Source organism: Spirillospora sp. NPDC000708, from assembly GCF_040299565.1.
Taxonomy (GTDB): domain Bacteria; phylum Actinomycetota; class Actinomycetes; order Streptosporangiales; family Streptosporangiaceae; genus Spirillospora.
This window is the reverse complement of sequence record NZ_JBEPCJ010000047.1, coordinates 1-55,542: the sequence shown is the minus strand read 5'-3', so window position 1 is coordinate 55,542 and position 55,542 is coordinate 1. Positions and strand designations below refer to the sequence as shown.

55 protein-coding genes (1 of these 55 only partly in view) are annotated in these 55,542 nt (G+C 73.5%); 26 read left to right on the top strand and 29 right to left on the bottom strand.

Annotated elements, in window-relative coordinates; translation table 11 throughout:
• Positions 1-1,200: the 5' portion of an aldehyde dehydrogenase family protein gene (locus ABT299_RS29515; protein ID WP_500252703.1), read on the bottom strand. 297 nt of this gene lie to the left of the window's left edge; 1,200 of the gene's 1,497 nt are visible here — the first part of the coding sequence; its start codon is at positions 1,198-1,200; the stop codon falls past the left edge of the window.
• A 229-nt stretch (positions 1,201-1,429) separates the two neighbouring features.
• Between ABT299_RS29515 and ABT299_RS29510 the strand changes: the two genes are divergently transcribed.
• Positions 1,430-2,788, top strand: a complete 1,359-nt coding sequence (locus tag ABT299_RS29510) for a cytochrome P450 (RefSeq protein WP_360744029.1) — start codon at positions 1,430-1,432, stop codon at positions 2,786-2,788.
• A 74-nt stretch (positions 2,789-2,862) separates the two neighbouring features.
• Here the strand turns inward: ABT299_RS29510 and ABT299_RS29505 are convergent, their stop codons facing one another.
• Positions 2,863-4,302 (bottom strand): aldehyde dehydrogenase family protein, encoded by a 1,440-nt coding sequence (locus tag ABT299_RS29505; RefSeq protein ID WP_500252702.1) that lies wholly within the window; start codon positions 4,300-4,302, stop codon positions 2,863-2,865.
• 146 nt (positions 4,303-4,448) lie between these two features.
• Here ABT299_RS29505 and ABT299_RS29500 point away from each other — a divergent pair, with 146 nt between their 5' ends.
• The 3 genes from ABT299_RS29500 to ABT299_RS29490 all read left to right on the top strand — a co-directional run bounded on the left by ABT299_RS29500 (position 4,449) and on the right by ABT299_RS29490 (position 6,798).
• Positions 4,449-5,219, top strand: coding sequence for an SDR family NAD(P)-dependent oxidoreductase (locus ABT299_RS29500; RefSeq protein ID WP_500252701.1), 771 nt, complete (start codon positions 4,449-4,451; stop codon positions 5,217-5,219).
• Positions 5,220-5,326: 107 nt separating this feature from the next.
• Positions 5,327-6,613, top strand: a complete 1,287-nt coding sequence (locus tag ABT299_RS29495; RefSeq protein WP_500252700.1) for a cytochrome P450 — start codon at positions 5,327-5,329, stop codon at positions 6,611-6,613.
• Entirely contained in the window at positions 6,610-6,798 is a 189-nt protein-coding gene (locus tag ABT299_RS29490) for a ferredoxin (RefSeq protein WP_360744017.1), read from the top strand. Before ABT299_RS29495 ends, ABT299_RS29490 begins: the two co-directional genes overlap by 4 nt.
• A 60-nt stretch (positions 6,799-6,858) precedes the next feature.
• Here ABT299_RS29490 and ABT299_RS29485 read toward each other — a convergent pair whose 3' ends face one another.
• The gene (locus ABT299_RS29485; protein WP_500252699.1) at positions 6,859-7,773 is read right to left on the bottom strand and encodes an NAD(P)-dependent oxidoreductase; all 915 of its coding nucleotides are present in this window, start codon (positions 7,771-7,773) and stop codon (positions 6,859-6,861) included.
• Between the two features lie 59 nt (positions 7,774-7,832).
• Here ABT299_RS29485 and ABT299_RS29480 point away from each other — a divergent pair, with 59 nt between their 5' ends.
• Positions 7,833-8,861 (top strand): NAD(P)H-dependent amine dehydrogenase family protein, encoded by a 1,029-nt coding sequence (locus tag ABT299_RS29480; RefSeq protein WP_500252698.1) that lies wholly within the window; start codon positions 7,833-7,835, stop codon positions 8,859-8,861.
• 7 nt (positions 8,862-8,868) lie between these two features.
• Here the strand turns inward: ABT299_RS29480 and ABT299_RS29475 are convergent, their stop codons facing one another.
• The 10 genes from ABT299_RS29475 to ABT299_RS29430 all read right to left on the bottom strand — a co-directional run bounded on the left by ABT299_RS29475 (position 8,869) and on the right by ABT299_RS29430 (position 17,747).
• Complete coding sequence (locus ABT299_RS29475; RefSeq protein WP_500252697.1) at positions 8,869-9,321, bottom strand: hypothetical protein; 453 nt, start codon at positions 9,319-9,321, stop codon at positions 8,869-8,871.
• Between the two features lie 29 nt (positions 9,322-9,350).
• On the bottom strand, positions 9,351-9,962 hold the full coding sequence (locus ABT299_RS29470) for a TetR/AcrR family transcriptional regulator (RefSeq protein WP_151541900.1): 612 nt from the start codon (positions 9,960-9,962) through the stop codon (positions 9,351-9,353).
• Positions 9,963-10,094: 132 nt separating this feature from the next.
• Positions 10,095-10,820: an enoyl-CoA hydratase-related protein gene (locus ABT299_RS29465; protein WP_500252696.1), complete on the bottom strand. Its 726-nt coding sequence runs from the start codon at positions 10,818-10,820 to the stop codon at positions 10,095-10,097.
• The gene (locus tag ABT299_RS29460; protein ID WP_500252695.1) at positions 10,817-12,115 is read right to left on the bottom strand and encodes an amidohydrolase family protein; all 1,299 of its coding nucleotides are present in this window, start codon (positions 12,113-12,115) and stop codon (positions 10,817-10,819) included. Before ABT299_RS29460 ends, ABT299_RS29465 begins: the two co-directional genes overlap by 4 nt.
• 10 nt (positions 12,116-12,125) lie before the next feature.
• Positions 12,126-12,446: a hypothetical protein gene (locus ABT299_RS29455; RefSeq protein ID WP_151541897.1), complete on the bottom strand. Its 321-nt coding sequence runs from the start codon at positions 12,444-12,446 to the stop codon at positions 12,126-12,128.
• Positions 12,443-12,865, bottom strand: a complete 423-nt coding sequence (locus tag ABT299_RS29450) for a hypothetical protein (protein ID WP_500252694.1) — start codon at positions 12,863-12,865, stop codon at positions 12,443-12,445. The genes ABT299_RS29455 and ABT299_RS29450 overlap by 4 nt, the downstream gene beginning before the upstream one ends.
• Positions 12,862-13,569 (bottom strand): ABC transporter ATP-binding protein, encoded by a 708-nt coding sequence (locus ABT299_RS29445; protein ID WP_500252693.1) that lies wholly within the window; start codon positions 13,567-13,569, stop codon positions 12,862-12,864. The genes ABT299_RS29450 and ABT299_RS29445 overlap by 4 nt, the downstream gene beginning before the upstream one ends.
• On the bottom strand, positions 13,566-14,276 hold the full coding sequence (locus ABT299_RS29440) for an ABC transporter ATP-binding protein (RefSeq protein WP_151541895.1): 711 nt from the start codon (positions 14,274-14,276) through the stop codon (positions 13,566-13,568). Before ABT299_RS29440 ends, ABT299_RS29445 begins: the two co-directional genes overlap by 4 nt.
• The gene (locus tag ABT299_RS29435) at positions 14,257-16,368 is read right to left on the bottom strand and encodes a branched-chain amino acid ABC transporter permease (protein WP_500252692.1); all 2,112 of its coding nucleotides are present in this window, start codon (positions 16,366-16,368) and stop codon (positions 14,257-14,259) included. Before ABT299_RS29435 ends, ABT299_RS29440 begins: the two co-directional genes overlap by 20 nt.
• Positions 16,368-17,747, bottom strand: a complete 1,380-nt coding sequence (locus ABT299_RS29430; RefSeq protein WP_500252691.1) for an ABC transporter substrate-binding protein — start codon at positions 17,745-17,747, stop codon at positions 16,368-16,370. The genes ABT299_RS29435 and ABT299_RS29430 overlap by 1 nt, the downstream gene beginning before the upstream one ends.
• Before the next feature lie 316 nt (positions 17,748-18,063).
• On the opposite strand from ABT299_RS29430, the gene ABT299_RS29425 reads away from it, so the two are divergent.
• Entirely contained in the window at positions 18,064-18,630 is a 567-nt protein-coding gene (locus ABT299_RS29425; RefSeq protein ID WP_500252690.1) for a carboxymuconolactone decarboxylase family protein, read from the top strand.
• Between the two features lie 49 nt (positions 18,631-18,679).
• Here the strand turns inward: ABT299_RS29425 and ABT299_RS29420 are convergent, their stop codons facing one another.
• The gene (locus ABT299_RS29420) at positions 18,680-19,663 is read right to left on the bottom strand and encodes an NADPH:quinone oxidoreductase family protein (RefSeq protein WP_500252689.1); all 984 of its coding nucleotides are present in this window, start codon (positions 19,661-19,663) and stop codon (positions 18,680-18,682) included.
• 112 nt (positions 19,664-19,775) lie between these two features.
• On the opposite strand from ABT299_RS29420, the gene ABT299_RS29415 reads away from it, so the two are divergent.
• Together ABT299_RS29415 and ABT299_RS29410 are read left to right on the top strand one after the other, a co-directional pair.
• Positions 19,776-20,453, top strand: coding sequence for a TetR/AcrR family transcriptional regulator (locus tag ABT299_RS29415; protein ID WP_500252688.1), 678 nt, complete (start codon positions 19,776-19,778; stop codon positions 20,451-20,453).
• A gap of 49 nt (positions 20,454-20,502) precedes the next feature.
• A complete protein-coding gene (locus ABT299_RS29410) occupies positions 20,503-21,330 on the top strand; it encodes an acyl-CoA thioesterase (protein WP_500252687.1) in 828 nt (275 codons plus the stop codon).
• Positions 21,331-21,337: 7 nt separating this feature from the next.
• Here the strand turns inward: ABT299_RS29410 and meaB are convergent, their stop codons facing one another.
• Genes meaB through ABT299_RS29395 form a run of 3 tightly spaced genes read right to left on the bottom strand, consistent with a single transcriptional unit; the run spans position 21,338 to position 24,870 of the window.
• A complete protein-coding gene (gene meaB, locus ABT299_RS29405; protein WP_500252686.1) occupies positions 21,338-22,216 on the bottom strand; it encodes a methylmalonyl Co-A mutase-associated GTPase MeaB in 879 nt (292 codons plus the stop codon).
• A gap of 19 nt (positions 22,217-22,235) precedes the next feature.
• Positions 22,236-23,390 (bottom strand): thiolase family protein, encoded by a 1,155-nt coding sequence (locus tag ABT299_RS29400; protein ID WP_500252685.1) that lies wholly within the window; start codon positions 23,388-23,390, stop codon positions 22,236-22,238.
• Complete coding sequence (locus ABT299_RS29395; RefSeq protein ID WP_500252684.1) at positions 23,383-24,870, bottom strand: class I adenylate-forming enzyme family protein; 1,488 nt, start codon at positions 24,868-24,870, stop codon at positions 23,383-23,385. Before ABT299_RS29395 ends, ABT299_RS29400 begins: the two co-directional genes overlap by 8 nt.
• Positions 24,871-24,902: 32 nt before the next feature.
• On the opposite strand from ABT299_RS29395, the gene ABT299_RS29390 reads away from it, so the two are divergent.
• Together ABT299_RS29390 and ABT299_RS29385 are read left to right on the top strand one after the other, a co-directional pair.
• Complete coding sequence (locus tag ABT299_RS29390) at positions 24,903-25,670, top strand: SDR family NAD(P)-dependent oxidoreductase (protein ID WP_500252683.1); 768 nt, start codon at positions 24,903-24,905, stop codon at positions 25,668-25,670.
• Positions 25,667-26,410 (top strand): SDR family NAD(P)-dependent oxidoreductase, encoded by a 744-nt coding sequence (locus ABT299_RS29385; RefSeq protein ID WP_500252682.1) that lies wholly within the window; start codon positions 25,667-25,669, stop codon positions 26,408-26,410. The genes ABT299_RS29390 and ABT299_RS29385 overlap by 4 nt, the downstream gene beginning before the upstream one ends.
• A 19-nt stretch (positions 26,411-26,429) precedes the next feature.
• On the opposite strand, the gene ABT299_RS29380 is transcribed toward ABT299_RS29385, so the two are convergent.
• Entirely contained in the window at positions 26,430-27,098 is a 669-nt protein-coding gene (locus ABT299_RS29380) for a TetR/AcrR family transcriptional regulator (RefSeq protein ID WP_500252681.1), read from the bottom strand.
• Positions 27,099-27,189: 91 nt separating this feature from the next.
• On the opposite strand from ABT299_RS29380, the gene ABT299_RS29375 reads away from it, so the two are divergent.
• The 9 genes from ABT299_RS29375 to ABT299_RS29335 are packed head-to-tail and all read left to right on the top strand — an operon-like array spanning position 27,190 to position 36,400.
• A complete protein-coding gene (locus ABT299_RS29375) occupies positions 27,190-28,485 on the top strand; it encodes a hypothetical protein (protein ID WP_500252680.1) in 1,296 nt (431 codons plus the stop codon).
• Between the two features lie 10 nt (positions 28,486-28,495).
• A complete protein-coding gene (locus tag ABT299_RS29370; RefSeq protein WP_500252679.1) occupies positions 28,496-29,905 on the top strand; it encodes an acyl-CoA reductase in 1,410 nt (469 codons plus the stop codon).
• Positions 29,898-30,905, top strand: coding sequence for an aldo/keto reductase (locus ABT299_RS29365; RefSeq protein ID WP_500252678.1), 1,008 nt, complete (start codon positions 29,898-29,900; stop codon positions 30,903-30,905). Before ABT299_RS29370 ends, ABT299_RS29365 begins: the two co-directional genes overlap by 8 nt.
• Positions 30,906-30,926: 21 nt before the next feature.
• Positions 30,927-31,907: a 2Fe-2S iron-sulfur cluster-binding protein gene (locus tag ABT299_RS29360; RefSeq protein WP_500252677.1), complete on the top strand. Its 981-nt coding sequence runs from the start codon at positions 30,927-30,929 to the stop codon at positions 31,905-31,907.
• A 1-nt stretch (position 31,908) separates the two neighbouring features.
• Positions 31,909-33,333: an aldehyde dehydrogenase family protein gene (locus ABT299_RS29355; RefSeq protein WP_500252676.1), complete on the top strand. Its 1,425-nt coding sequence runs from the start codon at positions 31,909-31,911 to the stop codon at positions 33,331-33,333.
• Between the two features lie 24 nt (positions 33,334-33,357).
• The gene (locus ABT299_RS29350; protein ID WP_500252675.1) at positions 33,358-33,762 is read left to right on the top strand and encodes a carboxymuconolactone decarboxylase family protein; all 405 of its coding nucleotides are present in this window, start codon (positions 33,358-33,360) and stop codon (positions 33,760-33,762) included.
• Positions 33,759-34,613, top strand: a complete 855-nt coding sequence (locus ABT299_RS29345; protein WP_500252674.1) for an NAD(P)-dependent oxidoreductase — start codon at positions 33,759-33,761, stop codon at positions 34,611-34,613. The genes ABT299_RS29350 and ABT299_RS29345 overlap by 4 nt, the downstream gene beginning before the upstream one ends.
• Positions 34,614-34,620: 7 nt before the next feature.
• On the top strand, positions 34,621-35,532 hold the full coding sequence (locus ABT299_RS29340; protein WP_500252673.1) for an LLM class F420-dependent oxidoreductase: 912 nt from the start codon (positions 34,621-34,623) through the stop codon (positions 35,530-35,532).
• Positions 35,533-35,536: 4 nt separating this feature from the next.
• On the top strand, positions 35,537-36,400 hold the full coding sequence (locus tag ABT299_RS29335) for an SDR family NAD(P)-dependent oxidoreductase (RefSeq protein ID WP_500252672.1): 864 nt from the start codon (positions 35,537-35,539) through the stop codon (positions 36,398-36,400).
• A gap of 14 nt (positions 36,401-36,414) precedes the next feature.
• Here ABT299_RS29335 and ABT299_RS29330 read toward each other — a convergent pair whose 3' ends face one another.
• From ABT299_RS29330 to ABT299_RS29280, 11 genes are all read right to left on the bottom strand, one after another.
• Positions 36,415-37,857: a class I adenylate-forming enzyme family protein gene (locus tag ABT299_RS29330; RefSeq protein ID WP_500252671.1), complete on the bottom strand. Its 1,443-nt coding sequence runs from the start codon at positions 37,855-37,857 to the stop codon at positions 36,415-36,417.
• Entirely contained in the window at positions 37,854-38,915 is a 1,062-nt protein-coding gene (locus ABT299_RS29325; RefSeq protein WP_500252670.1) for a CaiB/BaiF CoA transferase family protein, read from the bottom strand. Before ABT299_RS29325 ends, ABT299_RS29330 begins: the two co-directional genes overlap by 4 nt.
• The gene (locus ABT299_RS29320) at positions 38,912-39,868 is read right to left on the bottom strand and encodes an LLM class F420-dependent oxidoreductase (RefSeq protein WP_500252669.1); all 957 of its coding nucleotides are present in this window, start codon (positions 39,866-39,868) and stop codon (positions 38,912-38,914) included. Before ABT299_RS29320 ends, ABT299_RS29325 begins: the two co-directional genes overlap by 4 nt.
• Positions 39,869-39,969: 101 nt before the next feature.
• The gene (locus ABT299_RS29315) at positions 39,970-40,380 is read right to left on the bottom strand and encodes a cobalamin B12-binding domain-containing protein (RefSeq protein ID WP_500252668.1); all 411 of its coding nucleotides are present in this window, start codon (positions 40,378-40,380) and stop codon (positions 39,970-39,972) included.
• Positions 40,380-41,972, bottom strand: coding sequence for a methylmalonyl-CoA mutase family protein (locus ABT299_RS29310; protein ID WP_500252667.1), 1,593 nt, complete (start codon positions 41,970-41,972; stop codon positions 40,380-40,382). Before ABT299_RS29310 ends, ABT299_RS29315 begins: the two co-directional genes overlap by 1 nt.
• Positions 41,973-41,989: 17 nt before the next feature.
• Positions 41,990-43,168: an amidohydrolase family protein gene (locus ABT299_RS29305; RefSeq protein ID WP_500252666.1), complete on the bottom strand. Its 1,179-nt coding sequence runs from the start codon at positions 43,166-43,168 to the stop codon at positions 41,990-41,992.
• A 39-nt stretch (positions 43,169-43,207) separates the two neighbouring features.
• The gene (locus ABT299_RS29300) at positions 43,208-44,743 is read right to left on the bottom strand and encodes an AMP-binding protein (RefSeq protein WP_500252665.1); all 1,536 of its coding nucleotides are present in this window, start codon (positions 44,741-44,743) and stop codon (positions 43,208-43,210) included.
• A 72-nt stretch (positions 44,744-44,815) separates the two neighbouring features.
• Entirely contained in the window at positions 44,816-45,091 is a 276-nt protein-coding gene (locus ABT299_RS29295; protein ID WP_500252664.1) for a ferredoxin, read from the bottom strand.
• Positions 45,088-46,365 (bottom strand): cytochrome P450, encoded by a 1,278-nt coding sequence (locus ABT299_RS29290; RefSeq protein ID WP_500252663.1) that lies wholly within the window; start codon positions 46,363-46,365, stop codon positions 45,088-45,090. Before ABT299_RS29290 ends, ABT299_RS29295 begins: the two co-directional genes overlap by 4 nt.
• Positions 46,366-46,393: 28 nt before the next feature.
• Positions 46,394-47,857 (bottom strand): aldehyde dehydrogenase family protein, encoded by a 1,464-nt coding sequence (locus tag ABT299_RS29285; protein ID WP_500252662.1) that lies wholly within the window; start codon positions 47,855-47,857, stop codon positions 46,394-46,396.
• 8 nt (positions 47,858-47,865) lie between these two features.
• Complete coding sequence (locus tag ABT299_RS29280) at positions 47,866-48,681, bottom strand: mycofactocin-coupled SDR family oxidoreductase (protein ID WP_500252661.1); 816 nt, start codon at positions 48,679-48,681, stop codon at positions 47,866-47,868.
• 409 nt (positions 48,682-49,090) lie between these two features.
• Between ABT299_RS29280 and ABT299_RS29275 the strand changes: the two genes are divergently transcribed.
• The 7 genes from ABT299_RS29275 to ABT299_RS29245 all read left to right on the top strand — a co-directional run bounded on the left by ABT299_RS29275 (position 49,091) and on the right by ABT299_RS29245 (position 55,437).
• On the top strand, positions 49,091-50,314 hold the full coding sequence (locus tag ABT299_RS29275; protein ID WP_500252660.1) for a CaiB/BaiF CoA transferase family protein: 1,224 nt from the start codon (positions 49,091-49,093) through the stop codon (positions 50,312-50,314).
• A 36-nt stretch (positions 50,315-50,350) separates the two neighbouring features.
• Positions 50,351-51,601: an amidohydrolase family protein gene (locus ABT299_RS29270; protein WP_500252659.1), complete on the top strand. Its 1,251-nt coding sequence runs from the start codon at positions 50,351-50,353 to the stop codon at positions 51,599-51,601.
• Positions 51,598-52,767 (top strand): thiolase family protein, encoded by a 1,170-nt coding sequence (locus tag ABT299_RS29265; protein ID WP_500252658.1) that lies wholly within the window; start codon positions 51,598-51,600, stop codon positions 52,765-52,767. The genes ABT299_RS29270 and ABT299_RS29265 overlap by 4 nt, the downstream gene beginning before the upstream one ends.
• Positions 52,764-53,192, top strand: a complete 429-nt coding sequence (locus tag ABT299_RS29260) for a Zn-ribbon domain-containing OB-fold protein (protein ID WP_500252657.1) — start codon at positions 52,764-52,766, stop codon at positions 53,190-53,192. Before ABT299_RS29265 ends, ABT299_RS29260 begins: the two co-directional genes overlap by 4 nt.
• Complete coding sequence (locus ABT299_RS29255) at positions 53,192-53,875, top strand: TetR/AcrR family transcriptional regulator (protein WP_500252728.1); 684 nt, start codon at positions 53,192-53,194, stop codon at positions 53,873-53,875. Before ABT299_RS29260 ends, ABT299_RS29255 begins: the two co-directional genes overlap by 1 nt.
• A gap of 121 nt (positions 53,876-53,996) precedes the next feature.
• Positions 53,997-54,716: an enoyl-CoA hydratase/isomerase family protein gene (locus ABT299_RS29250; RefSeq protein WP_360743877.1), complete on the top strand. Its 720-nt coding sequence runs from the start codon at positions 53,997-53,999 to the stop codon at positions 54,714-54,716.
• The gene (locus ABT299_RS29245; RefSeq protein ID WP_500252656.1) at positions 54,706-55,437 is read left to right on the top strand and encodes an alpha/beta hydrolase fold domain-containing protein; all 732 of its coding nucleotides are present in this window, start codon (positions 54,706-54,708) and stop codon (positions 55,435-55,437) included. Before ABT299_RS29250 ends, ABT299_RS29245 begins: the two co-directional genes overlap by 11 nt.
• Positions 55,438-55,542 lie beyond the last annotated feature (105 nt).

The following is a 55,542-nucleotide window of genomic DNA, read 5'->3' as shown; positions in this document are numbered from 1 at the left end:
TTCCTGCGCGATCTCGCGGTCGGGATCCACACCGCTCAGCAAGGTCGGGGTGTAGAAGAACCCGGGGTCGACCTTCTCGCCGCCAGTCACGAGCTTGGCGCCTCCCTCCACGGCCCGCCGCACCATCCCGTCCACCTTCTCCCGCTGCCGCTCGCTGATCAACGGCCCCATGTAGGTGTTCGGATCGCGCGGGTCCCCGTAGCGGATCCCGGCGAGCTGGGCGGCGACCCGCTCCACCATCGCGTCGTGCTGGTCACGCCGCACCAGCAACCGGGACGTGATCGCGCATCCCTGGCCGGCGTGCGAGCAGATGGTGAACGCCGCCGCCATCGCGGTCAGGTCGAGGTCGGCGTCGTCGAGAACGACCATCGCGGACTTACCGCCGAGTTCGAGGAAGACCCGCTTCACGGTCCCGCTCGCCGCCGCCATGATCTTGCGGCCGGTCGCGGTGGACCCGGTGAACGTGACGACGTCCACGTCCGGATGGGTGGTCATGACCTCGCCGGCCTCCGCCCCCGCGGAGGTGAGGACGTTCACCACGCCGGCCGGGATGTCCGTATGATCGGCGATCAGCTCGGCCAGCGCCAGCGTCACCAGCGGCGTGTCCGGCGCGCCCTTCAACACGACCGTGCACCCGGCGGCCAGCGCCGGCGCCAGCTTGGCGAGGGCGAGCTGGTTCGGGTAGTTGTACGCGGTGATCGCGGCGACGACGCCCGCCGCCTCCTTCTCCACCCAGCGGCGGTTCCGCCGCCCCCTGACCTCGTTCTCGCCGAGGTCCTCGGTGAAGGAGTGCTCGCGCAGGAGTCCCGCGTAGTAGCGGACGATCTCCAGCGGCTCGTCCAGCCCGGCGCCGTGGGTGACGATGCGGGGCGACCCGGTGTCGGCGATCGTCAGCTCCCGCAGCTCCTCCTTGTGCTCCACCAGCACTTTGTAGAGCTGCTCGAGACACCGGACGCGGAGATCGACGTCGGTGGCCCAGGTCGTGGTGTCGAAGGCGCGGCGGGCCGCGGCGACGGCGGCCTCGGCGTCGGCGGGCGCGGCGTCCGGAGCGTGCCCGATGACCTTCCCGGTGGCCGGGTTGAGCGACGGGTACGTCCGCTCGGCCTCCACCAGGCGCCCGCCGATCAGCAGGCGCCTCGTCCCGTTCGCGTGAGCGGCGGATCCCGCCGCCACCGGTCCCGCGTCGCGCTGGGTCCTCATGCCGTCTCCTCCACGTCGAAAACATCATTCTCTCTGAGAGAGAACGTCTACTTCAAGCCTTCGCGGCCAGGTGCATGGGAGGCGGCCCCACCTCCGTCAGATCCGGCCGCATGCCATGGCCGCCGACGTCCGGACCTACCGGGCACCTCAAGATGAGAGTATTGTTCTCGCAATTGAAAAGTAAGTTCTACCAACTGGGATCGCCCGCCGCCTCAGAGAGGACGACGTCGTGAGCGTGGACGACGAGGCCCGCAAGAAGAACCGCTACGAGTTCGACCGGCACACCCCGGAGTACCGCCGGCAGTTCACCTCGATCACCCGTGAGATGCAGGAGAAGTGCCCGATCGCCTGGTCGGACACCTACGACGGGCACTGGGTGGCCGCCGGCGCCGCGGAGGTGTTCGAGCTCGCCCGGTCCGCCGACAAGCTGTCGAACGACCACGACGTGAAGGGCGAGCGCCGCGGCTACAAGGGCATCACCATCCCCGCGCCGAACCCGGCGCCGCCGGTCCGCGGCGGCTTCCTGGAGATGGACCCGCCCGAGCAGCGCCACTACCGGCAGGCGCTGAACCCCTACCTGTCCCCCGCCGCCGTGAGCCGCTGGATCCCGTTCGTCGACGAGGTGGTGCGCGCCTGCCTGGACGAGCGATCCGAGAGCGGCACCATCGACTTCGTCGACGACCTGGCCAATATCGTGCCCGCCGTCCTCACCCTGGCGATGCTCGGCGTGCCGGTGAAGAGGTGGGAGCTGTACAGCGAGCCGACGCACGCCGCCGTCTACACGCCGCCGAACTCGCCGGAGATGGCCCGGGTGCGCGAGCAGCAGACCGCCTGCTTCTCCGACCTGTTCCGCGAGATGGGCGCCATCCGGGAGAACCCGCGCCCCGGCATGATCGACGCGCTGCTGCGCGCCGAGATCAACGGCGGGAAGCCGGACGACCTGGAGCTGCTCGGCGTCCTCGCGCTGGTCATCGGCGGCGGCTTCGACACGACGACCGCGCTGACCGCGCACGCGCTGGAATGGCTGTCGGAGCACCCGGACGAGCGGGAGCGGCTGTCGCGCGAGCGCGACACCCTGCTGGACCCGGCCACCGAGGAGTTCCTGCGCTACTTCACCCCCGCTCCCGGGGACGCCCGCACGTTCTCCGAGGACTGCGAGATCGCCGGCACGCGCTTCAAGGAGGGCGAGCGCGTCTGGCTGTCCTGGGCCATGGCCAACCGGGACCCGTCGGTGTTCGCCGACCCCGACCGGATCGATCTCGAGCGCTCCGGCAACCGGCACCACGCGTTCGGCCTCGGCATCCACCGGTGCATCGGCTCGAACGTCGCGCGCACCGTGTTCAAGCGCATGGTCGCCCAGGTGCTGGACCGCATGCCCGGCTACCGCTGCGACCCGGAGGGCACCGTCCACTACGAGACCATCGGCGTCATCCAGGGCATGCGCCACCTGCCCGCGACGTTCGAGCCGCACCCGCCGCTCGGCCCCGGCCTCGACGAGACCCTCGACATCCTGCAGAAGGCCTGCGACGAGCAGCGCCTCGCCGAGCCCGTCACGCGGCGCAAGGCCGCCGCGAAGATCACCCGCTGAGCGCTCCGGAAAGCGGACGGGCCCGGTCGGCGGACCGGGCCCGTACGCTCGCGGCGGCGGTGCCGTGGCGGGCTCTAGGCGGGCGCCACCATCCCGAACGTCTTGATCTCCAGGAAGTCCTCCAGGCCGGAGACGCCCTTCTCGCGGCCGATGCCCGACTGCTTGAAGCCGCCGAACGGCGTGTCGGAGAAGAAGTAGTTGCCGCCGTTCACGCTGTAGGTCCCGGTGCGGATGCGCCGCGCGATCGAGAGGCACCGCTCGTCGTCGGCGCCGTACACCGCCCCGGAGAGGCCGTAGGCGGAGTTGTTGGCGATGCGGACGGCGTCGTCCTCGCCGTCGAAGCCGAAGACCTCCTCCTGCGCGATCTCGCTGTCGGGATCCACACCGCTCAGCAAGGTCGGGGTGTAGAAGAACCCCGGATCGACCTTCTCTCCGCCGGTCACCAGCTTCGCGCCCTCCTCCACGGCGCGCCGCACCATCCCGTCCACCTTCGCCCGCTGCCGCTCGCTGATCAACGGCCCCATGTAGGTCTTCGGATCGCGCGGGTCCCCGTAGGCGACCTTGCCGAGGTAGCGGGCGACGCGCTCGACGACCTCGTCATGCCGGGCGCGCGGCACCAGCAGGCGGGAGTTCAGCGCGCAGGCCTGGCCGGCGTGCAGGCAGATGCCGAACGCGGCGTTCATGGACACGGCGCGCAGGTCGGCGTCGTCCAGCATGATCAGCGCGGACTTGCCGCCCAGTTCCAGCCGGACCCGCTTGATCGTGCCGCCGGCCGCGGACAGGATGGTGCGGCCGGTCGCCGACGAGCCGGTGAAGCTGACGACGTCCACCTCCGGATGCGTGGTGAGCGCCGCGCCGACCTCGACCCGCGACGACGTGAGGACGTTGACCACGCCGGCCGGGATGTCGGTGTGCTCGGCGAGCAGCCGGCCCAGCGCCAGCGTCACCAGCGGCGTCTCCGGCGCGCCCTTCAGCACCACCGTGCAGCCCGCCGCCAGCGCGGGCGCCAGCTTCACCAGTGCCAGCTGGACGGGGAAGTTGTACGGGGTGATCGCGGCGACGACCCCGGCGGCCTCCTTCTCCACCCAGCGGTGGTGCCGCTGCCCCTGGTACTCGGCGTAGCCGAGGTCCTCGGTCAGCGGATGGTCGCGCAGCAGGGCCGCGTAGTAGCGGACGAGGTCCAGGGGTTCGTCGAGCTGGGCGCCGTGCGTCAGCATGCGCGGCGCGCCCGCCTCGGCGATGAGCAGGTCGCGCAGCTCCTCCCGGTGCTCGACGAGGGCGCGGTGGAACTGCTCCAGGCACCGGACGCGCAGGTCCCGGTCGGTGGCCCAGCCCGTCTCGTCGAACGCCCGGCGGGCCGCCGCCACGGCGCGCCCGGCGTCGGCGACCGTGGCGTCCGGGGCCTCGCCGAGGACCTCGCCGGTCGCGGGATCGGACGAGCCGAACGTCCGCTCCGCCTCCTCGAGCCGCCCGTCGATGAGCAGCCGGGCCGCTCCGCCGTCCCGGATCGGCATCCCGTTCCCCTCTCCCTGTGGAAATATCATTCTCATCAGACGGTATCTTATGTACCGTCTAGAGAGAAGCTGGTAGTACTCCAGCGCCGGCGGCACCCCGCGCCGGCGCACGCGGCACGGGCGAGAAAGGCACGAGTGAAGCAGCGATGAGCGAGGAGAACGCGAGCGCGCGGCGCACGGCGGTCGTCACCGGCGGCGGCTCGGGCATCGGGCGGGCCATCGTCCACCGGCTGGCCGAGGACGGCTTCGCCACGGCGGTCCTGGACCTCGACTCCGACGCCGCCGAGCTGGTCGCCGGGGAGGTGCGGGAGAAGGGCCACGAGGCGTCCGCATTCGGGGGCGTGGACGTGTCGGACCGCGCGCAGGTGGACGCGGCCGTCCGGCGGATCCGCGACGCGCACGGCCCGGTGAGCGTGCTCGTCAACAACGCGGGACTGACCGGCTTCAAGAAGTTCCTGCACATCACCGACGAGGTCTGGGACCGGATCATCGCGGTGAACCTCAACGGGCCCTTCTACTGCACGCAGGCGGTCGTGCCGGACATGGTCGCCGCCGGCTGGGGCCGGATCGTGAACATCTCCTCCTCCAGCGCGCAGTCGGGGCAGCAGTTCATGACGCACTACGTCGCCTCGAAGGCCGGCCTCATCGGCTTCACCAAGGCGCTCGCGCTGGAGCTCGGGCCGGAGGGGATCACCGTCAACACGATCCCGCCCGGCTTCGTCGACACCCCGATGCTCCGCGCCTCGGAGGAGAAGGGGCTGCTCGGCGGCACCGTCGACCAGCACGCCGGCCGCACGCCGGTGGGGCGCCCGGGGCGCCCCGAGGACATCGCCGCCGCGTGCGCCTTCCTGGTGTCGGAGGAGGCGGGCTACATCACCGGCCAGGTGATCGGCGTCAACGGCGGCCGCAACACCTGAACGGACGCGGCCCGCCGCGGGCGGGCCGGCGGGGCAGGATTTGATAACATCCTTCTCAGCATTGAGAATCGCGCTGTCAAGGTGGCATGAGGAAAGGACGCCGGTCAGTGAAGGATCTCGAGGCCCTCGACTTCTTCCGCGACGACGCGCTCGTCGCGGACCCCTATCCGTACTTCGAGGCCCTGCGCGGCAAATGCCCCGTCCAGCGCGAGCCGCACCACGGCGTGATGATGGTGACGGGGTACGACGAGGCGCTCCAGGTGTACAACGACACCGACACGTTCTCCTCGTGCGTCTCGGTGACCGGCCCCTTCCCGGGGTTCCCCGTCCCGCTGGAGGGCGACGACGTCAGCGAGCTGATCGAGCGGCACCGCGACGAGCTGCCGCTGAGCGACCAGCTCCCCACGCTCGACCCGCCCCTGCACACCGCGCACCGCGCGCTGCTCATGCGGCTGATCACGCCGAAGCGCCTCAAGGAGAACGAGGCGTCCATGTGGCGGCTCGCCGACCGCGTGCTCGACGACTTCCTCGCCGGCGGCGAGGGCGACGCGATCGACGACTTCGCGGGCCCGTTCACCCTGCTGGTCATCGCCGACCTGCTCGGCATGCCCGAGCAGGACCGCGACGAGTTCGCCCGGACGCTGCGGAGCACGTCCGGCGGCGGCATCGGCGGCACCGGCGAGGAGACCCTCGCGCACAGCCCGCTGGAGTTCCTGTACGAGCGCTTCGTCCCCTACATCGAGGACCGCCGCCGCGAACCCCGCGATGACGTGCTCACCGGCCTGGCCACCGCCACGTTCCCCGACGGGTCGGTGCCCGACGTCGAGGACGTGGTCCGGGTCGCCGCGAACGTCTTCGCGGCCGGCCAGGAGACCACCGTCCGGCTGCTCGGCGCGGCGCTCAAGCAGATCGCCGAGGACCCCGCCCTCCAGCGGACGCTGCGCTCCGAGCGGGACCGCATCTCCAACTTCGTCGAGGAGACGCTCCGGGTCGAGAGCCCGATCAAGGGCGACTTCCGGCTGGCCCGCGTGCCGACCACGGTCGGCGGCGTCGACGTCCCCGCGGGCACGATCCTCATGCTGGTGAACGCGGCCGCGAACCGGGACCCGCGCCACTTCGACGACCCGGCGGCGTTCGACCCCGCCCGCAAGAACGCCCGCCGGCACATCGCGTTCGGGCGCGGCGCCCACACCTGCCCCGGCGCACCCCTCGCCCGCGCCGAGGCGCGCGTGGGCATCGAGCGGCTCCTCGACCGGACGGGCGACATCCGGATCTCCGAGCGCTGGCACGGCCCGGCGGGCGACCGCCGCTTCCGGTACGTCCCGACCCACATCCTGCGGGGCCTGACGCACCTCACCCTGGAGTTCACCCCGGCCGGGGACGAGGCTCGATGAAGATCACGATCGATGAGGACCGCTGCCGCGGGCACGGGATCTGCTGCACGCTCTGCCCCGAGGTCTTCGACCTCAACGACGACGGGTTCTCCGAGGTGCTGACGCCGGAGGTGCCGGCCGAGCACCAGGCGACGGTGCGCGTCGCCATCGCGCAATGCCCCGAGAGGGCGATCGCCGAAGCATGACGCGTCGGGCCGGGCGGCCCGCACGGGACGCCCGGCCCGATCGCCGTTCCGGCGGCCGTGTCAGGGGCCGCCGGTCTCCAGCACGCCGTCCAGCACGGCGTCCAGCGCGCCGATGGCGCCGTCCAGGGCGCCGAGGTCGCCGCCGAGCTCGGCCGCGACCGACCGCACGACGTCGACGTCCTTGGCGAGGAACCCGCTCACCGCCCGCGCGAACGCCGCGACGGAGCCCCTGCCCGCGACCCCCGCCAGCGCCCGGCTCGCGCTGCTCGCATGCGGCAGCGCGCCGAGGAGCGCGGCCTCGTCCAGCCCCAGCCGGCCGCCGAGCCGGACGGCCTCGGCGATCAGCCCGATCTGCGCGGCGAACAGGGCGTTGTTCACCAGCTTCACGCTCTGCCCGGCACCCAGCGGCCCGGCATGGACGACCGGGTCCCCGTAGGCGCGCAGCGCCGGCCGCGCCTTCGCCACGTCGCCGGCTGCCCCGCCCGCGAACAGCGTCAGCCGGCCGGCCGCGATGTCGTGCGGGCCGCCGCTGACCGGGCAGTCGACGACCCCGACGCCGCCGGGCGCGGCACGCTCGGCGACGGCCCTGGCCGTCCCGGGGCTGCCGGTGGTGTGCAGGACGGCGACGGACCCTTCCGGCATCCGAGCGAGCAGGTCACCGCGGAGGCAGACGTCCCGGACCTGGCCGTCGTCGAAGACGCACACGATCACGGCGTCCGCTCCCTCCGCGGCGTCGGCGGCGCCGGCGACGGCCCGCGCCCCCGCTGCTTCGAGCGCGGTGCGCGCGCCGGCCGAGCGTCCCAGCACCCGGACCTCGTGGCCCGCGCCGACGAGCCGTTCCACCATTGGGCGTCCCATCCGCCCCGCGCCGACGAACCCGATGCGCATGCCTGCCTCCTCGCCGCTCCCCGGCCCCGCCGAGCGCCGCGGCCGGCCGTCGGCGACATTGACCGTCTCCAGTTGAGAGATTAGCATTCTCCAAACAGAGAATAGGAGTCTCGCATGGGCATCCCACCCCTCGGCCGGCGGTCCTCGTGAAGCACCGCGTGGTCCAGTGGGCCACCGGGAACATCGGCACCCGCGCCCTCCGCGGCGTCATCGAGCACCCGGACCTGGACCTGGCGGGCGTGTACGTCCACTCGCCGGACAAGGCCGGGAAGGACGCCGGCGAGCTGTGCGGCCTCGCCCCCACCGGAGTCGCCGCCACGCACGACGCCGCCGAGATCGCGGCGCTCGGCGCCGACTGCGTGCTCTACATGCCGCGCTCCCTCGACGTCGGCGAGGTGTGCCGGCTGCTGGAATCGGGCGCCAACGTCGTCACCACGCGCGGCGAGTTCCACCACCCCGGCAGCGTCCCGCCCGAGGTCCGCGAGCGGGTGGAGGCCGCCTGCGAGCGCGGCGGCACCTCGATCCACAGCACCGGGAGCAGCCCCGGCTTCATCAGCGAGGCCGTCCCGCTGACGCTCGCGTCCATCCAGCGGCGCCTCGACGGCCTGACGATCAGCGAGTACGCGGACCTCTCCCGGCGCGACTCGCCCGGCCTGCTGTTCGACGTGATGGGCTTCGGCAAGCCGCCCGCGGCGTTCGACGAGCGGCGGCTGTCCCATGGACGGGTCAGCTTCGGCCCTTCACTGCGGCTGGTCGCCGACGCGCTGTCGATGCCCCTCGATGCGCTGGAGGCGGCCGGGGAGGTCGCCACCGCCCGGCGCACCATCCGCATCGCCGCCGGCGAGCTGGAGGCGGGCACGGTCGCCGCGCAGCGGATCACGGTCTCCGGCATCCGCGGCGGCCGGGCGGTGCTGCGCTTCCGCGCCGTCTGGTACTGCACCACCGAGCTGGACCCGGCCTGGGACGTCCGCACGACGGGCTGGCACGTCGCGGTCGACGGCGACGCCCCGCTCGACATCGACATGCGGTTCCCCGTGCCCATCGAGCGGATGGCGGCCGTGTCCCCCGCCTACACCGCCAACCGGGCCGTGAACGCGGTGCCGGCCGTCTGCGCGGCGGCGCCGGGGATCCGCACGACGGTCGACCTGCCGCACATCCTCGCCGTCCTCGGCTGATCCGGCCTCACGCGCCGACCGGCTCGTCCCGGCGGAAGAACTCGGTCGTCCCCGCCGCGTCGGGGGGGACGGCCGCGGCCGCCATCGCCTGGGCCTTGAAGGCGCGCGCGGCGACGCTGAGCCGGTGCGGCAGCCACTCCCCCTCGCCCGTGGGGCCCGCCGTCTCCTCCACGGGACCGGTGCCGTCCCAGAGCGTGATCTCCACCGTCTCGTCCCGGGCCCTCGTCACCATCCGCCGGACCCGCGGGTCCGATCCGTACAGGCCGCCGCAGACCGCGATGGCCCGCGGGCGCGGGCCCCGGACGGGCGAGGAGAGGGCGCAGTGCAGGTCGGCGGGGCGGGCGCCGAGGATGCGCAGCGGGCGGGGGTCGGCGTGGTCGGCGGTGAGGACGGTGACGTCCCACCCGGCCGCGACGCGGTCGAACAGCCAGCCGCCCGCGCAGCGGACCGCGTCGGCCATGCTCGGCGCGACGACGAGGAGGCGGCTTCTCAGGGGGAGCCGGGGGGCGCAGCGAGCTGCCGGGCGAGCGAGTCGGTGTACTCCCTGAAGACCTCGGTCAGCGGAATCGAAGGGTCGAGCAGCCATGATGCCTCTATCCCGTTGAGAAAGGCGGCGATCTCCACGGCCTTGACGGCCGGATCCAGGTCGGTGCGGTACCGGCCGGAGCGCTGGCCTCGCCTGATGGTCTCGGCGATGGTCTCCACCGCGGCCCGGTGCCGGCCGAGGAACCGGTCGTGCAGCGGGGCGGCGGGGTCCAGGTTCTCCATCTGGAGGACCGCGAACATGCCGATCAGGTCCGGGGTCTCCTCGAAGCGCCGGGGGACCTGGCGCAACTGCGCGACGATGTCGTCCGACGTCCGGTCGGCCCTGGCGTCGTCGTGGGCGTCCCGGACGTCGAGCGCCGCGTTCAGCAGGTGCTCCTTGGACTCGAAGTGGTGCAGCAGGCCCGCGGGGCTGACCCCGGCCTCCCGGGCGATCTGGCCGAGCGTGATGCCGCGCCACCCGTAGGTGCGCAGCAGCCGCTGCGCCACCGCCAGGATGAGCTGCCTGCGGTCCTCGCCCTTGGCGAGGAGCGCGGCGTACGGCCGCTGATCGGTCACCGGACCCCCTCCGCAAAACCTACTGAAGGTACATTAGGTTGGTTGACCGCGTGTGACAAGGGTCACTCATCGGTAACCTGCGAGCCCGCCGCGCCGTCTCCCGCCCCTTGCTCTCCCGCCCCGCCGGGCGGGCTACTCGCCCGTCCAGACCGGGGGCCTGCGCTCGGCGAACGCGCGGGCGCCCTCCGCCGCGTCGGCGCTGCCGAAGACCTTCCCGACCTCCTCGGGGTCGGCCCACCGGCGCTCGCGCATCAGCCGCTTGGTCATGGCGACCCCGAGCGGGCCGTTCGCGGCGATCCGGGCGGCCAGCGCCAGCGCCTCCGCCCGCACCCGGTCCGCCGGGACGACCCGGTTCACCAGCCCGATCTCCCGGGCACGGGCGGCGGTGACCGGGTCGCCGGTCAGGCCCATCTCCAGGGCGACGGCCATCGGCACCCGGCCGGACAGGGTCGTCCCGCCGCCCGCCGCGAACAGGCCCCGCTTCACCTCGGCGAGCCCGAGCTCGGCCTCCTCGGCGGCGACGACGAGGTCGCAGGCCAGCAGCAGCTCGAAGCCGCCGGCGAGCGCGGGGCCGTTCAGCGCCGCGACGACCGGGGTGGCGACGCCCTCGCGGAAGAACCAGACCAGGCCGGTGAAGTCGCCGCCCGCCGTGAAGGCCTTCAGGTCGAGGCCGGCGCAGAAGACCGGCCCCGCGCCCGTCAGGACGATCGCCCGGACGTCCCGGTCGGCGTCGGCGGCGCGCAGCACCGCCGACAGCTCGTCCATCAGCGCGGGGTTGAGGGCGTTGCGGACCTCCGGCCGGTTCAGCGTCACCACCAGGACGCCGCCGTCGCGCTCGGTCAGGACGAGATCGCTCATTCCGCCGCCGCCGCCGTCGCCGCGCGCGCCCGGGACCGGTAGGCCTCCAGCTTCTCCTCCGGCGCGATCAGCCGGGTGCTGCGCGACTGGATGGAGATGTCGTGGCCTTCGGCGGCCTTGCGCAGCGCGCCGACGGTGGCCTGCTCGCGCGGGACGTGGGTGAAGGGGTCGAAGTGGTACCAGCGCATCGCGTTCTGGTGGGTCATCTTGTTGATGTCGTCGTCGGGCACGTCGCAGCGCTCCAGCACGTCGTGGAGTTCTTCGGGGGCGCCGGGCCACATCGAGTCGCTGTGCGGGTAGTCGGCCTCCCAGCAGATGTTGTCGATGCCGATGTCGTGCCGCAGCCGCACCCCGAGCGGGTCGCTGATGAAGCAGGTCAGGAAGTGCTCGCGGAACACCTCGCTGGGCAGCTTGCCGCCGAAGTCCTGCAGCGTCCAGGTGGCGTGCATCTCGAACGTCCGGTCGACCCGCTCCATGAAGTAGGGGATCCAGCCGGTGCCGCCCTCCGACAACGCGATCTTGATGTCGGGGTACTGCTTGATGACGCGGGACCACAGCAGGTCGGCGGCGGCCTGCACGATGTTCATCGGCTGCAGCGTGATCATCACGTCCGGCGGGGAGTCGACCGCGGGGATCGACAGACGGCCCGAGGAGCCGATGTGCACGTTCAGGATCGTGCCGGTGTCCACCAGGGCCTGCCACAGCGGGTCCCAGTGGTCGCTGTGGAAGCTGGGGTAGCCCATCGCGGCCGGGTTCTCGCTGAAGGTCAGCGAATGGCAGCCCTTGGCCGCCACCCGGCGGACCTCGTCGGCGCACAGCTGCGGGTCCCAGATCACCGGCAGCGCCATCGGGATGAACCGGCCCGGGTGCGCCCCGCACCACTCATCGATGTGCCAGTCGTTGTACGCCCGCACCAGGGCGAGGGAGAAGTCGGAGTCCTCGGTGGCGAACAACCGCGCCGCGAACCCGGGGAAGGACGGGAAGTTCATCGACGCCAGGATCCCGCCCGCGTTCATGTCCTTGACCCGCTCGTTCACGTCGTAACAGCCGGGCCGGATCTCGTCCAGGCCCTGCGGTTCGAGGCCGTACTCCTCCTTCGGCCGCCCGGCGACGGCGTTGAGCGCGGCGTTCGGGATGACGGTGTCGCGGAACTTCCAGACGTCGCTGCCGTCCTCGCGGTGGACGAGCCGGGGCGCGTCGTCCTGGTACTTCTTCGGCAGGTGGTTCACGAACATGTCGGGCGGTTCGATGATGTGGTCGTCGACGCTGATGAGGATCATGTCGTCGCGCTTCATGGCGTTCCCTTCAGTCGGAGGCGGGCAGGGGCTTGGCCGTCTTGAGGGTCATCGGGACGCCCCCGCAGGTGAGCTCGCCCGTTCCGGAGCGGGTGCACAGCAGTTCGAGGGTCCCGGCCGCGTCCACGTAGCGCTTGCCGATGAGCGTCGCCGCCTCGCCTCCCCCGGGCTTCGCGGGCGCGGCGTCCCCCTGGGAGGAGGCGGGCACCATCGGGCTCCCGCCGCAGGCGATCTCCGGCGCGCCCCCGGCGGGGGCGCGCACGACGATCACGCGCGTGTCGCAGACGGTGCTGGCGAGCTGGTCACCGGTGCGCGGTGCCGGTGCGTTCATTTGCGGGCGTCCCTTTCGAGCAGGCGGTCGGCGAGCTGGGCGATGTCGTAGGACTGCCGGGCCATCCAGAACCGCAGGAAGCCGGTCAGCGAGTAGCGCAGGAACAGCGCGGACCCGGCGACGGCGGCGGTGACCCCGCCGAGGCCGAGCGTGATGGCGTCCCGCTGCACGAGCGGGTCGCGGGTGCCGTGCGAGAGCGCGTAGGCCGCCACGGCGAGCGCCGCGCCGGCGACCATCAGCAGCGCGCCGAGGCGGAGCCACAGCGAGGCCCGCCCGGCGGCCGGGTCGGGGATCTTCAGCTCCGCCAGCTCCTGGGCGAAGCGGTCCGCGCGCGTCCGCGCGGCGGGCGCGTCCGCGTTCGCGCCGGGCCGTTCCTCCTCGCGGCTCGGCTCGGTCGACGTCGTCTCGGTCGGGCTCATGTGGGACTCCCCAGATAGAGGGTGGAAAGTTCGGCGCGCAGCCCGTCGTCGGGGCGGCCCCGCCGTTCGATCCGGCCGCGCACCAGCACGGCCGCGTGGTCGGCGATCCCGAACACGGCGGAGGCGAACTGCTCGACGACCAGCACGGCCACCCCCTGCCGGGCGATCTCGGCGACCTGCTCGTACAGCCGGCCGACGACCAGCGGCGCCAGCCCCATGGACAGCTCGTCCAGCAGCAGCACGGCGGGGTCGGTGGCGAGGCCGCGGGCGAGGGCGAGCATCTGCTGCTCGCCGCCGGACAGGGTCCCGGCGGTCTGCGAGGCGCGCTTGGCGAGGACGGGGAACCGCGTGAACGCGACCTCCTCGATCTCCGCGCGGGTGCGGCCCGTGAAGGTCATCATCAGCAGGTTGTCGCGCACCGACAGGTTGGGGAACACGCCCCGCCCCTCGGGGATCAGGCAGACCCCGGCGCGGGCCAGGTCGCGCGGGCGGGCCCCGGTCACGTCCCGGCCGCCGAGCAGCAGCCGCCCCGACTCGGCCGGGTGGACGCCCGCCGCGACGCGGAGCGTGGTGGTCTTGCCGGCCCCGTTCGGGCCGAGCAGCGCCACCACCTCCCCCGCGGCCACGCGCAGGCCGACCCCGTGCAGCACGGTGATCCGCCCGTGGGCGGCGCGCACGTCCCGCAGCTCGAACAGGGCGCTCATGGTTCCCCCAGGTAGGCGGCCAGGACGGTCTCGTCGTTGCGGATCACCTCGGGCGGCCCGGCCGCGATGACCTTCCCGAGGTCGAGCACGTGCACCTCGTCGCACACGCTCATGACCAGCCCCATGTCGTGCTCCACCAGGACGACGGCGGTCCCGTCCCGGGCGAGCGAGCGCAGCAGCGCCGCGAACCGCTCGGTCTCGGCGGCGTCCTGCCCGGCCGCGGGCTCGTCCAGCAGCAGCAGCGCGGGCCGTACGGCCAGCGCGCGCCCCACCTCGACCAGGCGGGCGACGCCGGTGGGCAACGCGTCGGCCGGCTGGTCGGCGACCCCGGCCAGCCCGAGCCGGTCGACGACCTCGTCGACCGCGCGGGCGGCGCGGCGCCGCTCGGGCCCCAGCTCCGCGGCGACCAGCAGGTTGTCGCGGACGCTGAGCCGGCCGAACAGCTCCAGCCGCTGGAACGTCCGCGCGAGCCCGCGCCGGGCGCGCCGCGCGGGGCCCATCCGGGTGACGTCCCGGCCGTCGAGCAGGACGCGTCCCGACGAGGGCCGGCGCAGCCCGGACACCACGTCGAACAGGGTGCTCTTGCCCGCGCCGTTCGGCCCGATCAGGCCGGTGACGCGGCCCCGTTCGGCGGCGATGCCGACGCCGTCCAGCGCGCGGTTCCCGCCGTAGGCGACCGTCACGCCCTCAACCTCGAGCGATGCCACGGGCCAGCACCTCCCCGTCCTCGGCGCGCCAGGGGCGCCGCACGCCCCACCACTCGACCGGGACCTCCGGCTCGGCCGGCGCGTTCCGCCGCGCCGCCGCCCAGGCGCGCAGCGCCGACGCCACGGCCACCAGCCCCACGAGCAGGACCCACCCGTTGACCGCGTCCGCGATCCGCAGCGCCCACGCCAGCGCGACGGCGGCGAGCAGGGCAGGCAGGACGAGCCGGTCCCGCGCGACCGGCTCCCATTCGCGCCGGAGCCGGACGACGATGCCGTCGGGGCTCTGCCCGAGGCCCATGCCGGCGAGCGCGGGCAGGATCGCGACGAGGTTCTGGGTCCAGGACGCCAGGCCGAGCAGGATGTTCGGCCCGATGTACGCTGTCCCCGCGAACAGCCCGTTGCCGACGCAGCCGAGACCGCCGATCACCGCGATCAGGAAGATCGGCAGCCCCGCCACGAGGCCGAACTGGTCGGCCGTGATCGTGCGCAGCTGCATGCCGTAGAGCGCGCCGCCGAGCCCGGCGATCCCGGCCGCCAGCGCGAACACCGCCACCCGGGCGACCAGCAGGTTGCCGCCCAGGGTGGCGTAGGCGGCCTCGCTGTCGCGCAGTGCGATCAGCCGCCGCCCGAACCGGCCGCGGCGCAGCGCCGCCACGCCGAGCGAGACCAGGGCGAGGCAGACCGCGGAGAACACCATCAGCCCGCGCTCGCCGTCCAGCCGGAGGCCGAACAGCGACGGGCCGGACACCTCCAGCGATCCCTGCTCGAACAGCGAGATCCGCACCCCCAGCACGTCGAAGGACGGCAGGGTGAAGATCCACCGGTCGAGGACGACCGTGAAGGCCGCCGTGCCGAGCGCCAGGTACACCCCGGACAGGCGCAGCGCGGGCAGCGCGATCACCGCGCCGGCCAGCGCCGCGACCAGCACGGCGACGAGCAGCGCCCACGGCTGCCCGTCCGCGCCGAGGTGCGCCCAGACGACCGCGCCGATCCCCGCCATGCTGAGCTGGCACAGCGAGATCTGCCCCGCGTACCCCGCCAGCGGCACGTACGACAGCGCCACCATGCCGAGCGGCAGCAGCGGCCCGAGGGTGATGAGGTCCTTGCCCTGCAGCACGGTCGCCATGGCCACGCCGACCACGACGACCGACGCGGCGAACACCAGCGCCCCGCGCATCGACGGCAGCGGCACCGGCGCGAGCCGCCGGTCCCGGCCGCGCAGCCGGCGGTGCGGGAACAGCAGCAGCGCGGCGAACAGCAGCAGCGCGGGCGCGGCCAGCCGCAGCCCGGGCAGGTAGTCGTTCTGCGGCAGGTAGCCGGTCAGGTAGCTCTCCATGCAGCCGACGACGACCGCGCCGAGGAAGGTCAGCGGCAGGCTCCGCAGCCGCCCGAAGATCGCCGCGGTGTAGGCGCTGACGATCAGCAGCGAGAGCTGCTGGGCGTCCAGCGCGACCGACGGCGCGATGAGGATGCCGCCGACCGCGGCGAGCTGCGTGCCGAGGACCCAGGCCACCCGGTTCGCGCGCAGCGGGTCGGCGCCCGTGAGCCCGGCCAGGGCCCGGTCGTCCACGGTGGCGCGCATCTCGGCGCCGGTGCGGGTCCGGTTCAGCAGCACCCGCAGGCCCGCCGCGACCGCCACCGCGACGACCATGGTGATCGCCTGGTGCCAGGTGACCGTGACCGGGCCCGCGCGGAACGGCGTCCGGCCGGCGAAGAACGTCGGCAGCGGGCGCGCCACGTTCGGGTCCCAGATCCACCGGGCGCCGGCGATGAGGCCGCTCAGCAGCGCGACCATCATCACCATCCGCTCCGCCTCGCCCAGGTGCTGGACGGGCCGCAGCAGGACCCGTTCGACCAGCAGCCCGAAGCCGGGGGCGAGCACGAGCAGCACCACGGCCAGGGCGAGCGGGACGGGCCACCCCCAGCCGACGGTGAGCTGCCAGTAGCAGAACGCGGCCAGCATCCCCGCGGCGCCGTGGGCGAAGTTGAACACGCCGGTCGTGACGTACGTGAGCACGAGGCCGCTGCTGATGACCGCGTAGATGGCGGCGGTGCTCAGCCCGACGATCCCGAAGGCGAGGAACTGCTCCATTACTTCAGGTCGTTCATGCTCTTGCCGACATCGGCGAGCGTCATCGGCTTACCGTAGGTGCCGGTGTACTTGTACTTGTACTTGGCCTCGCCGCAGCGGTAGGGGCCGTTGTTGGGCTTGAAGTCGGCGGGCTTCCAGCCGTCCGGGGTGGCCTTCTCGGCGTTGAAGCAGTCCAGCGGCGCGTCGCTCTTGGAGAGGTCGAGCGGGGCCTGGAGCCCGCCGGCGGTCCACGCGGTCTCCTTCCGGGCGGCGTCGTAGAGGCACTTGCGCGTGAGGTCGTCCCCGCAGGTGGCCGCCGACTTGGCGAACAGCAGCCATGCCGAGAAGCTGCGCATTCCGACGCTCGTGAGGTCCGAGGCGGAGGCGTATTTCGCGTACAGCTCCTGGATCTTCTTGGTCGCCGGGTTGTCCGACGCGGTCTCGAGCGGATGCAGGCCGCTGAGGTCGGCGTAGTTGTTCTGGAACTTCAGGGACGGGCCCGCCAGCTTGATGAACTGGGGGAGGTAGGCGTTGTTGTTCGCGTCGATCCAGTCGAGCTTGTAGTTGATGCTCGTGAGGACCTGTTCGAGCTTGGAGAGGCTCGTCCAGTCGCCGTAGAAGACGAGGCCCTTGACGCCCTTGCTCTTGATGGACTGCGCGTAGGGGGTCCAGTCCGAGACGCCCTGCGCCGGGTAGAGGTCGTTGTAGGCGACGTTCCCGCCCAGCGACTTGAGGGACTCCTGCGCCTGGGCGGCGCCGACCTTGGTGACCGGGGAGTCGCCCGCGATGATGCCGACGGATCCCTTGGACCCGGGGTAGGCCTCCTTCATCAGCCACCCCCAGTAGCCCTGGTAGCGAGCGTAGGACGCGCCGCCGGTCTGGGAGAACTGCAGGTCCGACCCGCTGTTCGGGACCATGACGACCTGGGCCGGGAAGTCGGGCAGCAGGCAGGAGAGCCGGTCCTTGGTACCGAGGCCGTCGAGCGCTGCGCTGCCGCCGGCGAGCGCGAAGTCCTGCTTGCAGGACTCCAGCATCCGCTGCCGGACCTCCATCATCTTGGTGTCCCGGATGTGGGGGACGATCTTGCGGCCCTTGATGCCGCCCAGGTCGTTGCACCACGAGGTGAACACCTTCGCGGAGTTGAGCAGTTCCGGGTTCTTGGTGAACCCGACGTCGCTGAAGACGCCGACGTCGATCGAATCCTTGGTGACGCCCTGTGCGGGCGCCTTCGTCGGACTGCCGGGCCCGCACACGTCCTTCAGGTCGCCGAAGTCGGCCGAGACGGCCTGCTTCGGCGCCCCCGCCCCGCTCGGCTCCTCCTTGTCGCCGCCGCTGCGGCCGCAACCGGCCGCCAGCAGGGCGACCGCCGCGAGGGCGACGACGGGCGTCAGCGTTTTCACAGGCTTCCTCCTCGGTGATGTCCCCCGAGCGTCTTGGCGGAGTGGGTGAGCGCCGACCCTCTGGCATCCTCTTGCTGCAAGGAAACTAGCTTCTCCTATGACGAGAATCAAGGATTCATATTCGCTCAACCCAATGATCAGAGCCTGGTCGGGCGGGCTCACGCCGCCGTCCACCCGGTTCCGCACCGCCCGGAGAGCGCCGGAGACCCCCGGCGCCCCGCGGCACCGCCCGGCGCTGTTGACCGCGGGCTCGCGATCATGCGAACCTACGATCAAGCTGCGAGAATTTGATTCTCGCCGATGAGAGGGAGAGTCCATGCGCGTGCCGCCGCTGCCGGGCGACCAGTGGAGCGACCAGGAGCGCGCGGCGCTGGCCGTCCTGCTGCCCGAGCACCGCCTCAACCCGCGCGGCGCGGGGAATGCCCTGGCCACGCTCGTGCGCCACCCGCGGCTGGTGCGGAGGTTCCTCCCCTTCAGCGGGTACATGATGATGCGCTCGACGCTCCCCGCCCGGCTCCGCGAACTCGCGGTCCTGCGGGTCGCGCGGCTGCGCGACTGCGTCTACGAGTGGACCGAGCACGTGAAGCTCGGCGAACTGGTGGGCCTGTCGGAGGAGGAGATCGAGGCGGCCGGGCGCGGCGAGGCCGCCGGCGAGCTGGACGCGGCGGTCCTGCGCGCGGTCGACGAGCTCGAACGCGACTACACCATCTCCGACGGGACCTGGGCCGCGCTCGGCGAGCACCTCGACGAGCGGCAGCTCATCGACCTGGTGTTCACGGTCGGCACCTACGGCATGCTCGCGAGCGCCTTCAACACCTTCGGCGTCGAGCCCGACGAACCCGGCCTGCCCAGCGAGTTCGAGCGGCCGGGCGGGGGCGGCTGAGCCGCCGCGCCCGGTGGCCCGCTCACCCGCGCCCCGCGTCCGGGACGTCTCAAGCGTCCGGGGCGTCCGGGTCCGCGGGGAGGATCAGGACCTTGCCGGCCGAGCTGCGCCCCGCGACGGCGGCGAGCGCGCCGGCCGCGTCCTCCAGCGGGTACACGGCGTGGATGTGCGGCTTCAGCTCGCCGGTCAGGAAGAGCCGGGCCAGCTCGGCGCGGCCGCGCACGAGCGCGTCCCGCTCGTGCCTGGCCCAGCCGCCGAACTCGAAGCCGCGCACGCTGATCCCTTTGAGCATCACCAGGTTGAGCGGTATGCGCGGGATCTCGCCGCCGGCGAACCCGACCGTCACATAGCGGCCGCCCCAGCGCAGCGCGCGGAGCGCGGGCTCGGCGTGGTCGCCGCCGACCGGGTCGAGCACCACGTCGGCGCCGCCCGCGTCGGCCAGCCGCCGCTTGAGGTCGTCGTAGGGCAGGGCGATGTCGGCGCCCTCCGCCAGGCACAGGCCACGTTTCCGCTCGGACGACGCGACCGCGATGACGCGCGCGCCGAGCAGCCGTCCCAGCTGGACGGCGGCCAGGCCGACGCCGCCGGCGGCACCCAGAACGGCCAGCGTCTCCCCCGCGCGCAGCTCGGCGACGAGCGTGAGCGCGTGGTAGGCGGTGGCGTAGGAGACGCCGGACGCCGCCGCGGCGCGCAGGTCGGCGCCGGGCGGCAGCGCGGTCAGGCTGGTCGCGGGCACCACCACGCGCTGGGCGAAGGCGCCCACGAACACCGAGCCGGACACGGCGTCGCCGGGGGCGAACCCCTCGACGTCCGGCCCGACCTCGGTGATCCGCCCCGCGAACTCGCTGCCGGGCGTGAACGGGACCGGGGCGGCGACCTGGTAGGCGCCCTGGACGACGAGGATGTCGGCGAAGTTCACCGCGGCGGCCCGCACCTCGACGACGACCTGGCCGGGGCCGGCGACCGGCTCGGGGATCTCGTGCACCGCCAGGTCGTCCAGGGAACCGTGCACGGTGCAGCGCAAGGCTTTCACGGCGAAGAGAATAGCATTCTCGAAAATTCATAGTAAGCCTCTCGCAAACCTTGGCGGTCCGAGCGGTGAGACTGCAGGCACGGTCCCGGAATCGTGCAGTAAGGTTCTTGACATGGCACAGAAGACGGATCCGCCCGCGAGCGCACCGGCCGAGGAACCGGCCTGGAAGCAGCGCGCGGTCGAGCGCTCCACCAAGGCCGCCAAGCTCCGCGCCGAGCAGCGGGTGGAGCGCTTCCTCGACGCGGCGCAGGCGATCATCACGGAGAAGAACACCACCGACTTCACCGTGCAGGAGGTCGTGGACCGCTCGCGGCAGTCGCTGCGCAGCTTCTACCAGCACTTCGACGGCAAGCACGAGCTGCTCCTCGCCCTGTTCGAGGACGCGCTGCGCCGGTCGGCCGACCAGATCCGGGCCGCCGCGGCCGGGCAGGCCGACCCGCTGGCCCGGCTCAAGGTCGCGGTCGAGCTGCTGTTCGAGCTCTCCCGCCCGGACCCGTCCGCGCAGCGCCCGCTGTTCACCGACTTCGCCCCGCAGCTGCTGATCTCTCACCCGGCCGAGGTGAAGATCGCGCACGCCCCGCTGCTGGCCCTGTTCACCGAGCTGATGACCGAGGCGGAGGCCGCCGGGCAGCTCCGCGCGGAGGTCGCGCCGCGGCGGGCCGCCGCCCTGGTGATGCAGACGGTGATGTTCGTCGCCCAGTCGAACGGGGTCTCCGAGGACGAGAACGCCCACCCGCTCGAGGCCGGCGAGGTCTGGGACTTCTGCGCCCTGGGGGTCTCCCGCGGCTGATTCTGAGAATCCTATTCTCAGATTCAGAGAGCCTCACTATAGTCGGGGCATGCCCGATCTCTGGAGCGATCTCCTGGCGTGCCTCGACCTCACCGCGCCGCCTCCGGCCCGGCCCGCCGGCGCCGAGGGCGCGTCCGTCGTGTTCGAGGGGCGCAACCAGCGGCTCGGCTACCACCGCCTGTTCGGCGGCCAGCTCCTCGCCCAGTTCGCCAGGGCGGCGGCGCTGGCCTGCCCCGGCAAGGGCGTCAAGTCGCTGCACGCGCTGTTCCCGCGCGAGGGGCGCACCGACGAGCCCGTCCGCTACGAGGTGGAGCGCCACCGCGAGGGCGGCACCTTCGCGGTCCTGACGGTCAAGGCGCTCCAAGAGGCGGGCGTCATCGCCACCGCATCGGTGTCCCTGCACGCCGCCGAGGACGGGCCCGACCACCAGACGGTCGCGAAGGTGCCGCCGGTCCTCGGGCCCGAGCACCGGGTGGACATCGGCCTGCTCCCCTGGGAGACCCGCGCGTCCGCCGACCTGGACTCGGCCGCCTCGGGACCGCCCGAACTCGACCTGTGGATGCGGATCCCCGAGACCGACCCGGACCACGCGCCCGCCCTCGCCGCCTACGCGACGGACCTCAGCCTGATCGGGACGGCGCTGCGGCCCGTCGAGGGCGTCGGGCAGCGGGACGCCGGCACGGCGTTCACCTCCGCCGTCACCTCGCACACGCTCTGGTTCCACCGCCCGTTCCGCACCGGCGGCTGGCTCCTCCTCCGCCAGCACAGCCCGCTCCTCGCGCACGGCCGCTGCTTCGGCAGGGGCGACGTCCTCACCGAGGACGGCGCCCTGGTCGCCTCCTACGCGCAGGAGGCCCTGCTGCGCTTCCGCAGCTGATCCGCCGTCAGCCCACCCGCCCGGGAGGAAGGTCGACGAGCTCCCGGGCGGCCGCGTACGGGTCGCGGCGGCCGGCGGCGACGTCGGCCGCCAGGTCCGTGAGGGCCGGGTGGGCGCGCAGGCGGCTCTGCGCCAGGGAGAGGATCTGGGCGCGGGCGCGCTCCGCCCGGCGGGCCGGATCGTCCGCCCGGGCGTGCGCCTCGACCGCCTCGACGAGCCGGGGCAGCCCCTCCCCCTTCGTCGCGACGAGGGTCAGGATCGGGGCGGCGGTCTCGGCGCGCAGGTCCCGGACGGTCCGTTCCACGCCGTCGCGGTCGGCCTTGTTGACGACCAGGACGTCCGCGACCTCGAGCAGGCCGGCCTTCGCGGCCTGCACGGCGTCGCCCGCGCCGGGGGCGAGCACGACCACGACGGGGTCGGCGACGGCGGCGACCTCGATCTCCGACTGCCCGACGCCGACCGTCTCCACGATGACCGGGTCGTAGCCGAGCGCGGCCAGCACCCGGACCGCCGCGGGCACGGCCGTCGCCAGCCCGCCGAGATGCCCGCGGGTCGCCACCGAGCGGATGAGCACGCCGGGGTCGGCGGCGTGCGCGGACATCCGGATCCGGTCGCCGAGCAGCGCGCCGCCGCTGAACGGCGAGGACGGGTCGACGGCGAGCACCGCCACGCGGCGCCCGCCGTCCCGGTAAGCGCCGACGAGGGCGGCGACCGTCGTCGACTTGCCCGCGCCGGGCGGTCCCGTCACACCGACGACCCGCGCGGCGGCCGGTCCGAGGGCGTCGAGGACCTCCTCGCGGCGCGCGCCCTCGACCAGGGTGAGCAGCCGCCCGGCGGCCCGGACCGAACCGCCGCGCGCTTCGGCGACCAGCTCGGGGACGTTCACCGCGCTCCCGCTCGCACGGTCACGGCGCCGGGACCTCGATGACCGTGGCCGAGCCCATGCCGCCGCCCGCGCACATCGCGGCGACGCCGATGCCGCCGCCGCGGCGCCGCAGCTCGTGCACCAGCGTGACCAGCATGCGGGCGCCGGTGGCGGCGACCGGGTGGCCGAGCGAGCAGCCGCTGCCGTTGACGTTCACCCGTTCCGGGTCGAGCCCGAGCATGCCGACCGTCGCGACGCACATCGACGCGAACGCCTCGTTGATCTCGAACACCTCGACGTCGTCGGGCTTGAGCCCGGCGCGCGCCAGCGCCTTCGGGATCGCCTTCGTCGGGGCGAGGCCGGTGATGGCGGGGTCGACGCCGACCGACGCCCACGACCGGACGGTGCCGAGCACGGGCAGGCCCTGCCGGGCGGCGAGCCCGTCGCTGGCGACCACGAGCGCGGCCGCGCCGTCGTTGCTGCCGCAGGCGTTCCCGGCGGTGATGCTGAAGCCCTCGATCTCCGGGTGCAGCGGCTTGAGCGCGGCGAGCTTCTCCATGGACGTGTCGCGCCGCGGATGCTCGTCGACGGAGAACGTTCCGTGCGGCGTCTCGATGGGGACGATCTCGTCCTTGAACCGGCCCTCGTCGATGGCGCGGACCGCGTTGCGGTGCGAGCGCAGCGCCCACGCGTCCATCTCCTCGCGGGACACGCCCGCCTTGACGGCCGCGTTCCAGCCGACGGTGATGGACATGTCCAGGTTCGGGGCGTCCGGGCGGTCGGGGTGGGTGGGCGGGTTCCACGGGTCGACCCACTCGCCGCCGGCCCGGAAGCGGGACTTCGGCGACGTGGAGGCCGAGTTCACCCCGCCGGCGATGACGAGCTCGTCCATGCCCGCGCGGATGCTCGCGGCGGCGTCCTGGACGGCGGCCTGACCTGCGGCGCAGTGCCGGTTGCAGGCCTGCCCGGCGACGGAGGTGAGCCCGGCGGTGATCGCGGCGTGGCGGGCCAGGACGCCGCCGCCGTACAGGCCCTCGCCGAGGATCACGTCGTCGACCTGCTCGGGGTCGAGCCCCGAGGCGGCGGCGGAGACCACGTGGTGCGCCAGGTCGTAGGCGGTGGTGTCGCGCAGGGTCCCCTTGAAGGCGGTGCCCACGGGGGTGCGCAGGGCGGCGGTGATGACGGCTTCAGGCACGGGTGTTCTCCAACGTTGTGTCCATCTCGGCCAGCAGGACGCGGCGCAGCAGCTTTCCGGTGTCGGTCTTCGGGAGCTCGGCGCGGAAGACGATGTCGTCGGGCGTCTTGGAGGACCGCAGCCGCTCCCGGACCCAGCGCCTGATCTCCTCCGGCTCGCCCTCGCCGACGACGACCGCGACGAGGCGCTGCCCCCACTCGGGGTCGGGCACACCGAGCACCGCGGCCTCGGCGATCCCGGGATGGGCCAGCAGGACGTCCTCGATCTCGGCCGGGGCGATGTTCTCCCCGCCGCGGATGATGGTGTCGTCGGCGCGGCCCTCGATGAACAGGTAGCCGTCGGCGTCGAGGCGTCCGCGGTCCCGGGTGGCGAACCAGCCGCCGGCGTCGAGGGAGCTCTTCCCCCCGTACTCGCCGGAGATCTGCTCGCCCCGGACGAACACCAGCCCGGTCCGGCCCGCCTCCAGGGGCTCGCCGTCGTCGGAGCGGATCTGGAACTCGACGCCGGGCAGCGCGCGGCCGACCGACCCGAGGCGCGCGCGGACCGCCGGGTCGGTCGCGGCGAGCGCCTCGCGGTGGTCGTCGGGGCCGAGGACGGCGATGGAGGACGCCGTCTCCGTCAGGCCGTAGGCGTTGACGAAACCCGTGTCCGGGAAGATCCGCAGCGCCCGTTCCAGCACGGGCAGCGGGGTCCGCGCGCCGCCGTAGGCGAGGTTGCGCAGGGTCGGCGTGCCGGCGTCGTCGCCCGTCACCTCCGCGACGATCCGCGCCAGCATCGTCGGCACGACCAGCGCGTTCGTGATGCGCTCGCGCCGGACGGTCTCCAGCCACTCCCCCGCGTCGAAGACCGACATGTAGACCACCCGGCGGCCGGTGTAAAGGTTCGACAGCAGGTTCGCCAGGCCCGCGACGTGGTACGGCGGGACCGCGACGAGCGCGGCGTCCTCCTCCGAAGCGGAACCGAACTCCAGGGTGTTCAGCACGTAGGCGAGCAGGTGCCGGTGGCGCAGGACGGCCGACTTCGGCGCGGCCGTCGTCCCGCTGGTGTAGAGCAGGACCGCGACGGGGTCCGGGTCGTCCTCGGCCGCCGGCTCCGGGCCGGAGGCGGACGGGTCCTCGGACGCGGCCGCCTCGGTCTCCGCCATGAAGGAGTCGAGGTCGGCGGGCCGGAGCACCAGCGCGCCGGGGTGCCGGGACCGCAGCTCGTCCAGCTGCTGCTCGCCGAGCCGGTAGTTGAGGGGGACGAAGGGCACGCCCGCGACGGCGGCGCCGAACAGCGCGACCGGGTAGGCGAGGTGGTTCGCCGCCAGGTAGAGGACGGCGGGGTGGCGCCGGAACCGGTGGGCGGCCGCCCGGGCGAGGCGCAGCAGGCCGGCGGCGGTCAGCGAGCGGCCGTCCGCCGTCACCGCCGTCCGGTCGCCGGCCGAGGCCGCCATCTCCGCGATCATGGTGATGTTCATGAGAATGCTATTCTCACTCATCAAGATTCCTACTTGCAAGAGAGGGTAACGCGATGCAGATCGAGGGCAGTTCCGCGATCGTCGTCGGCGGCGCCGGCGGGCTCGGCGAGGCCACCGTCCGCCGCCTCCGCGCGGCCGGGGCCGAGGTGGTCGTCGCCGACCTCGCCGACGAGAAGGGCAAGGCGCTGGAGGACGAGCTCGGCGTCCGCTACGTGCGGACCGACGCCACCGACGAGGACTCCGTCCTCGCGGCGCTGGCCGAGGCAGAGGCGGCGGGACCGCTGCGCATCTCCGTGGACGCCCACGGCGGGCCGGCCAGCGGCGGCCGGCTCGTCGGCAAGGACGGCTCTCCCCTGGACCTCGCCGGCTTCCGCACGACCATCGAGGTGTACCTGACCGGCGTCTTCAACGTGATGCGCCTGGCCGCCGCCGCGATCGGGAAGCAGGAGCCCACCTCCGAGGACGGCGCCCGCGGCGTCATCGTCAACACCGCCTCCATCGCCGCCTACGAGGGGCAGATCGGCCAGATCCCCTACGCCGCAGCCAAGGGCGGGGTCGTCGGCATGACCGTCGTGGCCGCGCGCGACCTGTCGCCACTCGGCATCCGCGTCGTCACCATCGCGCCGGGGACGTTCCTGACCCCGGCCTACGGCAAGGCGGGCGACCAGCTGGAGGCGTACTGGGGGCCGCAGGTGCCGCACCCGAAGCGCATGGGCCGCACCCCGGAGTACGCCGCGCTCGTCCAGCACATCTGCGAGAACGACTACCTCAACGGCGAGGTCATCCGCCTCGACGGCGCGCTGCGGTTCCCGCCGAAGTGACCGGACCCCTCACCGGCAAGGTCGCGTTCGTCGCCGGCGCCAGCCGCGGCATCGGGCGGACGGTGGCGCTGGCGCTCGCGGAGGCGGGCGCCGGGGTCGCCGTCGCCGCGCGGTCCGAACGCGAGGGGCGGCTGCCCGGCACGATCCACTCGGTCGCCGGCCGGATCACCGCGGCGGGCGGCCGCGCCCTCGCCGTGCCCTGCGACGTCACCAGCGAGGACTCGGTCGCGGCGGCCGTGGCGGCGACCGCGGACGCGTTCGGCGGCATCGACATCCTGATCGCCAACGCCGGGATCCTCTGGCTCGGCCCGGTCGAGTCGACGCCGCTGCAGCGCTGGCAGCGGTGCCTCGACGTCAACCTGACCGGCGTCTTCCTGGTGACCAGGGCCGTCATCCCGCACATCAGGGCGCGCGGTGGCGGCTCCCTGGTGGCGGTGACGACGTCGGGGGTCGGCATGACCGGCCGCGGCGCGAACGCGTACTGGGTCTCCAAGGCCGCCGTCGAACGCCTCTACCTCGGCCTGGCCGCCGACCTCAGGCCCGACAACATCGCGGTGAACTGCCTGGCGCCGTCCCGTGTCGTCATCACCGAAGGCTGGATCGCCGGAGGGGGCGGCACGGAGATCCCGGACGAGATGGTCGAGCCGCCGGAGGCCATGGGGAGGGCGGCGGTGCTGCTGGCCGCCCAGGACGCGGGCGGCATCACCGGGACGGTCCAGCGTTCGGAGTCGCTCCCCTGACCCGGGGGACCGTCCGGGCTCAGTCGGGCCGCAGGCCGCGCAGGAACAGCCGCACGGCGACGCGCGTGTGGTGCTCCCAGGTGGCCTCGTCGCGCTCGATGCCGAACGAGGCGAGGCGCGCCGGCATGCCCGAGACCATGGCGATGAAGTGCTCGGCCAGGATCTCGGGCTCGTCGGCCTCGATCGCGCCGGTGGCGGCGTGCCGCCGGAGCAGCTCGACGAGGAGCGGCTTGCGCGGGAAGTGACCGGCCGCGTAGGCGCGGCTCGCGAGGTCGGGGAACCGTGACGCGTGCGCGATGGCGATCCTGCTCAGCCTGACCATGGACGGGTCCAGCGCCCGGCGCAGCGCGGTGCGCGCGATGGTCGTCAGCGCGCCCTCCAGGTCGTCGAGGTCCGGGGCGGCGGGCTCGGTCCCGGGCCAGTCGGGGTCGGGGACGGCCTGCCTCAGGACGGAGGCGAAGACCTCCTCCTTGCCTTTGAACCGGGCGTAGAGCGACGCCTTCGTGGTGCCGGCGGCACGCGCGATGGCGTCCATCGACGTGCCCTCGTAGCCGTGCTCCAGGAACAGGCTCAACGCGGCGTCGCGGACGGCGCGGTCCAGTTCCGCCGCCTCCTCCAGCGTGGGCCGCCCGCCGCGGCGGGACCGCGTCCTCGGCGGGAGGGCGCCGGAAGCGTCCGATGGCGACATGGACGGAAGTCTGCCAGAACGGGGGTCTGGCCAAAAACTAGACTCGTCAGTATGGTTTTTTCCACCGGACCCCTACAGCCGAGGAGGCGTCATGCCCGTGGCAGCAGGTCGGCGGGACGATGTCGAGGAACTGGACGCGCGCTTCCAGGAGCGCCGCAAGCAGGTCCCCGTGCTCGCGCAGCGCGCCGAGGCGGAGGGCATCGCGGCGATCCGGTCCCCCGAGGACATGGTCCCGCTGCTCTTCCCGCACACCACCTACAAGAGCTATCCGGAGTCGCTGGTCGCCAAGGGCCGGTGGGCGCAGATGAACCGCTGGCTGGACTCGCTGTCCACGTACCGGGTCGAGAACGTGGACGTGTCCGGCGTCGAGGACGTCGACGGCTGGATCGCCCGGCTGGAGGCCGCCGGGCATCTCGCTTCCAGCTCCAGCGGCACGAGCGGCAAGAACTCCTTCCTCAACAAGACCGAGCGGGACCGCGACGTCTCGCTGCGGAACTTCGTCGACTGCCTGACGGCGCTCGGCATGCCGCCCGAGCCCACCTGGCACGTCCTGCCCCTCGGCCCGCCGACCAGCGTCACCGCCCACCGGGTCTTCCGCGACATGGTCGTCGGCGCGTACCACCGGCCCGACGGCATCACGGTCGCCGAGAAGGCCGCGCCGGAGGGCCACCACCGCTACATGGCGCGGCTCACCGCGATGCGGCGGGCCATGGCGGACGGCACCGCGCGGCCCGACGAGGTCGCCGCCTTCGAGGAGGAGGCGGCACGGCGGCAGGCCGAGGTGACCGAGCGCCTGGACCGGATCGCGGAGCAGATCATCGCGCACCGCGCGGAACGCATGTTCTTCACCACGACGTTCCCGCTGGCCTTCCGGCTCTGCGAGGCCCTGGCGGAGCGCGGCCTCGCCGAGGGCGACCTCACCGGGGACAACGCGCTGAGCTCCGGAGGCGGCCTGAAGGGCCTGGCGCTCCCGCCGGACTACCTGTCGCGCATCTCCCGAACCCTGAACGTCGCGCCCGAGCGGCTCCTGCACTACTACTCGATGCAGGAGCTGAACGTCCGGATGCCGAAGTGCCCGGAGGGCCGCTACCACGTCCCGCCGCAGCTCACGCTGTTCGTGCTGGACCGCGATGGCGAGTCGTTCGCGGAGGTTTCGGACGGCCAGGTGGAGGGCCGCGCCGCCTTCTTCGACATGACCGTCGACGGGCGGTGGGGCGGCACGATCTCCGGCGACCGGATCCGCGCCGACCTCACCGGCTGCCCGTGCGGACGCCCCGGCCCCACCGTGTTCGACGAGATCACCCGGTACTCCGACCTGCCGGACGGCGACAAGATCACGTGCGCCGGCACCATCGACGCCTACGTCCGCGGCTTCATCGACGCCTGAGGAGCGGGTCATGAGCACGAGCACCACGGCCGGCGCGCGGACGAGGATCCCCGTGCCGCACTTCGTCCGGGGCCGCCTGGTCTGGGGCGAGGACGCCGAGTACATGTCGCGGGACTTCGGCGTCCCGTTCGCCACGCCCGCGCTGCGGCTGGACGAGCTGTTCGAGCCACGGACGCGGCCGGGCCCCGCCTTCGACGTCCCGATCTCGGAGATCATCGACCTGCTGGTGGAGACGGGGCGGCGGTTCGTCCTCGAGACGAACCCGTACCTGCAGGAGTCGCTGGAGATGACGCTGCGGGTCAGCCCGCTGCCGCGGCGCGTCGTCGAGAACACCTACCGGCGTCCCGGCCAGTTCCTGACCAGGGAGGCGCTGGAGTACCGGCTGCGCCGGACGTTCGGGAGCCTGGACGTCCTGGACGGCTGGGTGGAGCACACCGACCCGGCCGGCAACGTCAGCCGGGTGCGGGCGTTCCCGCCTCGCCTGGTGCACATGCTCGCGGGCAACTCCCCGAGCGGCGCGATGATGTCGGTCGCCGACGCCGCGCTGGTCAAGGCGGTCAACGTGTTCAAGATGCCGTCGGGCGACCCGTTCACGACGGTCGCGGTCCTGCGCACCATGGCCGACATCGCGCCGGACCACCCGGTGCTCCGCTCCATGTCGGCGGTGTACTGGCGGGGCGGCGACGCGCGGGTCGAGAACGCCCTGTACCGGTCGCAGTACTTCGACAAGCTGGTCGCCTGGGGCGGCGGCGAGGCGATCGCCAACGCCGCGAAGTACGTCGCCCCGGGCTTCCAGCTGATCTCGTTCGACCCGAAGGTGTCGATGGCGGTCGTCGGCCGGGAGGCATTCGCGTCGCAGGAGCGGCTGCGGGAGGCGGCCGACCTCGCGGCCGCCGACGCGACCGTCTACAACCAGGACGCCTGCGTGGCGCCCCGGCAGATCTTCGTCGAGGGCACCCTCGACCAGGTCGACCGCTTCTGCGCGCTGCTGTGCGAGCGGATGGGGGTGGACCGGGAGTTCGGCTCCGCGGTCGGCCCGCGGCCGCCCGCCGACATCCGCGAGGCCGTCGAGGGGCTGCGCTTCCTGGAGCCGGACTACCGGGTCTGGGGCGACCACGACGGCCGGGGCCTCGTCGTGCGCTCCCCCGAGCCGGTCGACTTCCACCCGACGAACAAGACGGTCAACGTCGTGCCGGTGATGGACGTGCTCGACGCCGCCGGGCACGCGACCGTGGCGACCCAGACCGTCGGCGTCTACCCGGCGCACCTGAAGGCCGAGCTGCGCGACCGGCTCGCCACCGCCGGCGTCCAGCGGGTGGTGAAGCTCGGCAGCGCGCTCAAGAGCAGCCTCGGCAACCCGCACGACGCGATGTACCCGCTGCACCGGATGGTCCACTGGGTGGTCGACGACGATGCCTGAGCCCGGACGGGAGGCGGGCATGCGGTACCGGCTGCTCGGCCGTTCCGGCATGCGGGTCAGCGAGCTGTGCCTCGGCACCATGACGTTCGGCTCCGGCGGCCGGACGGCCGGTGCCGACGAGGACGCGTGCCGCGCCATCTACGCCGCGTACCGGGCGGCGGGCGGGAACTTCGTCGACACCGCCGGCGTCTACTCCGGCGGCGAGAGCGAGACGATCGTCGGCCGGCTGATCGCCGCCGAGCGCGACGCGGTGGTGGTCGCGACCAAGTTCGCGCTGCCGGCCGGCGGCGACGCAAACTCCGGCGGCGGCCACCGCAAGAGCATGCGCCGCAGCGTCGAGACGAGCCTGCGGCGGCTCGGCACCGACCACGTCGACCTGCTGTGGGTGCACGCGTGGGATCAGTGCACGCCGGCCGAGGAGACCCTGCGCGGGCTCGACGACCTCGTCCGGGCGGGCAAGGTCCTGGCGATCGGCGTCAGCAACACGCCCGCGTGGGTGATCGCCCGGTCGCAGGCCATCGCCGAGCTGCGCGGCTGGAGCGCCTTCTGCGCGCTGCAGGTGGAGTACTCGCTGGCCGCCCGCACGGTGGAGCGCGAGCTCCTGCCGATGGCGGCGTCGCTCGGGCTGGCCGTGAGCGGATGGAGCCCGCTCGCGCGCGGCCTCCTCGCAGGCAAGGAGCCGGGCGCCCGGGCGAAGGCGCTGTACCCGGGGCTGCGGCGGGCGGTGGACGCCGCAGTGGCCGTGGCGGCGGAGATCGGCACCACGACCGCGCGCGTCGCGCTCGCCTGGCTGCTGAGGCAGGGCGTCACGCCGGTGCTGGGCGCCAGCAGGCCCGCGCAGATCCGCGACAACCTCGGCGCGCCGGACGTCCGGCTGGACGGCGAGCAGGCGGCGCGGCTGGACGAGGCCACCCGCGTCGACCTCGGATACCCGCACGACTTCCTCCGCGCGCGGTGCCCGACCCTCGCGATCCCCGATGGAGAATTGCGTTCTCTATGACAGAGAAGCTAGATTCCATGTATGGCGCACGACCATGGCTTCCATCCGGTCCGGGTCACCCGGGTCATCGACGAGACGGCCGACGCGCGGACCTACGCGCTCGACGCGCCGTTCTCCTACCGCGCGGGCCAGTTCCTCACGTTCAAGGCCTGCGGGACCCTGCGCAGCTACTCGATGTCCAGCTCGCCGGACACCGACACCGAGCTGCGGACGACGGTGAAGCGGGTGCCGGGCGGCCTGGTCTCCAACTGGATGCTCGACAACCTCCGGCCCGGCGACCTGGTCGAGGTCACCCGCCCGGCGGGCGCGTTCTGCCTGCGCGAGACCGCGGCCCCGCTGGTGGCGTTCTGCGGGGGCAGCGGCATCACGCCGATCGCGTCCCTCGTCAAGAGCGCGCTGGCCACCACCGAACGGCGCGTCCGGGTGCTGGCGGCCGACCGGGACGGCGGCTCGGTCATCTTCGGGGACGAGCTCGCCGAGCTGGCGGGCCGGCATCCCGGGCGCTTCGAGATCGAGCGCCACCTCGACGCCGAGCGCGGCCTCGTCACCGGCGACCGGGTCCGCGCCTTCACCGGCGCCGACCAGGACGCCGACTTCTACATCTGCGGCCCGGCGCCGTTCATGGACCTCGTGGAGAGCACCCTGCTGTCGCTGGGCGTGGAGGAAGGCCGCATCTTCATCGAGCGGTTCACCGCTGCGGACGAGGCGCCGGCGGGCCCGGAGAAGGAGGGCACGGTCACGATCTCCCAGGGCGGCAAGAAGAAGACCGTCCCGCAGCGCGCCGGCGAGACGCTGCTCCAAAGCGCGCGCAGAGCCGGGCTGGTGCCGCCGTTCTCCTGCGAGGCGGGCAACTGCGCCACGTGCATGGCCCAGGTCACCGAAGGAGAGGCCAAGATGCGCGTCAACAACGCGCTGGAGGACGACGAGGTCGCCGAAGGCTGGGTCCTCACCTGCCAGGGCGAGCCGACGACCGAGCACGTCACCGTCGTCTACGAGGACTGACATGGGCGTTCGCCACCAGCACTGGATCGGCGGCCGACCCGCGGAACCGGCGGACGGCGGCTACCTCCCCACCGTCGACCCCTCGACGCGGCTGCCGGGCGACGAGATCGCCGCGGGCTCGGCCGCCGACGCGGACCGCGCCGTGACGGCGGCGGCCGCCGCGCAACCGGGCTGGGCAGAACGGTCCGGCGCGGAGCGCGCCGAGGTGCTGCACCGCGTCGCCGGCGCCATCGAAAGCGGCGCCGAAGAGCTCATGGAAGTGGAGCGGGCGTGCACCGGGAAGACCGAGGGCCAGCTCCGCATGGAGGTCGGCATGTCGGCCGACTACTTCCGCTACTACGCCGGGATCCTGCGCGCCCACCACGGCCGCACCATCGACCTCGGCGCCGGGAACCACGCCTACACGCGGCTCGAACCGTACGGCGTCGTCGCGGCGATCACCCCGTGGAACCTGCCCCTGAACCAGGCGTGCCGGGCGCTCGCCCCGGCGCTGGCCGCCGGGAACGCGGTGGTCGCCAAGCCGTCGGAGTTCACCTCGGTGTCGACGCTGTGCCTGGCCCGCCTCGCCTGCGAGGCCGGGCTCCCGGACGGGCTGCTGAACGTGGTGACGGGCACCGGCCCGGACGCCGGCACGCCGCTCGCCGCCCATCCCGGAGTGCGGCGCGTGACCTTCACCGGCTCGGTCGCCACCGGACGTCTCCTGGCCGGGATCGCCGCCGACCGGCTCGTCCCGATGACGCTCGAACTCGGCGGCAAGTCGCCGCTGCTGGTGTTCGCCGACGCCGACACCGACCGGGCGATCGCCGCGGTGGTGTCGGCGGTCGCGTTCAACGCCGGGCAGGTGTGCTCCGCCACGACCCGCCTCCTCGTCGAGGCGCCCGCCCATGACGCGGTGGTCGCCGGTGTCGTGGAGGCGGTCGAGCGGCTCCGGCCGGGCGCCGACTTCGGGCCGATGATCACCGAGGCGCAGTTCCGCAAGGTCCTGGAGCACTTCGACGACGCGAAGCGCCAGGGCGCGGTTCCGGTCACCGGCGGGTCCGCCTACGACGACGGGCCCGGGGCGAGCGGACGGTTCATCCGTCCGACCGTCTACGCCGGGGTGGCACCCGACCTCAGGATCGCCCGCGAGGAGGTGTTTGGGCCCGTCCTCGTCACGATGCCGTTCGCGGACGAAGCCGAGGCGGTCGCGCTCGCCAACGACACCGACTACGGGCTCGTCGCGGCGGTCTGGAGCGGCGACGCCGCCCGCGGGCTGCGGGTCGCCGAGCGGATCGACGCGGGGCAGGTGGCGGTGAACGGCGGCGCGCTCGGCATCGAGACGCCGTTCGGCGGCTTCAAGGCCAGCGGATACGGACGGGAGAAGGGCATCGAGGCCCTCCACGAGTACGCCCAGACCAAGACGATCAGCCTGTCCCTGCGCCCCTGAGGGCTCCGCCCCGGAGAGGACCCCATGGAAGAGAGCGAGAAGCTGAGCGCGGCGCGCGCGGTGCGCCGCGCCGTGCTCGGCGACGCCTACGTCGACGGCTCGGCCGCCGATCCCGACCCGGTCACCGCGGACTTCCAGGACTACGTGACGGCGGTGGCGTGGGGCGCGTGGGCGCGGGGCGGCGCCCTGACCAACCGCGACCGGAGCCTGCTGGTGCTGGCGATGACCGCCGCGCTCGGGCGGATGGAGGAGTTCCGCCTGCACGCGGGCAGCGCGCACCGCGCGGGCGTGACCGACGCGGAGATCGACGAGCTCCTGTTCCAGGTCACCGGCTACTGCGGCGCCCCCGCAGGCGTCGCCGCGCGGAGGAGCGTCAAGCAGGTCCGCGCGGAACGCGAGCGGGCCGCGCGGGACGGGGCGGGACGGTGACGGCCGTCGGGTTCGTGGGCCTCGGCAACATGGGCGCCGCACTGGCCGCCAACCTCGTCGGAGCGGGCCTGGCGGTCGTCGCGCACGACGCCGCCGGGCCGGAGCGCTGCCCGCCGGGCGCGACCCATGTCGGCGACGCCGGGCAGATCGCCGAGAAGACCGACGTCGTGGTGTTCAGCCTGCCGGACGGGACGGCCTCCGAGCAGGTGGCCCGGGAGATCGCCGGGACGCCCGGCCGCCGCGCCGCCCACGTCGTCGACACCTCCACGATCGGGGTGAGCGCCGCCCGTGACGTCGCCGCGCTGCTGGCGGAGAGCGGGATCGGCTACGTCGACGCGCCCGTGTCGGGCGGTGTCGCGGGAGCCCGCGCCCGCACGCTCGCGGTCATGTACAGCGGTACGGACGAGTCCTGCGAGCGCGTCGAGCCGGTCCTCGCCGGGCTGAGCGACCGCCGCCACCGCGTCGGCGACCGGCCGGGGCTCGCGCAGGCCCTGAAGCTGGCGAACAACTTCCTGTCGGCGACCGCGCTCGCCGCGACCAGCGAGGCGGTCGCGTTCGGCGTGGCGGCCGGGCTCGACATGGGCACGATGCTCACCGTGCTCAACGCGGCGAGCGGCCGCAGCGCCGCGACCAGCGACAAGTTTCCCGAGCACGTGCTCACCGGCCGCTACGCGTCCGGGTTCACCAACTCCCTCATGAGCAAGGACGTCCGCCTCTACCTGCGCTCCGTGGAGGATCAGGGCGGCCCCACCGCGGTCGGCGCGGTGACGGCGTCGATCTGGGAGCGGTTCGCCGACGCCGAGCCCGGCGCGGACTTCACGCGCATCTTCCCCTTCGTCCAACACCCGTGAGGTGCCGATGCGGTTCATCTTCCACTATCCCGAGACCGGCGGGCTCGACGGCGACGTCCTCGACGCCGGGCCGCTGCGCGACGTGGCGGCCGCGGCGGAGCGCGCCGGCTTCGACGGGCTGTCGCTCAGCGAGCATCCGGTGCCGGGCGCCCGGTGGCTGGCGTCGGGCGGGCACCAGACGCTCGATCCGTTCGTCGCGCTCGGGTACGTCGCCGCGGCGACCGAGCGGCTGCGGCTGCTCACCCATCTGGCCGTCGCGCCCTACCGCAACCCGTTCCTGCTCGCCAAGGCCGCCGCGACGCTCGACAAGCTCTCGGGCGGCCGGCTGATCCTCGGGCTCGGCACCGGCTACCAGAAGAGCGAGTTCCACGCCCTCGGCGTCGACATCGACGAGCGCAACGCCCTGTTCGACGAGACGCTGGACGTGCTCCCGCTGCACTGGAGCGGCGAGCCGTTCGGCTACCAGGGCCGGCATTTCAGCGCCCGCGACGTCATCGCGCGGCCCCGCCCCGTCCAGGACCCGATCCCGATCTGGATCGGCGGGAACTCCCGGCTCAGCCGCCGCCGCGTCGCGGAGCGGGCGCAGGGCTGGATGCCGATGACCGGCGGCGCGCAGCTGAGCACCACCGCCCGCACCCCCGCCCTCGGCACGCTCGACGAGCTGGCCGTGGCCGTGTCCGAGATGCGGGAGGCGGCGGCCGCGGCCGGCCGCGACGACCGCATCGACGTGCTGCACTCCTACCAGGGCCCGGGGATCGAGACGCCCGCCGCCGACGCGGACCGGCACCGGGAGGCGCTCGGCGAGATCGAGAAGGCGGGCGTCACCTGGGTGCTGGTGTCGAGCCGGACCGCCTCGCTACCGGCCACGCTGGAGTTCCTGGACTCGTTCGGCGCCACCTATCTGCGGGACGGGCGGTAGCCGGATGGGCTGGTTCGAGGAACGCGGCGGCCTCGCCGGCACCGTCGCGGTGATCACGGGCGGTGCGGGTGGCCTCGGCGAGGCCGTCACGGCGGATCTGGCCGCCAACGGCGTCCGCCCCGCGGTGCTCGACGTCGACGGCGACGCGGTCACCGCGCTGCGAAGCTCGCTGGAGGAGCAGGGCCGCGACGCGATCGTCCGGCAGGGCGACGTCCGCGACCCCGACGCGCTCGCCGCGCTGTTCGCGGCCGTGGACGACCGCTGGGGACGCCTCGACACCCTCGTCAACGTCGTCGGCGGGACGTTCCGGGCGCCCTTCACCGACACCACGCCGAAGGGCTGGGACGCCCTGCTGCGCGCGAACCTGACGCACGTCCTGCACGCCTGCTCGCTCGCCGCCGGGCGGATGCGGGCGGGCGGTCGCGGCGGCAGCATCGTCAACATCACGACCATCGAGGCGCACCGGGCCGCGCCCGGTTTCGCGGTCTACGCGGCGGCGAAGGCCGCGGTCGAGCAGTTCGGGCGGACGCTCGCCGTCGAGCTGGCACCGGACGGCATCCGGGTCAACAACGTCGCGCCCGACTACGCACCGACGGCGAGCCTCGCGAAGCTGTCGGCGGGCGACCACGCCCTGTCCGACCCGGCCGGGATCCGCGTCGCGTTCCCCATGGGACGGGTGGGCCGGGCCGCCGACGTCTCGGGGTGCGTGGTGTTCCTCGCCTCGGGCCTGTCGGCTTATGTCACCGGGAGCACCCTGCACCCGGACGGCGGCACCCACGCGTCCTCCGGCTGGTTCAACTGGCCCGGGACGGGATGGGCGAACCATGTGCCGATGCCGGTGCTGGAGAAGTTGGCGCCGGAGGGCTGACCGCACGCCGCCGTTCAGGCGCCGGGCGCGCGTCCGTGGCGTTCCTTGAGGACCCGGCGCAGCACCTTGCCCGACGGCAGGCGCGGGATCTCCTCGACGAGCACGACCTCCTTCGGCCGCTTGTAGGAGGCCAGCCGGTCGCCCACCAGCGCGATCAGCTCGGCGGGCTCGACCGGCTCGGCGGACTCGGCCGGGGCGACCGCCGCGACGACCGCCTCGCCGTCCGCCGCGTCCGGGATCCCGTACACGGCGCAGTCGGCGACGCCGGGATGGCCGTGCAGCACGGCCTCGACCTCGGCGGGCGCGACCTGGAACCCGCGCACCTTGATCATTTCCTTGGCGCGGTCGGTGAGGCGGACCCAGCCGTCGGCGTCGATGTGGCCGACGTCGCCGGTGCGGTACCAGCCGTCGTCGAAGGCGGCCGCGGTCGCGTCCGCGGGCAGGTAGCCGGCCATGAGCGACGCCGACCGTGCCTGGATCTCGCCGGTCTCCCCCGGCCCGGCCACCGCGCCGGTCTCCAGCGACACCACCCGCAGCGTCACCCCCGGTGCGGCGCGTCCCACGCTGTCGAGGCGCGCGCCGCGGACGGGATTGCAGGCGATGACGGGCAGCTCGCTCGCGCCGTAGGCGGGCACCCAGCCGACGCCCGCCCGCCGAGTCACGGTCTCGGCGACCTCCGGGGTCACCGGTGTCGCGCCCCACATGATGTAGCGCAGCGACGACAGGTCGAACGACTCCAGCTTCGGGTGCGACGCGATCGCCAGCGCGATCGGCGCGACGGCCATCTCCACGGTGATGCGGTCGGCCTCGATGGTGCGCAGCAGCACGTCCAGGTCGAAGCGGCGGTGCAGCCGCATCCAGGCGCCGGTCCCCAGCGCCGTCTCGATGTTGAGCAGGCCGAGGATGTGCGAGGGTGGCGTGGCGATCTGGATCCGGTCCCGCCCGGTCAGCTCCAGCGTCGCGCGCCAGTCCCGGACGGCGGCGCGGAACGAGGCGTGCGTGTGCCGGACGGCCTTCGGCAGGCCGGTCGTCCCGGAGCTGAACACCAGGACGGCGTCGGCGCCGGGCGCGGGCTCGGGGAAGGTCGCGGACGACGGCTCGATCGGCTCCTCGTCCAGGTGCAGCATCGGCATGAGCTCGGCGAGGAGCGGGTGGTCGCCCACCGCGTGCGCCGGCTCGGTGATCTTCAGGGCGTGCTCGACCTCGCCGCGCCTCCAGGCGGGACTGAACAGCACGACCGCCGCCCCGAGCCGCCAGATCGCCCGGACGGCGACGACGAACTCGGGCCGGTTCGAGCACATGAGCGCGACGCGGTCGCCGGGCCGCACGGCCCGCCTCGCCAGCGTCATGGCCAGCCCGCCGGCGAGCGCGTCGAGCCGCGCGGCGCTGTACTCGCGCTCCTCGAAGGCGAGCGCTGCCCGCTCGCCCGCGTCGCCGCGCGTTGACCGGCCGCTCATGTGACCGAGGGCGTGTTCGCCGGGTCGCCGTGCTCCCCGAGCCGGGGCGGCGCGCCGTAGCGGGGCTCGTATCCGGCGACCTTGATCGGGCTGCCGACCAGCCGGTACTCCCCCGCCTTCACGATGACGTCGGGGGCGGCCAGCAGCGCCTCCGGCAGCGTCCGGACGGCGGCGGCCGGGATGCCGAGGGGGCGCAGCCGGGCCTCCCAGCCCGCGGCGGTGTCCGTGGCGAGGACGCCCGTCACCACGGCGAGGACCTCCTCGCGCCGGGCCACCCGCTCCGCCATCGTCGGGAAACCCTCGACGCCCGTCTCACCGCAGAACGCCTTCCAGAAGCCGTCATGCGTGATGAACAGCGCGAGATGTCCGTCGGCGGTCGGGAAGAGCTGTGCCGGGACGTAGTACGAGTGCGCCCCGAACGGCAGACGGCGCGGCTCGGCGCCCTCGTTGAGGTAGGCGGACGCGCGGTAGTTGAGCTGGGACAGCATCACGTCGCGCAGCGACACCTCCACCTGACCACCGCGTCCCGACACGATCTGGGCGAGCAGCCCCAGCGCGGCGGTCAGCCCCGCCGAGTTGTCGGCCGACGAGTAGCCCGGCAGCGTCGGCGGCCCGGACGGGTCGCCGGTCAGCGCGGCGACCCCGGTCGCGGCCTGGACGACGTAGTCGAAGGCGGGATGGTCGCCGGCGTGCAGGCCGAAGCCGGTGAGCGCGACGCAGACGATCCGCTCGTTGTGGCGGCGCAGCGCCTCGTAGGTGAGCCCGAGCCGGTGGATCGCGGACGGCTTGAGGTTGACCAGCAGCGCGTGCGCCTCGGCGACCAGTTCGCCCAGCCGGGCCTGCCCGTCCTCGGCGGTCAGGTCCAGCCGGACGCTGCGCTTGCCGCGGTTGAGGCTGGCGAAGTAGGCGTCGCTCACCTGCCGCGACAGGTCCCCGCCCGGTGGCTCGATCTTGGTGACCTCGGCGCCGAGGTCGGCGAGCATCATCGTGGCGTAGGGGCCGGCGAGGATGTGGCCGACCTCCAGCACGCGGACGCCCGCCAGCGGCCCCGCGCTCATCTCAGCTCCGCCGCCAGCCCGGCGAGCATCTCCTTGGTCCGTTCCTTGGAGGCGACCAGCTCGTCCCGGCCCTCGCCGATCGGCAGCAGCCGCACCGACAGGTCGGTGACGCCGGCGTCGGCGAACCGGCGCAGCCGCGCCTTGATGGCCGCCTCGTCGCCGGCCGCGCAGATGTCGCCGACGTCGCGGGCGGCGCCGTACTCCAGCAGCCGCTGGTAGTTCGGGGAGATCTCCGCCTCGCCGAGGATGCGGTTGGCGCGCTCGCGCGCCGCGTCCACCTCCGACGGCCTGCACAGGCACACCGGGACGCCCGCGACGATCCGCGGCGCGGGGCGTCCAGCGGCCTCGGCCGCCGCTGTGATGCGCGGGACGACGTGCTCGCCGACGGCCTTCTCGTCCGCCATCCACAGCACCGTCCCGTCGGCCCGCTCCCCCGCGAGCTTCAGCATCACCGGGCCGAGCGCGGCCACCAGCACCGGCAGCGGGCCCACCGGCCCGAGGCCCAGCGGGTTGTGCACCGTGAACGTCTTGTTCTCCACCTCGACCGGGCCCGGCCCGGCGAACGCGGCGTCGAGGACGTCGAGGTAGTCGCGGGTGTACCCGGCGGGCCGCTCGTAGGGCAGCCCGAGCATGTCCCGCACGATCCAGTGGTGGGACGGGCCGACGCCGAGCGCGAGCCGCCCGCCCGTGGCGGCCTGCGCGGACAGCGCCTGCCGCGCCAGCGCGATCGGATGCTGCGCCTGCAGCGGGACCACCGCGGTCCCGATCTCGATCCGGTCCGTCGCCGTGCCCATCAGCGCCACCGCCAGCAGCGCGTCGAAGTCCGTCGGGACCTGCGGCACCCACACGGTGTCCAGCCCGGCGGACTCGGCCCACCGGGCGTCCTCCACCATCCGCTTCGCCTTGCGGGCGGAGTCCCCGCGCTCCGGCCCGCTCATCACACCGATCCGCACGGCTCCTCCAAGTTCGCTGGGGTCAGGTCGACGCGCACGCGGCCGGGTGCCGGCCCGGCCGCGTGCGCCTCCGCGCGCGCCGTGCGCGGAGGGTCAGGGGGTCAGCCCCGCTCGGTCGAGGCGGGGGCGGCGGTCAGCGCGCGCACCCCGTCCACGAGCTCGCCGAGCGGGGTGCCGGTCGGGAACACCGCGGCGGCGCCCGCCTCGCGCAGGCGCGGGACGTCGGCCGCCGGGACGGTCCCGCCGACGATGACGGTGATGTCGGCGGCGCCGGCGGCGCGCAGGCCCTCGACGGTGCGGGCGGTGAGCGCCAGGTGGGCGCCGGACAGGATGCTGAGGCCGACGACCGCGACGTCCTCCTGCAGCGCGATCGCCACGATGTCGTCGACGCGCTGCCGGATGCCGGTGAACACCACCTCGAAGCCGGCGTCGCGCAGCGCGCGGGCGACGACCTTCGCGCCGCGGTCGTGGCCGTCGAGGCCGGGCTTGGCGATCAGGACGCGGGTCGGCATCAGAACACCACCGGTTGCCGGAACTCGCCCCAGACCGCCTTCAGCGCGGCGACCATCTCGCCGACCGTGCAGTAGGCGCCGGCGCAGTCGATCAAGGGGCCCATCAGGTTGTCCTCGCCTTCGGCGGCGCGGGACAGCTCGGCGAGCCGGGCGCGGACGGCCGCGGGATCGCGCTCCGCCTTCACCCGCGCCAGCCGTTTCAGCTGCCGGTCCCGGCCGGCCGGGTCCAGCTCGTAGGTCGCGATCTCGGGCGCCGGCTCGTCGGAGGCGAACCGGTTGACGCCGACGACCGGGCGCGCGCCCGACTCGACGTCCCGCTGGAGCCGGTACGCCTCGTCGGCGATGAGGCCCTGAAGGTAGCCGTCCTCGATCGCGCGGACCATCCCGCCGTGCCGGTCGAGGTCGTCCATGATCTCGACGATGCGCGCCTCGGTCGCGTCGGTGAGCGCCTCCACGAAGTAGGAGCCGCCGAGCGGGTCGGCGACCCGGGCGACGCCCGTCTCGTGGGCGAGGATCTGCTGGGTGCGCAGCGCCAGCGTCGCCGACTCCTCGCTGGGCAGCGCGAACGGCTCGTCCCACGCGGCGGTGAACATCGACTGGACGCCGCCGAGCACCGACGCCATCGCCTCGTAGGCGACCCGCACGACGTTGTTGCGCGCCTGCGGCGCGTACAGGGACGCGCCGCCCGCCACGCACCCGAACCGGAACATCGACGCCTTGTCGGTGGTCGCGCCGTAGCGCTCCCGGACGATGGTCGCCCAGCGCCGCCGTCCCGCCCGGTACTTGGCGATCTCCTCGAAGAAGTCGCCGTGCGTGTAGAAGAAGAACGACACCTGCGGCGCGAACTCCTCGATCGTCATCCGGCCGCGCTCGACGACGGTGTCGCAGTAGGTCACCCCGTCGGCGAGCGTGAACGCCATCTCCTGGACGGCGTTGGCGCCGGCGTCGCGGAAGTGCGCGCCCGCCACCGAGATCGCGTTGAACCGCGGCACCTCCGCCGCGCAGAACTCGATGGTGTTGGCGATCAGCCGCAGCGACGGCTCGGGCGGCCAGATCCAGGTGCCGCGCGAGGCGTACTCCTTGAGGATGTCGTTCTGGATGGTGCCGGTGAGCTTCGCGCGCGGCACCCCCCTGCGCTCGGCCGCGGCCACGTAGAACGCCAGCAGGATCGCGGCCGTCCCGTTGATGGTGAAGCTGGTGCTGATCGCGTCCAGCGGGATGCCGTCGAACAGGATCTCGGCGTCGGCGAGGGTGTCGACGGCGACGCCGACGCGGCCGACCTCGTCGGCCACCTCCGGATCGTCGGAGTCGTAGCCGCACTGGGTGGGCAGGTCCAGCGCCACGGAGAGCCCGGTGCCGCCCTGGTCGAGCAGGTAGCGGTAGCGGCGGTTGGACTCCTCCGCGGTGCCGAACCCGGAGTACTGCCGGAACGTCCAGAGCCGGCCCCGGTAGCCGGAGGCGTAGTTGCCGCGGGTGAACGGGAAGCAACCCGGCTCGGGGGGCTCGGCTCCCGCGTCCGCCGGCCCGTAGACCGGCTGGAGCGGGATGCCGGACGCGGTCCGCGTGAAATCCGTCTTCGCGGGATCGTTCATCGCCGGATGCGGACGCGTCATACGGACATCAGGCGGGCGAGGTTGCCGCCCATGATCTTCGCCTGGTCGGCCTCCGACAGCCTGCCAAGCGCGTCGACGTAGCTGACCGGGTCGGCGAGCCCCTCCGGGTGCGGGTAGTCCGAGCCGAACAGCACCCGCTCGACCCCGATGAGGCCGGCGAGCTCGGCCATGTCCTCCTCCCAGAACGGGCTGACGTGGATGTTGCGCTTGACGGCCTCGACCGGGTCCTCGGTGAACGCCTCCGGCGCCTTCTTGCGCACGTCGGCGAGCTGGTCGAGCAGCGGCGGCAGCCAGGACGAGCCGTTCTCGATGACCGCGATCTTCAGCTCGGGGAACCGCGACAGCAGGCCGTGGCAGGCCATGGACCCCACCGCGTCGGTGACCGGCCGCCACTCGGCCAGCATCCGGAACGCGTTGGTCTTGAACGGCAGCATCTCCGCGCCGTGGCCCTCCCAGTCGTTGGCGTACCGGCTGTAGCCGCTGTCGGAGGAGTGCATCCCGACCAGCACGCCCTCGTCGACGATCCGCTTCCAGAACGGGTCGAACTCGGGGAGCGCGAACGAGCGCGGGCCCCGGTACCCGGGGACGGGCGCGGGCCGGATCAGCACGACCTTCGCGCCGCGCTCCAGGCACCAGTCCAGCTCGGCGATCGCCTTCTCCACGACGGGCAGGCTGATGACCGGGGTGGTGTAGATGCGGTCCTTGTAGTTGAAGGACCAGGTCTCGTGCAGCCACTGGTTGAGGGCGTGGACGACCACGTGGATGAGGTCGGGGTCGTCGCGCATCCGCTCCTCGATGAGGCTGGCGAGCGTGGGGAACATCAGCGTGCGCTGGATGCCCAGCTCGTCCATCAGCTCCAGGCGCGGGCCCGGCTCGCGGAAGGCGGGGACGGAGCGCATCGGCTCGCCGAAGATCTCCCGCTTGCTCTTGCCCTCGGGGTTGCCGTGCCGGAAGTAGTCCTCCATCGCGCCCGGGCGGGCGACGACGTCGAAGGTGGGGTTGGGGATGTACTCGCTGATCTGGCCGCGAATCGCGATCTTGGTGCGTCCGTCCACCTGGACGTAGCGGATGGCGCCCGCGTACTGCTTCGGCAGGTACCGCGTCAGGGCGTCCTGCGTCTCGTACAGGTGGTTGTCGGCGTCGAACAGCGGATACGGCAGCGCGCGCGTCGTCATCGAGATCCTCCTTTACCGATAGCGAGAATACTATTCTCACTATGCGCGCATCGCAATGTCCCGGCGGAGCAGGAACTTCTGGATCTTGCCGCTGGCGGTGCGCGGGAAGTCCTCGACGGCGTGCAGCTCCTCCGGCCACTTCTGCCGGCCGAGCCCCGCCCGCTCCAGATGGGCCCGCATCTCCTCGATCGTCGGCGCCGCGGCGTCCGGCTTCGGCCGGACCACGGCCGCGGCGTGCTCGCCGAGCCGTGCGTCCGGGGCCGCGACGACGGCGGCCTCGGCGATCCCCGGCATGCCGAGCAGCGCCTCCTCGACCTCCAGCGCGCTGATGTTCTCCCCGCCCCGGATGATGATGTCCGACTTGCGATCAGTGATCGTCAGATAGCCGTCCTCATCGACCATGCCGACGTCACCCGTGCGGTACCAGCCGTCATCGTCGAACGCCCGGCGAGTCAGCTCCGGATCGGTATAGCCGATGCACAGGTCCGGGCCCCGGCTGAAGATCTCACCGTCCTCGCCCAGCCGGATCTCCACGCCGGGCAGCGCTTCGCCGTCGGTGTGCAGGCGCTTGGCCGCCGGAGCGGTGAGCGCCGAGCCCGTGATGGACGGGTGCTCGGTGCTGCCATAGGACCGGTGGACCGTGATGCCGAGGTCCGTGAGCCGGGTGGTGACCGCCAGCGGGACGGCCGCTCCCCCGAGTCCGGCGAACCGCATGTTCGGCAGATGCTCCGGCGTGAAGTCGGGATGGTCGAGGAGGCTCGTCATGTAGTACGGGACGCCGCCGCACACGGTCAGGTCGTCGCTCTTCATCAGCGCCAGGACCCGGCCGGGGTCCCAGACGTCGGCGAGGTTCACGCCCCAGCCGCGCAGCACGGGGATCAGGAAGGCCGAGATCATGCCGATGAAGTGGCCGACCGGCGCGGAGGTGATCTGCCGGGCGATGTCCGGCGGGTAGCGGTCGGAGAGCTGGCGGGTCTCGTAGCCGAGAGTCCGGTGGCTGTGCACGACGCCCTTCGGGTCGCGCGTCGTGCCGGAGGTGAACGCGATCACCGCCGGGCCGGCCGGGTCCACGGCCGCCACGCCGGGCAGCGGGTCGGCGGCGAGCAGGTCGTCGAAGTCGCGCCCCACCACCCCGACGGCCGGGACGTCCGCGCAGACGTCGGGCTGGAACTCCATACGGCCGAACCGCTCGGCGGTCACGAACACCCGCGGGCGGACGGCCTTGAGGATGTACCCGACCTCCTTGCGTCCATAGAAGTGGACGATCGGTACGACCGTCGCCCCGAGGAACGCCGACGCCCAGAAGACCGCCGCCGCCTCCATCCAGTTCGGCAGTTGGAACGCCACCACGTCGCCGGGCCGGACGCCGCGGGCCTGGAGCCCGGCGGCGAGCCTCCGCGCGGTCCGCTCGACGTCGCGCAAGGTGCCGGACCACGGCCGCACCGACGAGTACACCCGGAACACCGCGTCGGGTGCGGCGGCGAGGCCCCGTGCCAGCATCTCGCCTAGGGTCTCCCGGGTCCACCAGCCCTCCGCCTCGTACCGCTTGGCCAGGGCCTCAGGGATCGTTCGCATGGTGATGGCTCCAATTCCCGGTGCGGGGCCGCCGACGGCTTGTGAATATCACGTTCTCGACAAGGAGAACAGTCATCTCTCGCCGGTGGAGGACAGCGTGATCGACTGGGTGGGGCACGCCTCGGCGGCGTTGCCGATGTCCTCGGCGGAGTCCTCGCCAGGCCCGGTCGCGATCCGCACCCTCCCCCGCTCGTCGAGCTCGAAGGTGGCGGGGGCGTAGAACGCGCACACCCCCGTGCCGACGCAGGTCCGCGGCGTGACCGCGACCTCCGGGCGCCCTCCGCCCGCGGTGCCGCCGTCCGGGCGCTCGCCGTCCGGGCGCTCGCCGCCCGTGGTGCCGCCGCTCATCCGAACACCACCGGGAGCCGGGCCGGGCCGCGCATCTGCAGGCCCATGAGGACGGGCCGGGGCTCGTCCGGGTCCCAGCGCAGGTCCGGCAGCCGGTCGAGGATCGCGTTCAGCGCCACCGTCATCTCCGCGCGGGCGAGGTGCATGCCGAGGCACACGTGCGGGCCGCCGGCGAACGACAGGTGCGGGCGCAGCGGCCGGAACACGTCGAAGGAGTCCGGGTCGTCCCACCGGGACGGGTCGTGGTTCGCGGCGGTGAGGCACAGCGCCACCCGCGAGCCCGCCGGTATGCGGACCCCGCCGAGCGAGGCGTCCCGCGTCGCCATGCGGAAGAACGTCGGGTCGGTCACCTCCCAGCGCAGCGACTCCTCGATCGCCGCCCGGACGAGCGAACGGTCGCGCCGGACGGCGCCGAGCTGGTCCGGGTTGTTCAGCAGCGCCCACAGCGTGATGCCGAGCTGCCGCCACGTCGTCCCGGAGCCGGCCGTGAGGATCAGCCGCGCGAACGCTAGGACCTCCTCGTCGGTGACGCCGCGGAGGGTGCCGTCCTCGTCGCGGACCCGCTCCCGGACCAGCCTGCTGATCAGGTCGTCCCGCGGGTTCTCGCGCCGGTGGGCGATCAGCGGGAGCAGCATGTCCGCCGCGTCCGCGGAGGCGGCCAGCTTGTCCTCCCGGGGCACGTCGGCGCCGATCATCCGCTCGATCACCTCGCGGAGCCGCAGCGACTCCGCCATCCGGACGCCGAAGCTCCCGGTGATCGTCAGCAGCGGGAGCAGCGCGCAGAGGTCGAGGTTCAGCTCCGCCCGCCCGCGCCCTTCGACACGCCGGAGGAGGGTGTCGGTGATCCCCGCGATCCAGCGGTCGGTCCACCAGCGCATCGCGGCACGGCCGAACGAGGGCTGGACGACGGCGCGGTGGCGGGCGTGCTCGGTCCCGTCCATGCCGAGGATGTTCGGCCCGAACGTGGCGAACGTGCCGCGGAGGATCTGGGAGTTGAACGTCTCGTCGTCGCGGAACACGGCGTTGACCGTGTCGTAGTCGAAGGCGGAGAAGGCGGGCTCCGTCCACCGCTGCGCGTACTCGGGGCGGGGAAGGCCCAGCACCTCCTCGACGCAGCCCTCGTGGACGGGGCCGCTCTCGCGCGCGCGCCGCAAGTCGGTGTGGAAGTCTTCGACGTAGTCCCCGCCGGAGATGGCCCGGCGGTACTCGCCGCCGGTGTCGAACAGGGTGCGGATCTTGTCCGGGTCGAGCCGGGAGATCTCCTCTAGCAGCATTGCGCCTCGTCCCTTCCGTCGCGGCCGGTCACAGGGCCGTCGCCGTGATGTGCTTGAGCTGCTGGTAGGCGCGGATCCCCTCGCGTCCGCGCTCGCGCCACTGGCCGCTGTGGCGGCGGCCGCCGGACGACGCGAACGGCCCGAAGTAGCCGCCGTTGACCAGCACGGTTCCCGACCGGATGCGGCGGGCGACGGCGAGCGCCCGGTCGGCCGCGCCGAACACCGCCCCGGACAGCCCGTAGACGGTGTCGTTCGCCAGCTCGACGGCGTGGTCGAGGTCGCGGTAGCCGATCACCGAGACGACCGGCCCGAAGGTCTCCTCCTGGGCCAGCGGGTTGGCGGTGTCGTCGAGGTCGACGACCGTCGGCTCGAAGAAGTGGCCGCCGAGGTCGCGGCGCGCCCGGCCGCCGGCGACGACCCGGCCGCCGTGCTCGCGCGCGGCGGCGACGTGGTCCTCGCACCGGCGCACCTGCGCGTCGCTGATGAGGGGGCCGACGTCCGTCGACGGGTCGCGCGGGTCGCCGAGCCGGAGCGCGGCGACCCGGTCGGCCGCCTCGTTCAGGACGCGCCGCTTGGTCTCCTGCGGGACCAGCACCCGGGTCTGCAGGACGCAGCCCTGGCCCGCCATCGCGCGCATCACGACCGCGACGCCGTCCGCCGCCCGTCCCACCGCGTCGGGCAGGTAGACGCCCGCGGACTTGCCGCCGAGTTCGAGCATGACCCGCTTGTGGGTGGGCGCGGCCTGCGCGGCGATCGCGGCGCCGACGGCGCTGGAGCCGGTGAAGGACACGGCGTCGACCTCCGGCGCGCTCGTCATCAGGACGGCCCCGGCGGTGCCCTCCTCGACGAGCACGTTCAGCACCCCGGGCGGGAGCCCCGCCTCCTCGGCGGCCTCGCCGGCGGCCAGCACCGCCAGCGGCGCGAGCGGGCTCGGCCGCAGCACCACGGTGTTGCCGGTCAGCAGCGCCGGGACGACCTTCCACAGCGCCAGGAACAGCGGCACGTTGTAGGCCGGGATGGCCGCGACGACGCCGAGCGGCTCCCACCCGATGACACTGGTGACGACCCGGCCGCCGGTGACGAGGTCATCCAGCGGGACGGGGTTGTGCTCCTCCTCGGGCAGGGACGCGTGGATCCGGACCGCGGCGCGGGCCTGCTCGATCGCGCCCGCGACGTGCAGCGTCCGGGCCGAGGGCAGCAGTGCCCCGGTCTCGGCGACGACGGTGTCCTCGAGATCCCGGCGCCGCGCCTCCAGGGACGACAGGAAGCGCAGGACGAGTCCGGCCCGTTCGGCGGCCGGTTTTCGCGACCATCCGTCGAAGGCGCGCCTCGCGGCCAGCACGGCGCGCTCGAAGTCCGCGGGCTCCGCCGTGGGCACCTCGGCCACCGTGGACAGGTTCGCCGGGTCGGTGACCCGCAGCGCGGGGCCGGACCCGAGGCGGGCGCCGTCCACGTACGACCGCGGGGAGAGCAGGGCGGACGCGCGCGCCATGCCCGCCGTCACAGGCTCACGCCGGCGTCGAGCGCGAGGGCCTGGCCCGTCACGGCGAACGCCGCGTCCGACACCAGCCACAGGATCGCCCGGCTGACGTCGACCGGCTGCAGCCGGTCGACCGGCAGCACCCGCGCCAGCGCCTGCGCGTCGCTCGCCCGCGTCATCGGCGAGTGCGGGTTGTTGATCATGTAGGTGTCGACGGCGGTCGGGTGGACGACGTTGACCCGCACGCCGTGCGGGCCGAGCAGGCGCGCGAAGCCCTTCGCCAGCCCGACGACGCCGTGCTTGGCCGCGTTGTACCCGGACATGCCGCCGGAGCCGTCCGTCATGCCCTTCAGCCCTGCGGTCGACCCGGTGATCACGATGGCGCCGCCCCGGCCCTGCTCGACGAGCGGCCGCTGCGCGACCTTCAGGGTGTTGAAGACGCCGGTGAGCATCACCCCGACGGCGTCGGCCCACCGCTCGGCCGCCTGCTCCAGGGTCGTCTCGGTGCGGTCGCTGTGCAGGACGCCGGCGTTGGCCAGCACGATGTCCACCCCGCCGAGCCGGGCGATGCCGTGGTCCAGCGCCTTCTGCAGCGCGCCGATGTCGCGGACGTCGGCGACCGCGGTCGCGCACCGCCGGCCGGCCGCCTCGACGAGCCGGGCGGTCTCGGCGAGGTCGTCCTCCGTCGCCATCGGATAGGGGACGGTCGGGATGTCGGCGCAGATGTCCACGGCGATCACGTCGGCGCCGTGCTCGGCGAGCAGCGCCGCGTGCGCGCGCCCCTGCCCGCGGCCGGCGCCCGTGATGAACGCGACCCTGCCGTCCAGTTGCCCCATGTCGTCGACCCTTTCTCGGTGCTCGCGGCCGGCGTTCATCGGCGTTCGGGCATGCGAAAGGGCATGGCGGATCCGAATGAGCGCGCGGACTTTCACCGGCGGTCCCGGTGAGTGGAACCAGGCCGCATCGGGCGGCCGGGATTTGACCTTAAGCACGGTTCGCGAAGGCCGTCAAGAGAATGAGCTTCTCCATATGATTAACCAGACAGACGCACCTCGAGGGCCTCCCCGTGAGCTCTCGAGAGAGTTTCACCTACCAATAAGAGAATGACCTTCTCCTACTTATGGACATAGGAGCTTCTACCAGTTAGCTTGAGGCTTCGAAGCAGCCGGGAAGGCCACCGGATTCCCACGTCCTGCGCCCGCCCGGCGGCCACCGCGGCGGCGCGAGCCCGCGAAGGAGAGCCCCATGCCCGACCGACCGGCCGGCCCCGCACCCGTCTTCGACGGCGTGCGGGTCCTGGAGGTGGCGCAGTGGACGTTCGCGCCGGCGGCCGCCGCCGTGCTCGCGGACTTCGGAGCGTCGGTCATCAAGATCGAGGACCCGGTCACCGGCGATCCGCAGCGCGCCCTCGCCACGTCCGGGGTGGTCCCGAAGGTCGGCGAGGTCAACCTGGTCACCGCCCAGACCAACCGCGGCAAGCGCAGCGTCGGGCTGAACCTGCGCGACCCGCGCGGCCGGGAGCTGCTCATGGAGCTGGTCGACCGCGCCGACGTCCTCGTGACGAACTTCCGGGGTCCGGCGCGGGTGAAGCTCGGGTTCGACGAGGACACGGTCCGGTCCCGCAACCCGCGCATCGTCTACGCGCGCGCCACCGGCCAGGGGGCGCGCGGGCCGGACGCCGACCGCGGAGGCTACGACTTCACCTCCTTCTGGATGCGCAGCGGCATCGCCTCCGCCCTCACCGCCCCCGGCGCCGACCGGCCGCTCCCCCAGCCCCCCGCGTTCGGCGACAAGGCCGGCGCGATGAACCTCGCGTTCGGGATCGCCGCCGCGCTGTTCCGCCGCGAGCGCACCGGCGAGGGGGCGTGCGTCGACGTCTCGCTGCTCGGCTCCGCGCTGTGGCAGCATTCCAGTGCGATCCTCTACTCCTGGGGGCTGGGCCGGGAGTTCCCCGTGGCCACCGGGCGCTCGGCCAACCCCATCGGGCGCGGCTACAAGACGGCCGACGGCCGCTGGATCGCGCTGATGATGATCGAGTCCGACCGCTGGTGGCCGGACCTCTGCCGGCACATCGACCGTCCCGACCTGATCGCGGACGAGCGGTTCGCCGACGCCGCCGCCCGGGCCGCGAACCACGACGCCTGCACCGCCGTGCTGGAGGACGTCTTCGCCGCCCGGCCCCTGGCCGAGTGGGAGCGGCGGTTCGCCGACCTCGCCGGGCCGTGGGCCGTCCAGCGCACGATGCTGGAGGCGGCCGACGACCCGCAGGTCACCGAGAACGGGTACGCCGTGCCCGTCGACCACGACGGCACCGCGGTCCGGCTGATGAGCGCCCCCGTGCAGTTCGACGAGCGCGTCCCCGGGCTGAGCCGGGCCCCCGAGCACGCCGAGCACTCCGAAGAGGTGCTCCTCGAGCTCGGCTACGGCTGGGACGCGATCACGGCCCTCAAGGAGTCCGGCGTCGTGTGACGAGCGCCGGCGTCCCAACGGAAAGGACGAACCGCCATGACGGACCCGACCCCCGACCTGAACTGGCTGATCTCGGTCGACGACCACGTTCTCGAACCGGGGCACCTGTGGCAGACCTGGCTGCCGGAGAAGCACCGCGACCGCGGCCCGAAGCTCGTCATCGACGAGGACGGCAAGGGCACGTGGCACTACCTCGGCATGAAGCAGCGGGCCAGCGGCCTGTCCGCGACGGTCGGCCGGGACAAGAGCCTGATCAGCCCGGAGCCGCTCGGCTACGACGAGATGCGGCCCGGCTGCTACGACCCGCGGGCCCGCGTCGAGGACATGAACCAGGGCGGCATCCTCGCGTCGATGACGTTCCCGACCTTCCCCGCGTTCTGCGGCCAGACCTTCTACCGCGGCGAGGACAAGGAGCTCGGGCTCGCCTGCATCAAGGCTTACAACGACTGGATGGTCGACGAGTGGTGCGCGAGCGCGCCCGGCCGGTTCATCCCGCTCACGCTGATCCCCCTGTGGGACCCCGAGGCGGCGGCGGACGAGGTGCGGCGCGTCGCCGGGAAGGGCGTGCGCGCCGTCGCGTTCAGCGAGAACCCCGAGCCGCTCGGCCTCCCGACGATCAACGACCCGGGCCGCTACTGGGACCCGTTCTTCCGCGCCGCCGCCGAGTGCGGCGTCGTCATCTGCATGCACGTCGGCTCGTCGTCGCAGATCCCGTCGATCAACGGCGACACCAACTTCATGGCGAACCTGTCCTGGGGCGCCGTCCGCACCTCGGGGACGATGCTCGACTGGCTGTTCAGCGGCGTGTTCGAGCGGTTCCCCGACCTGAAGATCTCGCTGGCGGAGGGGAACATCGGCTGGATCCCCTACTTCCTGGAGCGGGCCGAGCAGGTCATCGACAAGCAGCGGTTCTGGTTCCAGCGCGGCATCGACTACGACCCCGGCAAGGGCAGCAAGCAGCAGCGCACCGACGGCGGCGCGCACAGCATCGACTACCTGACCTTCGACATCCGGCAGAGCTTCCGCGACCACGTCTACGGCTGCTTCATCGACGACGTCGCCGGGCTGCGCAACCTCGACCTCATCGGCGAGGACAACGTCATGATCGAGACCGACTACCCGCACTCGGACACCACCTGGCCGAACTCCATCAAGCTCGCCCACGACCGGCTCGCCGGGATGGACCCCGAGGTGCAGTACAAGGTGCTCCGGGGCAACGCCGAACGGCTGTTCCAGTTCACCCCGGCCGACACCGCGGGCCTGCCCGTCCCCGGCGGGGTCTCGTGACGGACGCCCGCACCGCCACCATCGTCGGGCTCGGGATGAGCCCGCAGGGGCGCCGGCTCGGGATCTCGCCCAGGGAGCTGCGAAGGCAGGCCATCGACGCGGCGCTGACCGACGCGGGGGTCGGCCGCGAGCTGGTCGACACCTGCATCTGCTTCGGCGTCCAGCCGGAGGACCTGCGCTACGCCGGGCTGTCCCCGCGGGCGTCGTTCGCGCTCAACTCGGGGGGCGCCTCCCCCGCGCTCTCGGTCGTCGTCGCCGCCGGTCTCATCACGACCGGGCAGGCCGAGTACGTCCTCAGCGTCTACGGGGAGGCGTTCACCGGGGCGGCTCCGCGGCTGGAACCGAACCACGGCGTCGCCGGCCGCTCCGACATCGGCGGGTACAGCTACGGCTACCCGTACCTGTACGGGCTGGTCGGGCCCGGCGCGGTCTACGCCATGGCCGCGCGGCGGTACATGGAGGTGCACGGCGCGACGTCGGAGGACCTGGCCGCGGTCGCCGTCGTCGAGCGGGCGTACGGGAGCGTCCGGCCGGGCGCGGTCGGGTACGGGCGGCCGATCACGGTGGCCGACCACCAGGAGTCCCGGATGATCGTCGACCCGCTGCGGCTGCTCGACTGCTCGCGCCCGACCGACGGCGGCGTCGCCATCGTGATCACGTCGGCGGAGCGGGCCGCGGACTGCGCCGGGAGCCCGGTCGCGGTCCTCGGCGCGGGCTGCGGGCACAACATCGCCAACTGGTGGGACGGCACGATGGACGAACGGTTCGGCGCGGCGCCCGACGCCGCCCGGCGCGCGTACGCGGAGGCCGGTGTGGGCCCCGAGAACATATCCGTGGCGCAGCTCTACGCGCCCTTCACGATCGCGACGCTCATGCAGCTGGAAGAGTACGGCTTCTGCGGTGAGGGCGAGGCGCCCGCGTTCGTCCGGGACGGCCATACCGGACCCGCCGGGAAGGTGCCCACCAACACCGGCGGCGGGCAGCACTCGGGGTTCTACGCCACCGGGTTCACGCCGCTGTCAGAAGGCGTCCTGCAGGTCCGCGGGCAGGCGCCGACGAACCAGGTGCCCGACGCCGAGCTGTGTGTGGTCAGCGGCAGCGGCGGGAACGGCGGCGTGCACGGCTCGTGGGCGCACGTGTCGCTCGTGCTGGGCAGGCCCCGGTGAACGCCCCGCGCCCCTACCCCGGGGACGTCGCGCCGGACACGGCCGACGCGGAGTTCTGGCAGGCCTGCCGCGAGCGCCGCTTCCTGGTCTTCCGCTGCGGCGCCTGCGGCCGGGCCGTGTGGCCGGCGGGCGGCTGCCCGGGCCACGGCATGGCGCCGATGGCGTGGGAGCCGGCGAGCGGCCTCGGCCGCCTGCGCACCTGGACGGTCGTCCACCAGCGGTACGCGACGTCGTTCGACGATCCGCCGCCCAACGTCGCGCTGGTGGAGCTGGACGAGGGCCCGCTCGTCCACGCGGCCGTCGTCGGCGCCGGCCGGCTGGAGGTCGGGATGCGGGTGGAGGTGGACTTCCAGGAGGCCGCCCCGGAGGTGGTGATCCCCGTCTTCCGGCCGGTCCGGGGGCCGGGAGATACCCTTGGCGCGTGATGCTGGAGCCGGGGTGGGCGGAGCGCATGACCCGGCACGCCGTCGACCCGCGTCCCGCGGGCACGGGGTTCGTCGGGCCGCGGGCGAAGCTCATCGCGGCCGGGCAGCGCCTGCTCCTGGAGAAGGGCGACTCGGAGTACACGATCGAGGAGCTCGTCCGCCGCGCCGGCGTCGCCATCAAGACGTTCTACCGGTGCTTCCCCAACAAGGAGGAGTTCCTCCGGACCGTCTTCACGACGTCGGTCACCGGGGCGCTGCCGAGGATCCGCGAGTACATCCTGGCCGCGTCCGGCGACCCGCTGGAGCGGCTGCGGATGGCGGTCACCTGGCCGCTGGTGTGGCACCGGGAGAACGAGTCGCTCAGCCGCGTGATCGCCCACGAGCACGTGCGGATCGCCCGGACGAGCCCGGAGACGATCGCCGCGACCGGGCGCCCGTACGAGGCGTTCGTCCGCGAGCTCATCGCGGACGCGGCCGAGGCCGGGCTCGTGCGCCCGGCGAACCTCGACTGGGACGTGCACATCATCACCTCGATCGTCACCACGTCCTTCCACACCCTGGTCCTCGGCATGGGCGAGATGCCCGAGCCCGACCGCGGCGCACTCGCCGAGAACGTCTGGCGGTTCTGCCTGACCGCGCTGCGCGGCTGCGGCCCCGCGTCCGCCGGCGCGACCGCCCCCTGATCCCGCCAATCGCCTGATCCCCGCCGGCGCCGGTCCGGGGGTTGCCTGCGCCGTGACTGGCGAATACGCTATTTTCAGAAATGAGAATGTCAATCTCTACTCGCCGTCTGGAGAGGCCCGCATGGTCGATCTCGAGCTGGAGGGCGGGGTGGCGGTCATCACCATCGACCGCCCGCAGGCCCGCAACGCCATCGCACCGGCCACCATGGACCGGCTGGACGAGGCGCTCGACGCGGCGCGGGGCGCCGGCGCGCTGGTGATCCGGGGCGCGGGCGACCGCGCGTTCGTCTCGGGCGGCGACCTGAAGGAGCTCGCCGCGATCCGCACCGAGCCCGAGGCGGTCGCGATGGCCCTGCGGATGCGCGGGGTCTGCGACCGGATCGCGGCCTTCCCGGCCCCCGTGATCGCCGCGCTGAACGGGCACGCGCTCGGCGGCGGCGCCGAGGTCGCGGTGGCCGCCGACATCCGGGTGGCCGCCGCCGACATAAAGATCGGATTCACCCAGTCGACGCTGGCGATCATGCCGGCCTGGGGCGGCGCCGAGCGGCTGGCCGCGCTGGTCGGCCGGGGCCGCGCCCTCCTGCTCGCGGGCGCGGGCACCGTGCTCGGCGCGGCGGAGGCCGAACGCCTCGGACTGGTCGACCGGGTGCTCCCCCGCGCCTCCTTCGAGGAGGGCTGGCGGTCGCTGGCGGCGTCCCTCGCCACCGGCGCGGCGCGCGAGATCAAGCGGGTCACCGCGGGCGGCCTGACGGCGGAGGAGGCGGCGGGGGCCTTCGCTCGGCTGTGGGTCGCGGACGAGCACTGGGAGGCGGCGGAGAAGGTGATGAACCGTGCGCGATGACGTGTGGCTGACCGAGGGCCCGGCGGGGCCCGTCGTGCGTCCGGCGGGCGGGAGCGGGACGACCGTCCTCTACGTGCACGGCGACGGCGACCGGCCGGACACGCCCGGGCAAGTGCTCGACCTGGCCGGGCACGTCGCCCTCCGCACGAGGGCGACCGTGGTCTCCTGCCGGTACGCAGCGCGGTTCCCGGCCGCCCTCGACGACGTCCACGCCGCCTACGAGCACTGCCGGGCGTCCGGGCCGACGGTCGTCGCGGGCGAGCGGCTCGGCGCGGGGCTGGCCGCCGCCCTGCTGCTGCGGCTCCGCGACCTCGGCGCCGAGCCGCCCCCGTGCGCGGTCCTGGTGTCGGCGCTGCTCGACCTGACGCTGGAGGCACCGAGCCTGCGCCTCAACGCGAGCGCCGACCCCCGGTTCGACGCCGCGGGGCTCCGCCGGCGCGTCGAGCGCTACGCGGGCGGCGCGAACCCGGCCGACCCGCTCCTCAGCCCCCTGTACGCCAACCTGCACGGGCTTCCGCCCGTCCGGCTCCTGGCGTCGGGAACGGATCCGCTGCTGGACGACTCGCTGGCGTTCGCCGCGCGCGCCGCCCGCTCCGGCGTCACCGTGGACCTGCGCGTGCTGCAGGCCTCCTCGTTCCTGCCCGCCGGGACCGTCGACGCCATCGCGGGCTCCGCGTCCAGATGGACGCGCGGCGCCGATGTGCCCGCGCCATCACGCTGACGGCCACCGCCCCGGCGGGCGGCCGGCCCGGGGGGGCCCCCACGGCGGGGGGGGAGGCGGGGTGTGCGGGGACGGTGGTTGGGGCCCCGGCCGGGGTGGCGGGGT

Bases quoted from the DNA above. Each gene is read 5' to 3' on its own strand.
- ABT299_RS29505 (WP_500252702.1), bottom strand. From the start codon at position 4,302: ATGCCGATCCGGGACGGCGGAGCGGCCCGGCTGCTCATCGACGGGCGG.
- ABT299_RS29500 (WP_500252701.1), top strand. From the start codon at position 4,449: ATGAGCGAGGAGAACGCGAGCGCGCGGCGCACGGCGGTCGTCACCGGC.
- ABT299_RS29490 (WP_360744017.1), top strand. From the start codon at position 6,610: ATGAAGATCACGATCGATGAGGACCGCTGCCGCGGGCACGGGATCTGC.
- ABT299_RS29485 (WP_500252699.1), bottom strand. From the start codon at position 7,773: ATGCTAATCTCTCAACTGGAGACGGTCAATGTCGCCGACGGCCGGCCG.
- ABT299_RS29475 (WP_500252697.1), bottom strand. From the start codon at position 9,321: ATGGCCGACGCGGTCCGCTGCGCGGGCGGCTGGCTGTTCGACCGCGTC.
- ABT299_RS29465 (WP_500252696.1), bottom strand. From the start codon at position 10,820: ATGAGCGATCTCGTCCTGACCGAGCGCGACGGCGGCGTCCTGGTGGTG.
- ABT299_RS29460 (WP_500252695.1), bottom strand. From the start codon at position 12,115: ATGAAGCGCGACGACATGATCCTCATCAGCGTCGACGACCACATCATC.
- ABT299_RS29455 (WP_151541897.1), bottom strand. From the start codon at position 12,446: ATGAACGCACCGGCACCGCGCACCGGTGACCAGCTCGCCAGCACCGTC.
- ABT299_RS29450 (WP_500252694.1), bottom strand. From the start codon at position 12,865: ATGAGCCCGACCGAGACGACGTCGACCGAGCCGAGCCGCGAGGAGGAA.
- ABT299_RS29445 (WP_500252693.1), bottom strand. From the start codon at position 13,569: ATGAGCGCCCTGTTCGAGCTGCGGGACGTGCGCGCCGCCCACGGGCGG.
- ABT299_RS29435 (WP_500252692.1), bottom strand. From the start codon at position 16,368: ATGGAGCAGTTCCTCGCCTTCGGGATCGTCGGGCTGAGCACCGCCGCC.
- ABT299_RS29425 (WP_500252690.1), top strand. From the start codon at position 18,064: ATGCGCGTGCCGCCGCTGCCGGGCGACCAGTGGAGCGACCAGGAGCGC.
- ABT299_RS29415 (WP_500252688.1), top strand. From the start codon at position 19,776: ATGGCACAGAAGACGGATCCGCCCGCGAGCGCACCGGCCGAGGAACCG.
- ABT299_RS29410 (WP_500252687.1), top strand. From the start codon at position 20,503: ATGCCCGATCTCTGGAGCGATCTCCTGGCGTGCCTCGACCTCACCGCG.
- ABT299_RS29395 (WP_500252684.1), bottom strand. From the start codon at position 24,870: ATGAGTGAGAATAGCATTCTCATGAACATCACCATGATCGCGGAGATG.
- ABT299_RS29390 (WP_500252683.1), top strand. From the start codon at position 24,903: ATGCAGATCGAGGGCAGTTCCGCGATCGTCGTCGGCGGCGCCGGCGGG.
- ABT299_RS29380 (WP_500252681.1), bottom strand. From the start codon at position 27,098: ATGTCGCCATCGGACGCTTCCGGCGCCCTCCCGCCGAGGACGCGGTCC.
- ABT299_RS29375 (WP_500252680.1), top strand. From the start codon at position 27,190: ATGCCCGTGGCAGCAGGTCGGCGGGACGATGTCGAGGAACTGGACGCG.
- ABT299_RS29370 (WP_500252679.1), top strand. From the start codon at position 28,496: ATGAGCACGAGCACCACGGCCGGCGCGCGGACGAGGATCCCCGTGCCG.
- ABT299_RS29365 (WP_500252678.1), top strand. From the start codon at position 29,898: ATGCCTGAGCCCGGACGGGAGGCGGGCATGCGGTACCGGCTGCTCGGC.
- ABT299_RS29360 (WP_500252677.1), top strand. From the start codon at position 30,927: ATGGCGCACGACCATGGCTTCCATCCGGTCCGGGTCACCCGGGTCATC.
- ABT299_RS29355 (WP_500252676.1), top strand. From the start codon at position 31,909: ATGGGCGTTCGCCACCAGCACTGGATCGGCGGCCGACCCGCGGAACCG.
- ABT299_RS29350 (WP_500252675.1), top strand. From the start codon at position 33,358: ATGGAAGAGAGCGAGAAGCTGAGCGCGGCGCGCGCGGTGCGCCGCGCC.
- ABT299_RS29340 (WP_500252673.1), top strand. From the start codon at position 34,621: ATGCGGTTCATCTTCCACTATCCCGAGACCGGCGGGCTCGACGGCGAC.
- ABT299_RS29335 (WP_500252672.1), top strand. From the start codon at position 35,537: ATGGGCTGGTTCGAGGAACGCGGCGGCCTCGCCGGCACCGTCGCGGTG.
- ABT299_RS29330 (WP_500252671.1), bottom strand. From the start codon at position 37,857: ATGAGCGGCCGGTCAACGCGCGGCGACGCGGGCGAGCGGGCAGCGCTC.
- ABT299_RS29325 (WP_500252670.1), bottom strand. From the start codon at position 38,915: ATGAGCGCGGGGCCGCTGGCGGGCGTCCGCGTGCTGGAGGTCGGCCAC.
- ABT299_RS29315 (WP_500252668.1), bottom strand. From the start codon at position 40,380: ATGCCGACCCGCGTCCTGATCGCCAAGCCCGGCCTCGACGGCCACGAC.
- ABT299_RS29310 (WP_500252667.1), bottom strand. From the start codon at position 41,972: ATGAACGATCCCGCGAAGACGGATTTCACGCGGACCGCGTCCGGCATC.
- ABT299_RS29305 (WP_500252666.1), bottom strand. From the start codon at position 43,168: ATGACGACGCGCGCGCTGCCGTATCCGCTGTTCGACGCCGACAACCAC.
- ABT299_RS29300 (WP_500252665.1), bottom strand. From the start codon at position 44,743: ATGCGAACGATCCCTGAGGCCCTGGCCAAGCGGTACGAGGCGGAGGGC.
- ABT299_RS29295 (WP_500252664.1), bottom strand. From the start codon at position 45,091: ATGAGCGGCGGCACCACGGGCGGCGAGCGCCCGGACGGCGAGCGCCCG.
- ABT299_RS29290 (WP_500252663.1), bottom strand. From the start codon at position 46,365: ATGCTGCTAGAGGAGATCTCCCGGCTCGACCCGGACAAGATCCGCACC.
- ABT299_RS29285 (WP_500252662.1), bottom strand. From the start codon at position 47,857: ATGGCGCGCGCGTCCGCCCTGCTCTCCCCGCGGTCGTACGTGGACGGC.
- ABT299_RS29280 (WP_500252661.1), bottom strand. From the start codon at position 48,681: ATGGGGCAACTGGACGGCAGGGTCGCGTTCATCACGGGCGCCGGCCGC.
- ABT299_RS29275 (WP_500252660.1), top strand. From the start codon at position 49,091: ATGCCCGACCGACCGGCCGGCCCCGCACCCGTCTTCGACGGCGTGCGG.
- ABT299_RS29270 (WP_500252659.1), top strand. From the start codon at position 50,351: ATGACGGACCCGACCCCCGACCTGAACTGGCTGATCTCGGTCGACGAC.
- ABT299_RS29255 (WP_500252728.1), top strand. From the start codon at position 53,192: ATGCTGGAGCCGGGGTGGGCGGAGCGCATGACCCGGCACGCCGTCGAC.
- ABT299_RS29250 (WP_360743877.1), top strand. From the start codon at position 53,997: ATGGTCGATCTCGAGCTGGAGGGCGGGGTGGCGGTCATCACCATCGAC.